Source organism: Promicromonospora iranensis (assembly GCF_028994805.1).
GTDB classification, from domain to species: domain Bacteria; phylum Actinomycetota; class Actinomycetes; order Actinomycetales; family Cellulomonadaceae; genus Promicromonospora; species Promicromonospora iranensis.
On the sequence record NZ_JAJQQP010000004.1, the window covers coordinates 399710 to 453840 of the forward strand.

Here is a 54131-nt window from a genome sequence, read left to right on the forward strand (position 1 = left end):
CCGTCGAGACGGAGGGCGTGCGGTTCGGCTCCCCGGTCGCCAGGCCGTCCGCGATCGTCTGCGTCGGCATGAACTACGCCGCGCACGCCGCGGAGTCCGGGTCCGCGCCGCCGGAGGCGCCCGTCATCTTCCTCAAGACGCCGAACACGATCGCGGGGCCGTACGACGCGGTCACCATCCCGCGGGGCAGCAGCACGACGGACTGGGAGGTCGAGCTCGCGGTGGTGATCGGTCGCCGGGCCTCCTACCTCGACTCACCGGAGCAGGCCCGCGACGTGATCGCCGGCTACGCGGTGGCCAACGACCTGTCCGAGCGGACGTGGCAGCTCGAGGAGTCGGGCGGCCAGTGGTCCAAGGGCAAGTGCGCCCCGGGCTTCACCCCGTTCGGCCCGTGGCTGGTCACCCCCGACGAGGCCGACGGCGCCGACCTCGCCGGTCTGCGGCTGCGGTCCTGGGTGAACGGCGAGCCCCGCCAGGACTCCACGACGGCGGACCTGATCTTCGGCGTCGACGTGCTGGTGCACACGCTGAGCCAGTACCTCGTGCTGGAACCCGGCGACGTGCTGCTGACGGGCACGCCCGAGGGAGTGGCGCTGTCGGGCCGGTTCCCGTACCTGCGACCGGGCGACGTGGTCGAGACGGAGATCGAGGGACTGGGCCGGCAGCGCCAGGAGTACGTGGCCTGGGCGGCAGAGAGCGGGGCGCGCGCGTGAAGCGGGCGGGCCACGAGAGCGTGTGAGGTATGTCCCAGGTCACCCCGATTTCGCGGGGTGAAAGAGCCTCCGGCGAAAAGTGGCACCGAGCACCCCCTGACATGCGGAAAGATGCGCGCATGAGGTTCGAGTATTTCGCAGTCGCGGACGACGAGACAGCAGCCCAGACCATCGATGGCAGCGAGATCGACGGCAGCGTGGGATCCCACGTCGTCGACCCCGCATCGGTGCTGGGCCAGCTCGAGCGGCTGCTCGGTGGCCCGGTCGGGGACGACGGCCTGCGCAGCGCCCAGCTGGTGGCCGAGAGCGCTGACGGCGCCCGGCTCGTGATCCGGTTGTCCAACCATCTGGTGTCACTGTTCGGGATGGTGCGCCCGACGACGCTGGACGACGTCGTCAGGCACTGGTCGTTGTCGCGCCGGTTCCGCCGTGCCGACCCGGAGGACCTGCACACCTTCGCGGCGGGGCTGAACGAGCTCTGCAAGGGCAGCGGCAAGCGTGTCTACTGCCGGGCGACGGCGGACGAGGCCGAGCTCGCCGCGGCGCTGGCCCCGGCCGGTGTCGGTGCGGGTGCGTCCGCAGGTGCGGACTCGGACGAGCCGAGGCCCCTGCCGCGGCGTCGCTGACCTCTGTTCAGCAGGCTCCGGGCGACGGGACCCCGGGGTTCTGGTCGCCGGGAGCCGGGCTCGCGAAGCGGGCGGCCGGACTATTCGCTTCCGCGACTCCGGGACGCGGCCTAGGCTCCGGGACGTGACGTCGTTCGAGACCCTCCGCGACCTGCCTCACCGTGACGTGGCAGGCCGCCTGCTCGCCGACGGCTGGAACGTGTGCGGCACCGGGGACTGGGCAACGGTCTGGCGCTCGCCCGAGGGGACGCTGGTCGCCAGGGTGAGCCCGTTCGAGCCGGCCTACGGGATCTTCGTGGACCTGTGCCGCCGCCTCGAGGGACATCCGCTGCTGCCGCGGATCGCCTTCGACGCTGCCTTGGCCGGCGGGGGCCGGCTCACGGTGATGGAGTTCCTGCTGGCTGCCGACCCGGCCGAGGCGGAGGGCGTCGTCGAGCGCTGGGTTGCCGCGTCGCCGGACGACCCGATCAGCGAGGTCCGCCGGGTGGCCGAACAGCTCGATGCCGAGGCGGCCACGTCCGTCCCGTTCTGGGGCGGACTCGACCACAACCCGGGCAACGTGATGAAGAACGCCGCCGGCGAGCTCAAGCTGGTCGACCTCTTCTACGCTGCCGGCCTGGAGATCTACCGGGTGCTGCTGGAGGACCCGGCGAAGGTCGCCGAGGCCTTCGCGGCTGACCGGCGCGAGTACATCTGCGACATCGCGGCGCTGGCCCGGAGCTCGTCCCCGGACGAGATGGCGGCGATCCGTGCTGCGGCGGCGAGCATCGCCTGACCTCATGGTCAGCCGCCGTAACGCCGTGCGACCTCGCTGAACGCCTTCTTGCGCTGGTAGACGCCGTCGTCGGTCACCGCCATGACCCCGAAGCCTGCCTTGTCGAGGTCGAGGCTCGGGTCGTCGCTGCGCGGGAAGTCGGGCATGGCGAAGGTGAAGACGAAACAGCCGTGGACGCCTTCGGCGTCGTACAGCTCGACGAGCTCACCGAGGTAGCGTGCCTGGACGGACTCGTCGCGCGGATGGTCGCCGCGGATGCGCGGCGGTTCGGCGAACCAGCTGACGATCTGGAAGGAGCCGGCACCGCGCAGATCGGCGCCCGTGAAGGCCCCGCAGCCGAACTCGGTGATGACCACCGGCTTGCCGCCGTGGTCGCGGACCAGGCCGCGAACGCGCTCGGTATAGGTCGCCTGGTTGCGCGCGCCCCGGTACAGGCTGACGCCGACCAGGTCGAACAACGACCAGTCGACGTTCTCCCAGCCGGCCGCCCCATAGGTCAGAGGGCCCCGGAAACGGCGGCGCGCGACGGCCGCTGCGCGGGTGAGCAACCCGTGGAGGCGCCGGTCGATCCGGCGCCGCAGCAGTCGGCGGAACCGCAGGATGAGCTGCAGGCGCAGGAAGGACCGGGGTCCGGGGACGATGCCGGGCGCCACGTGGGAGAACTCGCTGCCGACCATGAGCGTCACCCGGTCCGGGTGCTCGCGCCGCAGCGCCTCCGCCCCCGTGGCCACCGCGTCCAGCCGCTCCAACAGCTCATGCTGAGGCAGGTCGGTGGCGTCCGGTCTGAGGTAGACGGCCAGGCCGACGTCGAGGGCAGCACGCGCGGCCTCGACCAGCGGTTCCACCTCACCACCGAGCACCTGGACCGTGTTGCAGTGCAGGTCCCGCGCGATGATCTCGAGGTCGCGGCGTACGACGTCGATGCTCGACCCACCGAGCAGGTAGGAGATGCCGCGGACGCTCAGCACGGGTTCGCCTCAGCTCCGCCTTCCGGAGCACCTGCTGCCGCCGACGACCGCCCGCGACCGCCGCGGGAGCCGCCGAGCCGGTCGAGCAGCTCGCCGAGGAGGGCCTGCTCACCCGCGGTGAGCAGGTCGTCCGTCTCACCGAGCGCGGCTTTGAGCGCCGTCGCGTGCTGGGTGTACCCGGGAGCGGCCGGGGGCGCGTCCCCGGTGACCGCTCTCAGCACGGCCTCGCGGAGCCGCCCGGGCAGCTCGGGGTCGCGCTCGTCGGGGTCGACGCCGATGAGGTGCAGGGTGAGGCCGCTGCCTGCGGAGTGGATCATCGCCGCAGCGGTCTCGACGGTGACGGTCAGCCGGCCCGCCGCCGCGATCCGCTCGACGAGCAGGTGGAGCCGGTCGGCCGACCGCTGGGCCGCCGGTGACGTCTCGCCGGGGACCGGCCGGCCGTACATGAGCAGGTAGTGGGCCGGGTGGGTGAGTCCGAACTCCACGTGCGTGTCCCAGCCGTCGCGCAGGTCCTGCACCGGGTCGTCGCTGAGGGCGGCGGCGTGCTTCCGGGCGAGGTACGTGTCGAACCCGTCCGCCGCGACCGCCCCGAGCAGGCCGCTCATGTCGGTGAAGTGGCGATAGATGGTCGGCGGCTGGACCCCGGCGGCGTAGCTCACCGCGCGGGTGGTGACTCCGTCCCGTCCGTGCTCCTCCAGCAGCCGTGCTGCGGCGTCGAGGATCCGTCGTCGGGTGCTGGTGGGCTCGCTCACGTATCGATGGTAACGCAAAACTGATATCGGCATTTGCGAATCAGCGGTATAGCGCCTAGTGTTACCGGCGATAACACAACGACGGTGGGAGTACCGGTGCTCAAGACGAGACGTTCGACCCTGACCATGGCCGCCACGGTGTCCGTTGCGGCGCTCCTGACGGCCGGGTGCGGTGGTCCGCCGTCCGGCGGGGGCGACGACGTGCGCTCGCCAGGACCGGCCGCCACGGCGGGGACGCCGTCGGGCCCCGGCGAGCTGACCGAGCTCACGACGGGCCTCGAGGCGCCGTGGGGACTGACGTTCCTGCCCGACGGCTCGGCCCTGGTCACGGAACGGCTGTCGGCCCGGGTGCTGCGGGTCCCTGCCGCAGGGGGCCCGCCGGAAGAGGTCGGGGTGGTGCCCGGCGTGGAGACCAGCTCAGAGGGTGGCCTGCTCGGCCTGGTCGCCTCGCCGGACTTCGCGACCGACCGCACGGTGTACGCGTACGCCTCCGGCTCGCCCACCAACCGGGTGGTCGCCCTCGAGATCGGTGCCGACTTCGACTCGGTCGAGGTCGCCCGGGTGCTGCTGGACGGCATCGAGACCGCGGACCGCCATCACGGCGGACGCCTGCGGATCGGGCCCGACGGACACCTGTGGATCGGCACCGGTGACGCCTTCCTGCCCGAGAACGCCGCGGACGACGGATCCCTGAACGGCAAGGTCCTGCGGATCGCGCTCGACGGTTCGATCCCGGAGGACAACCCGTCCGGCACCGCCGTCTACTCGGCGGGGCATCGCAACGTCCAGGGCATCACCTTCGGGCCGGACGGGACGGTGTACGCCTCGGAGCTGGGGCACCGCACCTGGGACGAGGTCAACGTGCTGCGGCCCGGCGCGGACTACGGCTGGCCGGAGACCGAGGGCGTCGCCGGGGACACGGGCGAGCCGCCGCTGTTCACCCTGCACCCCGACGACGCCTCGCCCTCCGGCATCGCCTACGCCGAGGGCTCGCTCTGGATGGGCGCCCTGGGCGGACAGCGTCTGTGGCAGCTGCCCGTCGACGGGCCGGAGGCGACCGGGGACCCGGTCGAGCACTACACCGGCGAGCACGGTCGCATCCGAACGGTCGAGGTCGCGCCGGACGGCGCCCTCTGGCTGGTCACCTCCAACACCGACGGAGCGACCTGGGGCGGGACGGAAGCCCGCCCGGGCGACGACCGGATCCTCCGGCTCGAGCTCGACCCGACCGACTGATCAGCAATTTCCTTCCCACACCGAGGAGAACCTCATGAGCAGCACATCACGGGTCGCTGTCGTCACCGGCGGGTCGCGCGGCATCGGCCGGGCGGTGACCCGCCGGCTGGCGGCTGCCGGCTACGACGTCGCGGTGGTCCACGCCGTGAACCAGGCCGAGGCCGCCGCGGCGGTCAAGGAGATCGAGGTCGTCGGTCGCGTCGGCCGGGCGTACCAGGCCGACGTCGCCGACGCGTCGGTGATCGAGCAGGTCTTCGGGTCGATCGAGGAGCAGTTCGGCGGCACCGACGTCGTGGTGAACTCCGCGGGCATCATGCCGCTGGCCCCGGTGGCCGCGCTCGACCTCGCCGTCCTGGACCGGTTGCTGCGGACCAATGTCCGGGGGGCCTTCGTCGTCGCGCAGCAGGCTGCCCGGCGGGTGCGCGACGGCGGCGCCGTCGTGCTGTTCTCGAGCACCGCCACCCGCCTCCACCTGCCGGCCTACGGCGCCTACGCCGCCACCAAGGGCGCGGTCGAGGCGCTCGTCCCGGTCCTGGCCAAGGAGCTTGCCGGCCGGAACATCACCGTCAACGCCGTGGCTCCGGGACCCACCGCGACCGATCTGTTCCTCGACGGCAAGTCCCAGGAGGCGATCGACCAGATCGCCCGTGCCAACCCGATGGGGCGGCTCGGCACGCCCGAGGAGATCGCCGAGGTCGTGAGGACGCTCGCCGACCGCGCGCGGTGGATCAACGGGCAGACGGTCTTCGTCAACGGCGGCTTCGCCTGACCCGCCCGCGGCCCGCGCAGCTGCTCAGCGCTGGGCCGCGGGTCGCACGATGACCTCGTTGACGTCGACGTCGGCCGGCTGGCCCACGGCGAACGAGATGGCCCGCGCTATCGCGTCCGCCGGGATGGCGTTGCGGCGGTAGGTCCGCATCGCGTCCTGCGCGTCGGGGTCGGAGATGTGCTCGGCGAGCTCGCTCTCGACCACGCCGGGCGTGACCGTCGTGGTCCGGATGCTCGGGTCCGACTCGAGCCGGAGGCCCTCGGTGATCGCCCAGGCCGCGAACTTCGTGGCGGAGTAGACGGCCGACGTCGGGACGACCTCGTGCGCCCCGACCGACGCGACGGTCACGACGTGCCCGCCGCCCTGCCGCTGGAAGTGCGGCAGCACCGCGGCGATGCCGTGCAGCAGGCCCCGGACGTTGACGTCGATCATCTGGTTCCACTCGTCCACGAGCAGCGCGTCGAGCCGGGACAGCGGCATGATGCCGGCGTTGTTCACGATGACGTCGATCCGCCCGTGCTCCTCGGCGACGCGGTCCACGACGGCGCGCACGTCGGCGGCGTCGGTCACGTCGAGCCGGTGGACGCTCGCCCGGCCGCCGTCGGCCCGGATGCGGGCGGCGAGGGCCTCCAGGCGGTCCGTCCGCCGGGCGCCGAGGGCCACGTGGTGCCCCTCGGCCGCGAGCCGGAGCGCGGTGGCCTCGCCGATGCCGCTGCTCGCGCCGGTGACGAGGACGATCTTGGCGGTGCTGTTCGGGGTGTTCGCCTCTGTGCTCATGGATCCAGGCTGCGACGTCGCGTCGGGCCCAGGAAGGACGCCGTCCTCCTGGGTGCAGCACACCCTGGTTACGCGCGGCAGCCTGAGTACGGTCGATGGCATGACCGCATCACCGCTCGGCGACTACCTGCGCAACAGACGTGCGCAGCTGACCCCGGAGGCGCTCGGCCTGCCCGTCTACGGGAGGCGTCGCGTCGTCGGCCTGCGGCGGGAGGAGGTGGCCATGCTGACCGGCGTCAGCGTGGACTACTACGTCCGGCTCGAACAGGGCCGTGAGGTGAGCCCGTCACCGCAGGTCCTGGACTCGCTCGGCGAGGTGCTGCGGCTGGACGACGACGGCCGCCAGCACCTCTACCGCCTGGCCGGGCTCAGCCCTCGTCCGGCGGTCCCGGCGGCGGTCGAGGAGGTGGACAGCTCGCTGCTCGAGCTCATGCTCTCCTGGCGGGACAGCCCGGCGCTGGTGCTCGGACGGGCCTTCGACGTGCTGGCGAGCAACCAGCTGGGTGAGGCGCTGTTCGGCGGGTTCCCGTTCTCGCAGAACCTGACCCGCGTGACCTTCCTCGACCCGGCGGCGCGCAGCTTCTACCCGGACTGGCACGACGTCGCCCAGAACACCGTGGCCGGGCTGCGCCTGGCCGACGGGCTCACACCGGGCGACCCGGCGATCCGCGGGGTCGTCGACGAGCTCCGGATCAAGAGCCCGGACTTCGGCCGGATGTGGGACCAGCACGACGCCCGCGGCAAGCGGCTGACCAGCAAGCGTTTCCTGCACCCCGAGGTCGGCCACATGGAGCTGCGGGTGCATGTGTTCGACGTGCGCGGTGCGCCGGGGCAGGAACTGGTGGTCTACCACGCCACCCCGGGCTCACCGGCTGCTGAGGCGCTGACCCTGCTCGGGACGATCGCCGCGACGCGAGCCGTCGGCTGACGCCGCCGGGCTCTGTCAAACTTGACCCGTGACAGACCGGATCCCCACCGGCGTTCCGACCCGGCCGGGACCCCGGCCTCGGGTGGACATCCCGTACCCTCGCTTGTCCCCAGGCCTGCGCAGCTACTTCGCCACGGAGGGCGGGGGCGCGACGCTCCTGCTGGCGGCGTCGGCCATCGCGCTCGTCTGGGCGAACGTGGGGGGCCACTCCTACCACGACGTGTGGGAGACCCCGGTCAACCTCACGGTCGGCACCTGGGAGCTGCACCTCTCGCTGCACCACTGGGTGAACGACTTCCTCATGGCGGTGTTCTTCTTCGTGGTCGGCGTCGAGGTCAACCGCGAGCTCACCGTCGGCGAGCTGCGCACCTTCCGCGCCGCGTCCGTGCCGCTCTTCGGGGCGATCGGCGGGTTGGTCGTCCCGATCGGCATCTATCTGCTGATCAACCCGTCCGGGCCGGACGCGTCCGGCTGGGGCCTGCCGATGTCCACGGACACGGCCTTCGTCATCGGTGTGCTCGCGCTGGCGGGTCCCCGGTGCCCGGACCAGCTGCGCGTCTTCCTGCTGACGCTGGCGATCTTCGACGACATCGGCGCCATCGCACTGCTCGGCATCTTCTACTCCGACGCGCTCTCCCCGGGCGCGCTGGCGCTCGCGGCCCTGCTGACGGTGGTGCTGTTCGCGATGCGCTGGATCGGCGTCTGGCAGATTCCCCCGTACCTGCTGGTGGGCCTGATCCTGTGGGTCGCGGTGCTCGAGTCCGGGCTGCACCCGACGCTCGCCGGCGTCGTCGTGGGCCTCGCGGTCCCGACCGCCCGTCGCGGGCAGGACGACGAGGCACGCCGACATCTCGGGTGGTACGCGCGTGCCCTCATGGAGGAGCTCGACCCCGCCCGCTCACGACTCGCCGTCAGCGCCGCGCGGTCGGCGGTCCCCACGAGCGACCGCATCCTCGACGCGCTGCACCCGGTGAGCTCGTACTTCGTCGTGCCGGTGTTCGGGCTGGCCAACGCGGGCGTCGTGCTGTCCGGGGAGTCCATCAGCGCCGCCATGACCAGCCCGGTCACGATCGGTGTGCTGGTGGGCCTCGTGCTCGGCAAGGGGATCGGCGTCTTCGCCGGTGCGGCGCTCGCGCTCGTGACCGGCATGGGCAGGCTGCCGGGCCAGGTGCGCTACGGGCACCTCGCCGGCGGCGCGTTCCTGTGCGGCATCGGCTTCACCATCGCGCTGTTCGTCAGCGAGCTCGCCTTCGACGACGAGGCCCTGATCAACGAGGCCAAGGTGGGCATCATCGTCGGATCGATCCTGTCCGGGGTCATCGGCGTGCTGGTGCTCCGGTACTTCGGCAACCGCCTGCCGCTGTGCTCGCCGCACGAGGCCTCGGGTCCGCCGCCGCTGCCCGAGGGGGCGTGGCGCCCGCCGGCGTGACGCCCGCCGGCGTGACGCCTGCGGCGGGGCGCCTGCCGGCGGGCGCCTGCCGGCGGGGCGTAGTGAGTTCGGTCCTTTGCACAGGCGGCTGATCGAGATCGGTCCGTTGCTCTGAGATCGGTCGGTTGATTGACCGATGTCAGAGCAAGGGACCGAAGTCAGTGAGTTCGGTCCTTTGCCGCACCCGACTCACTCGCCGACGCCGTCGGTGAGGAACTCCGTCAGGGCAGCCAGGTGATCCCCGACCGGCCCGGCGGTCAGGACGCCGCTGCCCGCCGACACCTCGTCGCCTGCCGGGGTGAGCGCCGTCCGGGCGCGCTCGGCGACCCGGCGGTCGCCGACCGCGATCGCCGCGCGCCCCGCCAGGATCCACAGCGCCTCGGCGAGCAGGCCGGGCGGCGGGTCAGGGATGCGGCGGACGGCGGCTGCCGCATCGGCGTCGGCTCCGCGGGCCAGGAGCAGGTGTGGCAGCGCCCACGGTGCGTAGGGTCCCCAGCGGGCACTGTCCGGGTCGCCGCCAGCCGGGCAGTGACCGCCGTCAGCTGCGCCGCCGCCATCCGCATCCCCGCCGACCGCATCCCCGCCGACCGCGCCGCCGCCCGGACCTGTGCCCGCTGAACCGCCGTCGGCCGGCAGGCCGTGCCACACCCGCAGCGCGAGCACCGCCAGCGGGAGCAGGCCCTCGGAGAGGCCGGGCATGCCGGACCCGCCGAGCAGCGTCGCGGCGTCGCGGTACGCCTGCTCCGCGACCTCGGCGGGGGCGCCCGACGCCGCGAGCCGCACCGCCGCGAACCACCGCGTGAACACCTCGACCAAGGGCCGCTCGTACCTTCCGCCCAGCGCGGCGGCGGCGTCCGCGTGCTGCTGCGCCGTGTCCCACCGACCGAGGGCCGACTGTGCCTGCATCCGCACCAGGTGCCCCAGGATCTCGAAGGTGCTCAGCCCGTGCCGGGCCGCCAGGGTCACCAGCTCGGCGCCGATCCTGTCCCGCTCGGGAGTCAGGCCCGTGTGGCCGAAGGCCGTCAGGTACCGGCCGGCCAGGGCGAACGCCAGGACCGCGGGATCGCCCGCCTGGCGAGCGAGGTCCTCGGCCCGGCGGGCAGCCTCGGGCCCCCGCGGCCCGGGCAGGCCGCGGGACTCGATGGCGACGGTCGCCAGCAGCCTGGAGCGGACGGCGTCGGGCGCCTCCTCGGGGAGCGCGGCCAGCGTGCGCTCCGCTGCGGCAACCACCTCGGCGGCCAGGTCCGCGTCGTCGGACCGGGTCCACGCTCCGGGGACGTTGAACGCGCCGATCACCCGGGCGGTGAGCTCCGGGTCGCTGAGCTGTTCCGCGGCGCGGACGGCGGCCACCCGCTGGGACCGGGCCGCGGCCAGGCCTTCGCCGCCGGTCAGCGCCAGGGTGCGCAGGAGCGTCGCGGTGGACTCCAGCCGGCCACGGGCGCCGGCCGCCACCACGCGTTCGTAGGCGGAGGTGGTGTCCCGCCAGACATCGTCGGGGGAGGCCGCGTCGGCACCGACCTCGTGCCGCAGCACCTGACCCTCCAGCTCCGCGAGCCGCGGACCCGGGTCGACGCCGAGCTCGCCGGCCAGCATCGCCCGCGCCCGCCGGAGCACGGCCAGCGCGTCCCCCTGCCGCGCGGACCGGTACAGGGCGAGCGCGAGCAGGCGCCACCCCTCCTCGCGCCACGGGTGCTCGGCCACGTGTGCGTCCAGAGCCGGTACGACGTCGGCCGCGTCTCCGAGCGAGATCCGTACCTCGGCGCGGCGTTCGGTGGCGACCAGCCGCAGCTCGGTCAGCCGGGCCCGTCCGGTGACCGCCCACGGCTGGTCCAGCCCTGCGTAGGGCGTGCCGCGCCACGCGTCGAGCGCCTGGTCGAGCGTGGCGCGGGCGGCGGCGGGTGCGAGGTCGCGTGCGCCGGACACCGCCGCCTCGAACGCCCAGGCGTCGACGTCGACGCCGCGCAGCGCGTACCCCGGGCCGTCGGTCACGAGCAGCCGGGCGGGGGTGCGCGCCGTCCGCCCGGGCTCGAGGCCGCGACGCAGCGCCGCCACGAACGTGCGCACGGCGGCCAGCGCGCCCTGCGGCGGCTCGTCCCAGAGGTCCTCGACCAGCCGGTCGGCGGTCACGACCCGCCCGCCCGCGGCGACCAGGCGCGCGAGGACCGCGCGCTGGCGCGGGCCGCCGAGGGCAGCCTCCGCGCCGTCGACCCATGCCGTCACGGGGCCGAGCACCCCGACCCGTACGTGCTCACTCATCGCTTGCTCATTCACGTCCTGGAGATTCGGGGCATGACACAGTCAATCCCTGAGTTCGAGTACCAGCGCGTCGCCGTGGGCGACGTCGTCCTCAACGTAGCGGTCGGTGGCTCCGGCAGCCCGGTCGTGCTGCTGCACGGTTTTCCGCAGACGCACCTCATGTGGCGCCACGTCGCCGCGGGTCTCGCGGACGACCACACGGTGATCGTCCCGGACCTGCGCGGTTACGGTGCGAGCGACAAGCCCGCCGAGCAGGGCACCGACACCTACTCGAAGCGGACCATGGCCCAGGACGTGGTGGCGCTCGCCGGCGCGCTGGGCCACGAGAGGTTCGCCCTGGCCGGCCACGACCGGGGTGCGCTCGTCGCGCTCCGCGCCGGCCTGGACCACCCCGACCGGGTCACCCATCTGGCCATCCTCGACGTGCTGCCCACCCTCGACATGTGGGGCGTGCTGCACGGCGCCGACGCGGCCGTCGCGTTCCACCTGTACCTCATGGCGCAGCCGCCCGGGCTGCCCGAGCGGATGATCGAGGCCTCCGCCGACGACTTCTTCGGGTTCTTCCTCGACGCCTGGGGCGCCGGACCCGACGCGATCCCCGCCGAGATCCGGGCTGAGTACCTGCGCGCCTCGCGGGAGGCGGTGCCGTCGATCGTGGCGGACTACCGCGCGTCGGCGGGGGTCGACGTCGAGCACGATGCCGCTGACAAGGCTGCCGGACGGCGCCTGACGATGCCGCTCACGGTGCTCCAGCAGGACTGGGGCGCGGCGCTCGGCTACGACGCCGCGGGCCTCTGGTCGGCCTGGGCGGACGACCTGGAGCACCGCACCCTGGACGCCGGGCACTTCATGGCCGAGCAGTCACCGCACGAGGTGGTGGGCCACCTGCGGGCACTCCTGGCGCGGTAGCGGCTAGCGGCCGAAGCGGGCACGCTTGCGCGACATCGCCATCGTGTCCCGCAGGTCGGTCACCGTCACGTCGCCCATGTAGGGCTTGCCGTTGACGAACAGCGTGGGCGTACCGTGCACCCCGGCGTCGATGCCCGCCTGGTAGTCCTTGCGGACGGCCGTGGCGAACCGCTGCGCCGGGTCGCCCACCAGCGCGGCGGTGTCCAACCCGAGCTGCTCGCCGTACCGCACGATGGACGCGTCGTCGAGCCTGTCCTGGTTCTTGAAGAGCAGCCCTGCCATCGGCCAGAAGACTCCCTGGTGGCCGGCGGCCTCGGCGGCGAGAGCCGCCGTCAGGGCGTACGGGTGCGGCTCGAACAGAGGGAAGTGCCGCCACACCAGGCGGACCTGGCCGTCCGAGCCGTTGACGAGCTCGTGGAGCACGGGCTTGGCCGCGCCGCAGTACGGGCACTCGAAGTCGCCGAACTCCGTGATCGTGAAGGGCGCCTCCGGGTTGCCGTACGCCCAGCGGAACGCGAAGTCACCCTCGTGCGGGCCGCTCTGCAGGGCGAGCGGCGCGGCGTCCAGGGTGCCGTCGGACTCTTCGTTCGTCATGGTCTCATTCTCCCACCAGCCGGCAGATGGAGCCGGCGTCAGGCACCGGAATCACCGGCGCACACCGGTCGCGACGTCGAGCAGGGTCTCCGCGGCCGCCCGCGCCTGGCGTGCGGCGTCCGGGGTGCCCGCGATGGCGGCGGTGGTCTGCGCGCCCTCCGCGAGGATCGCGAGCTGGGGTGCCAGCTCGGCGGGCGCGCCGGCGTCGGCCACGAGGTGGGCCACGTACTCCTGGAAGCTGCGCTTCTGCTCGCGGACGGCGTCCGAGACCGCCGTCGAGGTGGCTCCCAGCTCTCCGTGGGTGTTGATGAACGCGCACCCGCGGAACGTCGGCTCCCGGAACCAGGCGTCGAGGAAGTCGAAGATCGCGAGGATGCGCTCGCGGGCGGTCGTCGCGGGCTCCGACGCCGACGCGAGCCCGGAGTCCCACATGCCGGTGCGGTGGTGGAGCACGGCGACGATCAGGTCGTCCTTCGAGGCGAAGAGCGAGTAGATCCGTTTGAGCGACACGCCCGCCGCCGTCCGCACGGCGTCCATGCCCACGGCCTGGACGCCGTGCGCGTAGAACAGCTCGTCCGCGGCCTGGATCACGGCCTCCCGGGCGGTCTTCTCGTCGATCATGCGATCTCATCTCGTCTTCACCCCGTGCACGGCTTGCGCGGAGAACGTTCGTTCTCTACTGTAACGGATATCGGCAGAGAACGACCGTTCTCCGTCGGCCCCGAGAACAGCACTGGGAGCAGATCATGGGTTTCATCACCGTCGGCACCGAGAACAGCACCACCACGGAGCTCTACTACGAGGACCACGGCACGGGTCAGCCGGTCGTGCTCATCCACGGCTACCCGCTGGACGGCAACAGCTGGGAGCGCCAGTCCCGCGAGCTCATCGCCGCCGGGTACCGCGTCATCACGTACGACCGCCGCGGGTTCGGGCAGTCGAGCAAGGTGGGCGCCGGCTACGACTACGACACCTTCGCCGCCGACCTGAACACGCTGCTGAACACGCTGGACCTGCGCGACGTCATCCTGGTCGGCTTCTCGATGGGGACCGGTGAGCTGGCCCGCTACGTGAAGAACCACGGTCACGAGCGCGTCGCCAAGCTGGCCTTCCTCGCGTCGCTGGAGCCGTTCCTCCTCGCGACCGACGACAACCCGACCGGTGTGCCGCAGTCCGTCTTCGACGGGATCCGCGAGACGGCCCACGCCGACCGCTTCGCCTGGTTCACGGGCTTCTACCAGGACTTCTACAACCTGGACGAGAACCTCGGCAGCCGGATCAGCCAGGAGGCCGTCACGGCCAGCTGGAACACCGCGACGCGCAGCGCCCCGGTCGCGGCCTACGCCGTCGTCTCCGCCTGGATCGAGGACTTCCGCGCCGACGTCGAGGCCGTCCGCGCCGCCGGCAAGCCGTCCCTGATCCTGCACGGGACCCAGGACAACATCCTCCCGATCGACGCCACCGCCCGCCCGTTCCACAAGGCTTTCCCCGAGGCGGAGTACGTCGAGATCGAGGGTGCGCCGCACGGTCTGCTCTGGACCCACGCGGACGAGGTCAACGAGGCGCTCCTGGCGTTCGTCAAGGCCTGACGTCTGGCGGCGGAGGTGCCGCCGCGAGTAGTCGGTAAAAGGTCAGGTCATCGGTAACTCGGGTTACCGATGACCTGACCTTTTACCGATCACCTGGGGCCGTGGCGGCCGCCGGCGGTGGTGGCCTGATCCGTCCGGTGTGCGACTCGATCCGGCCTCCCGGTCGGGTGCCGACGCGGACAGACTGGAGGCATGAACAGAGCCCTGATCGTCATCGATGTCCAGGAGTCCTTCCGCGTGCGTCCGGAGTGGGCGAACACGCTCAACCCGACGGTCGCGGAACCGGTGAACCGGCTCGTCGGCCTGGCCCGCGCGGCCGGAGACCTCGTCGTCTGGGTGCTGCACACCGAGCCCGGGACGGGCAACGCGTTCGACCCGGAGTCCGGCGAGGTCCGGTTCTTCGCGGAGCTGAGCGAGCCGCGGCCCGGGGAGCCCGTGCTGCGCAAGACCTCGCACAACGCCTTCACCACGACCAACCTGCAGCAGATCCTCACCGCGCACGGCGTGGGGGAGCTGCGCGTCTGTGGCATCCGGGCCGAGCAGTGCGTGGAGACCACCACACGGGTCGGTTCCGACCTCGGCTACGCCATGACGTTCGTCAGCGACGCCACCAGCACCGACCCGCTCGGCCGGTTCAGCGCCGCCGACATCCTGGAGCGCACCGAGGCCGTGCTCCGTGACCGGTTCGCGCGCATCGCCACCGTCGCGGAGCTCGAGACGGAGGCGGGCGCCGGGGCGGGCGTGACAGCATCGGCAGGGTGACCACACTCGTCTTCGTGCTGCTGCCCGGGGTCCACCTGCTTGATCTGGCGGGCCCAGCGCAGGCCTTCTTCACGGCGCGAGACTTCGGCCACCCCTACGACCTGCGGTACGTGTCGGGCGTCGAGCCGGGCGAGCCCGAGGCGAACCGCGGACCCGGGCCCGACACCGGCGTGGTCGCCTCCGCGCAGGGCCTCCCGCTCGTCGCGGGGACCGACTGGCCGGACCTGGGGCCCGACGACCTCGTCGTCGTGCCCGGCTGGCGCATCGGCGGCGTCCGCACCGCCTGGCCCCACCTGAGCGCGTCGCTGCGCACGCGGCTCGCGGACCATCACGCCGCGGGCGGCACGGTCGCCAGCGTGTGCGCGGGTGCCGACGCCCTGGGCCAGGCAGGCCTGCTGGACGGCCGGCGCTGCACCACCCACCACGCGGTCCAGGACGAGCTCGCCGCCCGCTATCCCCGGGCGCACGTGGTGCGCGACGTCCTCTTCACCACCGACGGCGGTGTGGTCACCTCGGCGGGCATCGCCAGCGGCATCGACCTCTCGCTCCACCTGCTCGCCATGCGGCACGGCCCGGCGCTCGCCGCCCGGGTGGCCCGGGAGATGGTGGTGTACGCCCGCCGCAACGGCACGGAGCCGCAGGCCAGTGCCATGCTGCGACACCGGTCGCACGTCGACGACACGGTGCACCGCGTGCAGAACCACATCGACACGCACTTCGACCGTGCCCTGCCGCTCACCGACCTCGCCGCGCACGCCGGCGTCGCGGAACGCACGCTCACACGGCTGTTCACCCGGGCCGCCGGGGTGACGCCGCTGCGCTACCAGCAGCTGCTGCGGCTGGAGCGGGCGGAGCACCTCATCGGTCACGGCGCGACCGTCGAGTCGGCGGCCCACGCCGTCGGCTTCCAGGGCGCGCGCATGCTGCGGCGGCTCCGGAGCTCACGGGCCGGGTGATCGGCTCAGCTGGGTGCGCGGGCCGCGCGCTCCGCGAGCAGGCCGCCGATCGCGGGGACCAGGGCGAGCAGCCATACCCGGTGCCGCCCCCGGGCGAGCGCCACGGCGGTCACGATCACGGCGAGGTAGACCATGCCGTGCAGCGGCCCGACGGCGCCGGACACCGCCTCGTTGTGCACCGTGGCGAGGTTGCCGAACAGGACCAGGACGCTGGCGAGCTCCGCCGTGCCGAGCAGCCGCAGCGCGAGGTTGCCGGTCACAGTCCGGCTCCCGTCGTCGAACCGGGGCGGTAGATCATCAGCACCACCACCACCGCCCAGAGCAGGTTGAAGATTCCGGCGTGCATCGCCAGGCGGCGGGCGGCGCCCTGCTCGACAGAGTCCGCGGCGACGGCGGGCGGGAGCGCGTCGAGGGCGGCGACGACGCGTCGCTGACCCGGCAGCACCAGGACGATCAGCACGGCGGCGGCCGCGGCGGTGAGCACCATCGAGGTGATGAGCCACGCGTCGGACAGGACGCCGAGGCTGGCTCCGGTCGCGTACCCGAGCACCGGGACGGCGACGCCGACGACCGCGTACACCCGCGTGACGCGGTGCAGCAGCCGGACGGCGGCGGTGTTCGTCTGGTCGGGTGCCGCCAGCGCCTGCCGTGCGGCCCGCGGGAACATGCTGGCGGTGATCGCCACCGGTCCGACGGTGAGGATGGCGGCCAGGACGTGGAGGGAGAGGAGCAGCGCGGTCATGCCGCGGTGCCCGAGATCGTTCGCATGCGGTCATCGTCCGTGGGCGCCACCGGGCGCCGACAGTGGCCCTGCTGCCAACAACCTCCGGGATCTGGCCAGCGCCCGGACGGGGCAGGTCAGACGGTCAGGCCGACGATCACCGCGGCGACACCCAGCAGCGGGACGAGGCCCTGCTTCAGCGCCGCACCGCGCTTGGTCCGGTCCGAGATCACCAGCACGGCCGCCGCCGCGACCATCGAGCCGGCACCGGCGAGCACGAGCGCCGCACCCACCGCCGTCGACCCGGTGGCCGTGAAGACGATGCCGACACCGGTGACGATCGCCAGGAACAGGTTGTAGAAGCCCTGGTTCAGGGCCAGGGGCCGCATCGCCTCGGCCTGCTCGGCCGTCATCCCGAATACTGCCAGCGTCTTCCGGTCGGTCCAGGCGAAGGACTCCAGGTAGAAGATGTAGACGTGGACGAGGGCTGCGATCCCCGCGAGCGCGAGACCGACGATCAGCATGGTGGCTCCTTCGCTGCGGGTGAGTCACCGGCAGTATGTCAGGGCGCAGCCGCACGGATCGCCCGTTCGGGAATAGCCGGCGTGCGTTCGTGGCTCCGCTTCGTATGGAATGGGACATGACGACGCTGAAGCGCGAGCAGCTTCCTGCTGATGCGACCCTGGTGCGGCCCGGTGCCCTCTGGGCCCTGGTCCTGTCCGGTGCCGCGACGCTCGAGACGGCGGACGACCGCCGGACGGTCCTGCCCGGTGACGCGGTGCTCGTCGATCCCCGCACGGCGCACCGGCTCACCGCCGACGTCGACACCGACCTCGTGCACGGCGACCTCCGGCGAACGGTCCCCTCCACGCCGTGGCCGAGCCCGCTGGTGCTGCGCGGGTTCGGCGGCGAGCACCCCGGCATCGTCGCCCTCGTGACGACCTGCCCGCTCACCGTGCAGTGCAAGGCGGACCTGTTCGCGGCGGCCTATGCGGGCCTCATCGGGGCGGCGATCTCCTCCGTGTCCCACACCGCCGAGGCGGTCGGTGACCAGGTCACCGACGCTCGTGGCCCCGCGAGCGACGCGCAGGTCGCCGAGGTGGTCGCCGCCCTCGCGGCGAGCCCGGGCGAGCGGTGGACCCTCGACCGGATGGCCGGCCTGGTGCACCTGTCGCGCTCGGCCCTCACCGAACGGTTCCGCCGGGCGACCGGGCACAGCCCGATGCGGATGCTGCGGGAGGTGCGGATGCACCGGGCCCGCACGCTCCTCACCGAGCAGTGCCTGGCGGTCACGCGGGTCGCGTTCGAGGTGGGTTACGGCTCGGTCGCCGCGTTCAGCCGGGCGTTCGCCGCGGACCATGGCGTCTCACCGCTCGGGTGGCGGGCCGCGCCCGCGGCGGCGTCCGACACGTCAGGCGCGAGGTATCCGCAGGAGCGCCCAGCCGAGCCCCGCCGCCACCGCCGCGCCCGCGCCGACCAGCAGCAGTGGCCGGACGCCGTACCCGTCCAGTAGCAGCCCGCCCAGTGCGGAGCCCGCGGTGATCGCCACCTGGAAGGCTGTGACACTGAGCGCCATCGCCGACTCCGTCCGCTCCGGCTCCACCCGGGAGCCCCAGAGCTGGACGATGACGGGGATCATGTTGAACGAGAAGCCCCAGAGGACCACCGCGGCGGTCAGCACCGGCACGGACGAGGCGTTCGCCGTGAGCACCAGAGCGATGGCGAGCGCGATCGGCGCGGCCCCGGCCAGGGGGCGCAGCCAGCGCGCGAGCATCCCGGCCACGATCGTGCCGGTGACGGCGCCGGCGCCCCACGAGAGCAGCATCCAGGTGGTGGCGCCGGGGTCGATACGGTCGATCGCGAGTCGGATGTACGGGTAGGCCGCGAAGTTGCCGAAGGCGACCAGCACCACGCAGCCGATGCCGGCCATCAGCCGTGTGCTGCGCAGGGCCTCGCGCAGCATCTGCAGGCCCGCCGTCGGGTGCGCAGGGACGGAGGGGAGTGCGATCGCGAGCGCGACCGCGCTGAGCGCGCAGAGGGCGGCGGCGCCCGCGAACGCCGTCCGCCACCCGACGGCGTCGCCGACGATCGACCCGAGCGGGACACCGAGCACCGTCGCGATGCTGACGCCGAACGAGATGGCTGACGACACCAGGCGATCCTTGCCGGGAGCTGCGTAGGTGCCGACGCCGAAGGCGAACGACCAGTACCCGGCGATCGCGACACCGAGCAGCAGGCGGCCGATCAGCAGCACCGCGAAGCTGGGCGCGACGGCGACCGCGAGGTTCGACAGGGCGGCGGCGGCGAGCAGCCCGAGCATGACCTTGCGGCGGTCGGCCCGGGGGAGGAGCACGGCGATGCTCGGCGCGGTGAAGGCTCCGGCGATCGCCGTGGCGGCGACCGCCAGGCCCGCCGTGCCCTCGGTCACGCCGACGTCGGCGGCGAGGCCCGGCAGTACGCTCGCGGGCAGGAACTCGCTCGCGACCAGGATCGCGATCCCGAAGGAGAGCGCGATGACGGGTGTCCAGGTCGGAGTGCTCGCCGGGGTGGTGACCGGTGAGCTGGGCGGTGCGCTCGGCGCGGCGCTCTGGGTTGGCATGGCTCCAGCCTCGTCGCCGTGCCCGCACGGCAGTTGATCCTCTGGCGCCCTCTGTTGATCGCCCGGCCTAGGCTGCCGTTGGCGCCCGCCCCGCCCGGTCCTGCCGCCACGCACGCACCCCCGCGACCACTGACGCCGCGATGACCACGCCGGCCACCACATACGCGATGGGTCGCACCGACGGGTCCGACGCCGCGAAGTACCCGAGCACCGTGATGAGCACCGCCCAGCTCAGCGCCCCGAACACGTTCGCCGTGAGGAAGCGCAGGTAGGGCATGCCGCCGACCCCCGCGATCACCGGGACGAAGACGCGCGCCCAGGGCATGTAGCGGCCGATCACCACGGACCACCAGCCGAACAGCTCGTAGAACCGTTCGGTGCGCGCGACCATCGACTGCACCCAGCGGCCCTTCCGGGAGCTCAGGTACGGCCGCCCGTACCTGCGGCCCAGCAGGAATGCGACCTGGTCACCCGCCACGGCGGCGACGCCGACGCCGATCGCGAGCACCCAGATGTCGATGCGGTCCGTGCTGCCTGCCACGATCCCCGCGCCGAAGAGCAGGCCGTCACCGGTGAGGAACGGGATGAAGACGCCGACGAAGAACGCGGTCCCCACGAACACGAGGCCCCAGACCACGAGGTAGAACGTGGGAGGGCCCAGCACGTCGAGCCAGCCGGCGACGTCGTCGGAGACCGTGGTTCTGATCATCGTGGGCGCCCTCCGGTGCGGACAGGAAAGTCCTGTTAGGACACCCTAAGGCGTAGCGTGCCCCGGGCGGCCGGTCAGGCGCCCGGCCGGTCCACCACCCGCGACATCACGAGGGCAGTACGTGTCTTCACGACGTGCGTGACGGTCCGGATACGTTCCACGACGTGCTCGATCTGCTCCATGTTCGCGGCCATCACGTGCACCATCGCGTCGGCGTCGCCGGTCACCGTGGAGACCCGCACCACCTCGGGGATCGGGGCGAAGTCGCGCTCGAGCACGGCGGGCGACACGATGCCGGAGCAGAAGATCTCGACGTACCCCTCCAGCGTCCACCCCATCGCCTGCGGGTCCACGCGTACGGTGAAGCCCGCGATCTCCCCGCGGGTGACCATGAGGTCCACCCGTCGCTTCACGGCGGGGGCGGAGAGCCCGACGACGCCGCCGATCTCCTGGTACGTGGCGCGCCCGTCGCGCAGCAGCTCTCCGACGATCGCGCGGTTGACAGCATCCATGAACGAATCGTTCAGTACTTCCCGCGATCGCGCAAGAAACCGTGGCTGAATGCGCAACAGAAGCATGCCTGTTGTGAATCGGTCGGGACATAGCCTCACGACATGACGCAGACCACCGCGCAGCTGACGCACACCACCGCGCAGCGGACCGCCACACCGCGGCACTACCTCATGTGCCCGCCCACGTACTTCGACGTCGTCTACGCCATCAACCCCTGGATGGACCCGTCCTCGCCGGTCGACACCGCCAAGGCCATCGCCCAGTGGGAGGCGCTCCGCGCCGCCTACGAGGCCCGCGGCCACCGGGTCGACGTCATCGACCCCGAGCCCGGCCTGCCCGACATGGTCTACGCGGCCAACGGCGGCATCGTCGTCGGCGGACGGGCGCTCGCCGCCCGGTTCACCCACCCGGAGCGCGCGGCCGAGGGCCCCGCGTACGACCGCTGGTTCGACACCGCGGCCGCCGCGCCCTACGGCCGGCTCGGCGAGGCCGTCGAGACCATGGAGGGCGAGGGTGACCTCCTGCTGATCGGCAAGCTGCTGCTCGCGGGCACCGGCTTCCGCACCACGCCCGCCGGCCACGCCGAGGTGGCCGAGCGCCTGGAGCTGGCCGAGCAGGGCATCGAGCTGGTCCCGCTCGAGCTCGTCGACCCGCGCTACTACCACCTCGACACGGCGCTGTCCGTGCTGGACGACGGCGCCGTCTCCGGCGAGACCCTCGTGGCCTACCACCCCGAGGCGTTCAGCCCCGCCGCGCAGGAGACGCTGCGCCGCCTGTTCCCCGACGCGATCCTGGTCGGCGCCGACGACGCCGCCGTGCTCGGCCTGAACGTCGTCTCCGACGGGCTGCACGTGTTCCTCAGCGACCGTGCCCGTGACTACGCCGACGCGCTCAAGGAGCGCGGGTTCGTGCCGGTCGGCATCGACCTGTCCGAGATCTTCAAGGGCGGCGGCTCGGTCAAGTGCTGCACGCTCGAGCTGCGCCCCACCACCACCGAGGAGACCCAGCGATGACCACAGTCCCGTACCTCGACGTCGCCGCCACCGCCCGCTGGGTGGCCCGCCGTGGCCCCGAGGCCGCCATCGCCGCGCTCACCGACGCCCTGGAGCGCGACTTCGCGCGCTGGCCCGAGCTCGACAAGCGGCCGCGCATCGCGTCGCACTCGAAGGAGGGCGTCATCGAGCTCATGCCCACCTCCGACGACGAGACCTACGGGTTCAAGCTCGTCAACGGGCATCCGCTCAACCCGGTGAACGGCTTCCAGACGGTGACGGCGATCGGCATGCTCGCCTCCGTCCAGAACGGCTACCCGTCGTTCCTGGCCGAGATGACGCTGCTCACGGCGCTGCGCACCGCCGCGACGTCGGCGCTGGCTGCGCGCTACCTGGCGCCTGCCGGGTCCCGCACCCTCGCCCTGATCGGCTGCGGCTCGCAGGCCGAGTTCCAGGCGCTCGGCATGCGCGCCGAGCTGGGCATCGAGACGCTGCGCATCTTCGACGTCGACCCGCTCGCCATGGAGAAGCTCGCGCGGCACGCCAAGGCGCTCGGCTTCGACGTCGTCCTGGCCGACGACGCCGCTGACGCGGCCCGCGGCGCCGACGTCATCACCACGTGCACGGCCGACAAGCAGAACGCGACCGTGCTGCACGACGCCGACGTGACCGGCGGGGCGTTCATCAACGCGATCGGTGGCGACTGCCCGGGCAAGACGGAGCTGGACCCGGCGATCGTCGCCCGCGCCAGCGTGTTCGTGGAGCTCCCGGAGCAGACCCGTATCGAGGGCGAGATCCAGCGGCAGGCGGCGGACTTCCCGGTGACCGAGCTGTGGCAGGTCGTCACCGGTGCCGCGCAGGGCCGCCGGAGCCAGGACGAGCTGGTCGTGTTCGACTCCGTCGGGTTCGCCGTGGAGGACTGGACGGCGCTGAAGTTCGTGCTCGCCGACGTCACCGCGAACGCGCCGGAGCTGCTTCAGCACCTCGACCTGATCGCGGAGCCGGAGGACCCGAAGGACTTGTTCTCCCTGGTGGCGGACGCCTGACCGCCCACCACCCCCGTTCGTTGAGTGCTGGCTATCTGTGCTCTCAGAGCCGTTCTGACCACAGATAGCCAGCACTCAACGGGTTGGAGGAGGGGGGCTTACGGGAGGGTCCAGCGTTGGACCGTTGAGCCGTCGCAGTTGGCGATCTCGGTGCGGGTGCCGTCGGTCTGCACCCGACCGACGGGCTGGAGGCAGCGACCGGACTGCGGGTTGCGCAGCGCCTGGGTGCCGCTCGTGTGGCTCCACTGCTGAGCGCCGGTGCCGTTGCAGTCCCAGAGCTGGACGGCGGTGCCGGCAGCGGTGCCGCCCCCGGCCACATCGAGGCACTTGCCCAGGGCGCGGACGGTGCCGTCCGAGCCGACGTTCCACTGCTGGGCCGCGCTGCTGTTGCAGTGGGCGAGCTGGATGGGCGTGCCGTTGGCCGTGGCCGCTCCGGCGACGTCGAGGCAGATCCCGTTGCTCGCGGTGACCGTGCCGGTGCGGCTCCCGCCCCCGCCGCCCTGGGAGTCGTACACGCGGACGTAGTCGACGACCATCTGCTGGGGGAACTGGGTGCTCCCGTCGGGGTATCCCGGCCAGTTGCCGCCGACGGCGACGTTCAGGATGAAGAAGAAGGGCTGGTTGAAGACCCAGGGGTTGCTGCCGGTGTTGGCCGGGGTGAACGTCTGGTAGGCGTTGCCGTCCACCAGCCAGGTGATGGAGTTGGGGCTCCAGTCGATGGCGAAGGTGTGGAAGTCGTCGGCGAAGGACCAGTTCTGCGGGTGTGTGTACGAGCCGGTGACGGGGTTGGCCCCCGAGTAGCCCGGGCCGTGCAGCGTGCCGTGCACCCGGTTGGGCTCGCGGCCGATGTTCTCCATGATGTCGATCTCGCCCGAGTTCGGCCACGGCGTGCCCGGGAACTGGCCGCCCAGCATCCAGAACGCGGGCCAGATGCCCTGCCCGCGCGGGATCTTGATCCGGGCCTCCAGGCGGCCGTACTGCGGCTGCACCTTGCCCTTGGTCGTCAGCCGGGCCGAGGTGTAGCCGCTGCCCTCCTGGCGGGCCGTGATGACCAGGTTGCCGTTGCCGTCCAGGGCCGAGTTGTTCCGTGAGCTGGTGTAGTTCTGCAGCTCGTTGTTGCCCCAGCCGCCCGCGCCGGTCTCGAAGTTCCAGTTCGCGCCGTTGGGCGCGCTACCGGCGGCCCCGTTGAACTCGTCCGACCAGGTCAGGGCGGCCGCCTGGGCCGCGGCCTGGGCGGCCTCCGCGTCCGGCGCGGCGCCGCCGTCGGGGGCCTTCGGCGCCGCCCCGGCGGACGTCACGAGCGAGGCCGACAGGACCAGGGCGACGGCTGCTGCCGCCGTCAGGGCGGCGCGGGTGGTGCGGTGTCTCGTGCTACGCATCGAACGCTCCTTCGCGAACATGTCTCTCTCGTCGCGCGGACCCGCACGACGGGCACAGCTGCGGCAGTCGCGCGCGCACTCCGGTGTGTCACGGGCGATGCGTGGGTGGTGACGAAACAGTGCTCACAAAAAGTATCGGCGCCATCCGGCGACGCACAACGGGCTCATCAGGAGATACGGGTTTCCCCGCACGCCGTCCCATGGCCCGCGGCGGGCCTCCCCGGACACACCGACGGCGCCCGACCGCGGGTGCGGTCGGGCGCCGTCGGTGGGCCGCCGAGGTGATCAGGCGGCGGTGGTGACCTCGATGCGCTGCGGCGTCGTACCGGCGAAGACGCCGGGCACGGTGACCGTCAGGACGCCCGCGTCGTACGACGCGCGGACGGCGTCGCCGTCCACGGTCCTCGGCAGCGTGACCGTGCGGCGGAAGGAGCCGAAACGGACCTCCGAGATGCGGCGGCCCTCGGACTCCTCCGAGCGCTGGTCCTTGCGCTCGCCGCGGACGACGAGCTTGCGGCCCTCGACCTCGACGGTGATGTCGTCCACCGGGTCGACGCCCGGCAGGTCGAGGCGGGCGACGAGGTCTTCGCCCTCGCGGTAGACGTCGGCCGCGGGCACGGGGCCCTCGGCGACGGCGGACTGCGGGGCCCACGGGTCGCGGACCCAGGTGCGGGCGAGCGGTGAACGGGTCAGGACGGTGGTCATGGTGTTCTCCTCCGGACGGGATTGATGTCAGGTTCAACCTGAGTCGACCCGACTCAATTTCCGGGTTCGCCGACGGCGGACGGTGCGTCAGTGCCGCGTGATCGTCAGCCTCGAGCTGCCGCCGTCCGTCCCGACCGAGAGCTCCGCCCCGCCGCCGACCGGGAAGGTGAGCAGCGGGCTCGTGTGCCCGAGGTCGACGCCGGCCAGGACCGGCTTGCCGCGCAGCGCGGGCTGCCGCGCGACGATCTCGTCGAGCGCCTCGCGCGTCACGCCCGAGCTGCTCTGGAACCGGCCGACGACGAGCCCGGTGACGCCCCCGGCATCGGGCAGCTGGAGCAGCGAGGTGAGGTGGCGCGCGACGTGGGCCGCGTCGGACTCGAAGTCGTCCTCGAGGAACAGGAGCGCGCCGTCGAGCGACGGCAGGTACGAGGTGCCCTGCAGCAGGCCCAGCGTGGTGAGGTTGCCGCCCACGATCCGGCCTGTGGCCTGCCCGGGGCGCAGCGCCCACCAGCCCTCGTTCGGCACGGGCGTGCGGGCGTCCTGGTCGGCGAACCACATGTCGTCGGTCCAGGCCGCCGCGGGTTCGACGGCGATCGGGGTGTCGTCCATGACGGCCGCGCGGAACCAGTCCCCGGTGGGCTCGAAGTGGTCGCGCATGCCCCAGCTCGACCAGTGCGGGCCCGAGTAGGTGACCAGGCCCGTGCGGGCCAGGATCGCGTTCTGCAGCGCGCTGATGTCGGAGTAGCCGCAGAAGACCTTGGGGTGGGCGGCGATCAGGTCGAAGTCCAGGTGGGGAAGCAGCTCGTTGCTGTTGAACCCACCGATCACCGTGAGGATCCCGGCCACGCCGGGGTCGGCGAACGCCGCGTGCAGGTCGGCCACCCGGTGCTCGATCGAGCCGCTGCGGAACTGGTCGTCCTCGTCGACGTGCTCGCCGAACGTGAGGGTGAGTCCCATGGCGGCGAACCGCTCGTCGATCCACCGGGTGTTGTCGTGCTCCATGATCATCGCCCGCGACCTCGCAGGTGCGACCACCCGGACGGTGTCGCCGGATCGGAGCTTGGGCGGGATGACGGTCTGTACGCGCGCTGACATGGCCGCAGCCTAGGCCGCCGCTTACCGGTACGTCCGACACCGCGGGGCATACGGAGAGATGATGGAACTGATCGCAGCGACGCGAGGAGGACCCCATGAAGGCAGCTGTTGGTGACCGGATAGTCACGGCCTCGGGCGTGGTCGGCGGTGCGGTGCGCGACGGAGTGGTGACCGAGTGTCCCCACGACGACGGCTCGCCGCCCTACCGGGTCAAGTGGTCCGACACCGGTGAGGAGACGCTCGTCCACCCGGGCCCGGACACGTTCGTCGACCCGGACGCGCGGGCGGCGCGCGGCGAGGAGGCCGAGCCCCGGCAGGGGCGGGCGCTCACCTGGGACGTGCGGATCACGGTGGTCGAGTCGGGCGGCAGCACGACGGCGGAGGCGACCGTGACGAACGGTCCGCCGGATGCGCTGCGCGCCGTCGGGCACGCCAGGAAGGCGCCCGAGGACCCGGAGGTACCCCTGATCGGCGACGAGCTCGCCGTCGGCCGGGCGCTGCGGCGGCTGGCCGACCGCCTGCTCGCCGTGGCCGAGCAGGACGTCTCGGCGGCGGTCGGGCACCGGGCGCACGTGCACAAGTAGCCCGACCGTCCGACGGCGGCTACGCCAGGATGCCCGAGGCGTCCAGCGCGCCCCGCACCTCGGCATCGAGCCACGGCTCGATGCCCTCCCAGGTGGTGCGCCACGAGACTCCGCTGAGCTGGCTGCCGTCGGGGAACGTCTCGATGTAGTCCGCCTGCAGCACACCGAAGTTGTCGCACCAGAACGCGTTGGCGGGGGTGCCGTCGAGGAGCTGGTCGATGCGCATCGCCGACGTCGAGACGCCGTCGGGCAGCAGGAGCGGCTGCGTGTCGGTGCGGACCAGCAGCGCGTGCCGCGTGCGCGTCGGGTCGGCGTCGTCGAGCTGGGTGTACTCGACCCACGCGCCGACCGTCGCGAGCTCCAGCACCAGGAGGTACCGCGCGAACGAGGGCACGCCGTTCCCCACTCCCGGCGGCAGGTCGGCGCGCTCGAACGCGACGTCCACGCCGCCGGGCTCGCGCTGCAGGGAGTACCGCACCCAGCTGCGCACGTCGCCGTCGTACTCGACCCGCTGCCGGGCGCGCAGCACGACGTCGGGAGTGGGGCGCATGGCCAGCACGGAGTCGAGGACCCGCAGACCGTCCGCGGACTGCGACTCCCGGCGCACGAGAGCGCCGTCGGGCGTCGTCCCGTTGTTGCTCAGTGCGTGGATGTGCATGGTCGATTCTGGCGCCCGGTGCCGCTCGGACGCCAGCGCAAGTGTGCTTCACCCGGGGTGTCCCAGGTAGGTTGCGGACATGAGCGAGCGCGTTGACGTGGAACAGCATCGGGCCGACGTCGCAGAGCTCCTCGCGGAGCTCGCCGACCGGCCCACGGAAGAGGTATCGATCCACCGGGGGGTGCTCGGGCGGGTGCTGGCGCGCGACGTCACCGCCCCCGTGCCGCTGCCCCGCTTCCGCAACTCACAGATGGACGGCTTCGCGGTGCGTGCCGCCGACGTCGCCCCGGCCGGGCCGGGCGCGCCCGTCACCCTGCCCGTGGTGGGGGACGTCGCCGCGGCGCCCGGCGAGCCGGCCCCGCTGGAGCCCGGCACCGCGGTCCGGATCATGACCGGAGCGCCGGTACCCGACGGCGCCGACACCGTGGTTCCCGTCGAGGACACCGACCACGTGACCTTCAACGGTGTCCACGACGACTCGTCGGCCGCGTCGGCCAAGGTCGAGGTGGTCCGCGGGCGGGAGCCCGGGGAGTTCGTCCGGGAGCCCGGGTCCGACGTCGCCGAGGGTGCCGTCGTGCTGCGCGCCGGGACCGTCCTGGCACCGCACCACGTGGCGGCCGCCGCCGCGTGCGGCCTCACCCGGCTGACGGTCCGCGCACCCGTGTCGGTGGCCGTCGTCTCGACGGGGAGCGAGCTCGTCGCACCCGACGGCGAACCCGGCCCCGGCCAGGTCTGGGACGCGAACGGCCCGGCGCTCGCGGCCGCCGTCCGCGCGGCGGGCGGACGCGTCGGTCTGCGCCTGAGCGTCCCCGACGACCCGGAGATCGTGCGGATGGGCCTGGAGCGCGCGGCGGCGCTGTGCGACGTCGTGCTCACCACCGGCGGCGTCAGCCAGGGCGCGTACGAGGTGGTCAAGGACGCCCTGCCGGAGATCACCTTCCGCTCGGTGGCGATGCAGCCCGGTGGGCCACAGGGCCTCGGGCGGGTCGCGGGCACGCCGGTGCTGGCGTTCCCCGGCAACCCCGTGAGCGCGCAGGTCTCGTTCGTCGTGTTCCTGCGCGACATCCTGCGGCAGGCCGGTGGCCTGCCGCCCGTGGAGGGCGTGCCCGCGGTGCTCGACGCCGCCGTCACCTCGCCGGACGGGAAGCGCCAGCTCCTGCGAGGAAGCTGGGTCGGTGACGCCGCGGCGGGTGCGCGGGTCGCGGTCGTCGGCGGCCCGGGGTCGCACCTCGTGGCGTCGATGGCTGCCGCGGACGTGCTGATCGACGTCCCCGCTGCCGCGACTACGCTCGACGAGGGTGCCGAGGTGGCCACGTGGCCGCTGTGACGTCGCGTCCGGTGCCGGCGAGGGAGTGCTGATGGACCAGGTGGTACGGGTGACGCAGGACGTGCTCGACGACGCCGTCGGCCGGGCCGTGGAGGCCGCGGTGGCGGCGCCCGAGTGCGGGGCCGTGGTGACGTTCCGCGGCGTGGTTCGTGACGACGACGGTGGTCGCGACGTCACCAGCCTCGACTACGAGGCACACCCCGACGCGACCGCCGTCCTGGAAAAAGTGTGCCAGGCCGTGGCGGCCGAGACGGGCCTCCGGGTGGCGGCGACCCACCGGTACGGGCACCTCGAGGTGGGGGACGTCGCGCTCGTGGCGGCGGCGTCGGCGGGGCACCGCAAGGAGGCGTTCGAGGCATGCTCCCTGCTGGTGGAGCGCATCAAGGCCGAGGTGCCGATCTGGAAGAAGCAGCAGTTCACCGACGGCGAGTCGGAGTGGGTCGGTCTGTAGCCGGCCGGAGTACCGAGCTCGGTCCGGCAGGTGCGGGCTCAGCCCCCGATCGCGCCCATGCTGCGCTCGGTCTGCGCGAACGCGTCGGCCGCCAGCTCGACCGCGTCGCTGCCGTGCGCGCGGGGCTTGGCCCACATCGCGGCGCGCCAGGCGTCGCCCACCTCGTCGTCCGTGGCGCCGGCCCGGAGCAGGGCCTTGAGGTCGGTCTCCTCGTTGCCGAAGAGGCACGAGCGGACGGTGCCCTCCGCGGTCAGCCGGGTGCGGTCGCAGGCCCCGCAGAACGAACGGGTCACCGACGCGATGATCCCGACCGTCGCCGGGCCCTCGTCCACCAGCCACTCCTCCGCCGGGGCCGAGGGGTCCTCGCGGCCGGCCGGGGTGAGCGTGAAGCGGGACCCCAGCACGCCGAGCAGGTCGGCGGCGCTCACGACGTCGTCCCGCGTCCACTGCCCGTCCGCGTCGAGCGGCATCTCCTCGATGAAGCGCAGGTTGCAGCCGTGCTCCACGGCCCAGGCGAGCAGGTCGGCGGCGCCCGCCAGGGTCTCGGGCAGGAGCACCGCGTTGATCTTGACCGGAGCCAGCCCGGCGGCGAGCGCGGCGCGGATGCCGACCAGCACGTCGTCCAGGCGGTCACGCCGGGTCAGGGTCGCGAACGTCTCCCGGTCCACCGTGTCGAGCGAGACGTTGACGCGGTCCAGCCCGGCCGCGACCAGCGCTTTCACCCGCTTGTCCAGGCCGAGGGCGTTCGAGGTCATGGCGATGCGGACCCGCTCCGCCGACGTCGGCGTGCCCGGCGTCGTGCCCGGACGCGGCGCGGCCATCGCGTCGTCGGCCGCGGTGCGTGCCGCGCCGATGATCTTCTCCAGGTCACGTCGCATGAGCGGCTCGCCACCGGTGAACCGGATGTCGCGGATGCCGAGGTCACGGACACCGATGCCGACGAGCCGGCCGATCTCGTCCGGCGTCATCAGCTCGTCCTGCGGCACCAGGGGCAGGCCCTCGGCGGGCATGCAGTACGTGCAGCGCAGTGAGCACGCGGTGGTGATCGAGACGCGCAGGTCGCGCGCGACGCGTCCGTACCGGTCGACGAGCAGCGGTGTCTCGGGACGTGGTCGGCCGCCCGGGGTGGCAGCGCGCCGGGGCACGCCTCGCACCGACGGGATCCCGAGTGTGACTGCCATGTCCCGAGAGTAGTCCAGGACCTATCCCCGGTAGCAGGGCTGCCTACGATGTGGCCCATGACGGACAACCTCATCGCGATCATCGGCCCCGGTGCGATCGGTGGCCTGGTGGCGGGCATGCTCCAGCGGGCGGGGCACGACGTCGTCGTGGTCGCCCGCGAGAAGACCGCCCGGCAGGTCACCGAGCACGGTCTCGACATCGAGACCGACGAGTTCGGGACGTGGCACGCCCCGCTGACCGCGACGACGGAGGTCCCGCACGGCGCGCGCGTGATCGTGGCGGTCAAGGCGGAGGGTGTGTCGGACGCCGCCCGGCTGCTCGCCGGCACCGCGCCGGCCGAGGTGCTGTCGCTGCTCAACGGTCTGGACCACGTCGACCTGCTGCGGACGGCGCTGCCCGGCGTGCGGGTGGTCGGCGCCACCATCGCCGGCGAGACGCTACGGACCGGGGCGGGCGGCTTCGGCCCGGCCCTGGTCCGGCACCGCGGCACCCTGCTGCGGGCGGTCGTGCCCGACGACGCCGCGGAGCTCGGCCTGGTCGCCGCGCTCCGGGACACCTCGATCGAGGTGCTCACCGGGGGGACCGAGGCCGAGGTGCTGTGGAAGAAGCTGCGCTTCCTCGCGCCTCTCGCGCTGCTGACGTCGGCATGGGCGACCGGCATCGGGGACGCGCTGACCCGTGACCCCGCACTGACGTCCGGCCTGCTGGCCGAGATCGCCGCGGCCGCCACCGCCGAGGGCGTGCCGACCACGGGCGAGGACCTGCACGGCATCCTCGGCGGCTTCCCCGCGCCGATGCGCTCGTCGCTGCAGGCGGACATCGAGGCAGGCCGGGAGGGTGAGCTCGACGCGATCGGCGGGGCGGTGCGCCGCCGGGCGGCGGCTCACGGCATCGCCACCCCGGTGCTGGACGACGTCATCGGCCGGATCGGCGCCCGTGTCGCGGAAGCCGACCGGCCGTCCTGAGCGTCAGAGTGCCCGACGCCGGTCGGGCAGCGGCGTCAGGCGTAGCCCGCCTTGACGACCAGCACGGGGGCGGGGGAGTCGAGCAGCACCCGCTGCGTCGTCGACCCGACGAGGAACTTGCCGACCGACGAGTGCTTGCGCGAGCCGATGACCACGAGGTCGGCCGAGACGGCCTCCGCCTGGTCGACGATCGCGTCGGCGACGTCGGCGTGCTCGGGCCGGAACACGATCGGCGCGACCGTGACGCTGCCGGGGACGGTGTCGAGCAGGTGCGCGAGCGCCGCGGGGACCTTCGGCCCCACCTGCGGTGTCAGCACGAGGACGGCGAGCTCCTGCTCGCGTCGCGTCGCCTCGGTGACGGCGGCGCGCATCGCGGCCTCACCCTGGGGTGACTCGTTGTACGCCACGAGGACGGTCATCGGTCCTTGCACCTCCGGACAGGTTCGCCGGGTGTCACCCCTGCTGGTGAAACTCTCTCACATGTCCAGGTCACTGGCAGTCGTCCGCTGCCACGTGATACGACGCCGGGCACGTCGAGACCATCTTTCGTTCCCCCCGGTGCGCCGGACTTGTATGGTCCAGTTGCTTGCAGCGTCCGGGCGAGCGTCCCGGGTAGGAGCGAACGAGGAGCACGTCATGGGCCTGCTGGACAAGATCAAGGGTGAGCTGGTCGACATCGTCGAATGGCTCGACGACACGCGCGACACCATCGTGTGGCGGTTCCCGCGCTACGAGAACGAGATCAAGATGGGTGCCCGGCTCGTCGTCCGCGAGTCGCAGGCCGCCGTCTTCGTCAACGAGGGCCTGATCGCCGACGTGTTCGAGCCCGGCACCTACACGCTCGAGACCCAGAACCTGCCCGTGCTCTCGACGCTGAAGGGCTGGAAGCACGGCTTCCACTCGCCCTTCAAGGCGGAGGTGTATTTCGTCAGCACCCGCCAGTTCACCGACCTCAAGTGGGGCACCAAGAACCCCGTCATGATGCGGGACCCGGAGCTGGGCATGGTGCGGTTGCGCGCCTTCGGGGCGTTCGCCGCCCGCGTGGTCGACCCCCAGAAGCTCCTGCGCGAGCTGGTCGGCACCGACCCGCAGTTCCGCACCGACGAGGTGCACGAGTACCTGCGGCAGAACGTCGTGAGCCACCTGGCGAGCGCGCTCGCGTCCGCCGGCATCCCGGTGATCGACCTCGCTGCCCACCACGAGCGGCTCGGCGACCAGCTCGCCGTCAAGCTCACCGAGGAGCTCGCGGGGCTCGGCATCTCGGTGCCGAACTTCGTCATCGAGAACATCTCCCTGCCGCCCGAGGTGGAGCAGGCGCTCGACAAGCGCACGTCCATGGGCATCGTCTCGTCCGGCACCGTGGGCAGCATGGCCTCCTTCCAGCAGTTCCAGGCCGGCCAGGCGATGGAGGCCGCGGCCGACGGCGGTGGCAGCGCCGGCGCCGTGATCGGCATGGGGCTCGGGCAGTCGGTGGGCAACGCGATCGTGCCGCCCACGCCCGCCGCGCCGGCGCAGCCCGCCCAGCCCGTCGCGGCATCGGGCCCGCCGCCGATGCCCGGCTGGTACCTCGGCAACGGTGGCGCGCAGACCGGCCCGTTCGACGACGCCGCTCTGGCCGCCCAGGCCGCCGCCGGCACGCTGACGCCCGGCACGCTGATCTGGCGCGCCGGCATGGCGAGCTGGGAGCCGGCGTCGTCGGTGCCCGACGTGGCGAAGCACCTCGGCGCGACCCCGCCGCCCCTCCCGCCGCAGGCCTGAGGATGGCGGAGCTCACCGAGGGCGGTACGACCGCCCACCGTTCCTACCCGTGCGAGCAGTGCGGGGCCAGCGTCGAGTTCGCTGCCGGGACCGGGACGCTGACCTGCCCGTACTGCTCGCACGCGCAGCAGGTCGTACCCGCCGGTGGCGAGGTGCGCGAGCACGACTTCGCGGCCCTCGCCGCGATGCAGCGTCCGGCCGCCCCGGCGACGCACGACTACCGCTGCGGCACGTGCGGGGCCATGACGACCAGCGACCACCTGTCGCAGAAGTGCGGGTTCTGCGGGTCGCCGATGGTCGCGGAGGTCGAAGGGCTCGGGCTGGTCCAGCCGGAGGCGGTGCTCCCGTTCGGCGTCGACCGGCCGGCCATGCAGAGCGCGCTGCAGAAGTGGGTGCGTTCGCGGTGGTTCGCGCCGTCGGCGCTCAAGAAGGTGGTGTCCGCCGAGCAGGCGCACGGCGTCTACCTGCCGCACTGGACGTTCGACGCGCAGACCCGGTCCGACTACACGGGCCAGCGCGGCGAGCACTACTGGGTCACCGAGACGTACACGACCACCGACTCCGAGGGGCGCAGCCAGACCCAGACCCGGCAGGTGCAGAAGACGCGCTGGTACCCCGCCAGGGGCACGGTGGCGCGGGACTTCGACGACGTGCTGGTGGCGGGGACGCGGCGGGTCATGCCCGAGCACCTGGCCAAGCTGAGCCCGTGGCCGCTGGAGCAGGCGGCGGCGTACCAGCCGGACTACCTCGCGGGCTACGAGACCCTGCGGTACGACGTCGAGCCCGAGGCCGGGCTCGACGCCGCCAAGGGGAAGATGGCGCCGGTCATCGAGAACGACTGCGAGCGGGACATCGGTGGTGACGTGCAGCGGGTGCACCGCGTCGACACGAGCTACTTCGAGGTGACGTACAAGCTCCTGCTGCTGCCCGTGTGGATCGCCACGTACCTGTACGGCGGCAAGCCGTTCCAGGTGCTGGTCAACGCACGCACCGCCGAGGTGGTGGGCGAGCGTCCGTGGTCGGCCTGGAAGATCACGTTCGCGGTCCTCGCGGCGCTGGTCCTCGTCGCCGCGATCGTGTGGGCGGTCGTGGCGGCCCAGGACGGCGGTACGGCGAGCGTCGTCTACTCAGGGCTCTCGCTGTTGGGCGATCCCGGGTCTCATGAGAATGTGAGGCTCCACGCGGGACCTGGCACCTGACCAGGGCGCCACGGAACCGTACGACCGGCCCGTCCGTTGGGTGACCGGCAGACGACGACCGCAAGGAGACCACACGATGCTGTGCCCCATCGACCAGACCACGCTCGTCATGTCCGAGCGCAAGGGGATCGAGATCGACTACTGCCCCACGTGCCGTGGCGTGTGGCTCGACCGCGGTGAGCTCGACAAGGTCATCGATCGCTCCGTCGAGACGGAGATCGCGGCCGAGAACCGGCCGGCGCCGTCGGCTCCCGGGGCCCCAGCACCGATGGCCCCGCCCGTGCCGAACCCTGTGCAGGCGGGTCCCTACGGCTCCCCGCAGCCGGCCTACGACCCGCGCTACGACGACCGTCGCCGCGACGACGACCGTCGCTACGACCGGGACCAGGACCGTGACCGCCGGTACGACGGCGACCGCCGGTACGACCCGCGCTACAAGAAGAAGCGCAAGGAGTCCTTCCTGGAGAACCTCTTCGACTTCTGACGGAGCGTCGTCAGACCGGAAGTGCGCTTCTGCCCCGTGATTCGGCCCGAAACGCTCGAGACGGTTCGGGCCGGGCCGCTGGGTGGCGGCGCACTTTCGCGTTTCCTGCCGCGAAGCTTGACCTCAGGTTTGGTTGAGGTTCTAGCGTCGTGCCGGACATGACGAGCGGCTGCCGGCCGCGATCTGCGAGGGAGCCGTTGATGAGTGAGCTCGAGCTGGGACGACTGGGCCTGGTGCTGAACGTGGCGGACGACCGCGCCCACATCGAGGAGGCCGCTGAGGCCGAGCGGCTGGGGATCTCGACGCTGTGGCTGCCCGGTGGGCAGCTGGAGTCGCTGGAGCCGCTGGTCGAGCTGCTGCGCGCGACGGAGAAGGTGGCCGTCGCCCCGGCGATCATCCCGCTGGACCTCCACGGGGCCGCGGATGTCGCTCGACTCGTTAGCCTCCTGGACGACGGCGAGGCGGCACGGTTCGTCGCCGGCTTCGGTGCTTCCCAGCGGGAGGCCCGGCCGCTGGCCGGGCTACGCGCGTTCCTCGACGAGCTGGACGCGACGGGCGTGCCGGTACCTGCCGGTCGCCGGCTCGTCGCGGCGCTCGGCCCGCGCAAGCTGGAGCTCGCCCGCGAGCGGGCGGCGGGCGCGATCATGATGCTGGTGACGCCCGGCGTCACATCGCGGGCCTGGGAGATCCTCGGTCCGGACGCGACGCTGGTGGTGCACCAGCCGGTCGTGCTGGACACCGACGTGGACCGTGGCCGGCAGACCGTGCGCGGGATGCTGGGCTTCCTGCTGAACGTCGGTGGGTACGCGGCGAACATGCGCCGGATGGGCTTCGGTGACCGTGACATCGCCGACGTGAGCGACGAGCTGGTCGACGCTGTGGCGACCGTCGGTGACGCCGACGCGATCGTCGCGGGTGTGCGGGCACACCTGGACGCCGGCGCTGATCACGTGGCGTTGTCCGTCCTCTCCGACGGCACCCAGCCGGGCCCGATCGAGGTGGCGCGCGCGGTAGCTGCCGCAAACCCGGCCCTGGCCCGGTAGATCGTGTCGTCTGCCGCCCAGGTTAGATCCGGCCTGGCCCGTCGCCGGTTCCTGGGGCGGGTCAGCCCGCGCTGGCCGGGCGGCCGGTAGGCGATCGCGCCCCGCAGACGCGGTGCAGCACAGCCGATCGTGTAGCGGCTGCGCGGGACGCGTCCGCTCGGGTTGCCCATGCCGACGGCCGGGGTCCACGCCGGTACCGGTTGCCGGGGGCGTTCTTGGATCCCCTCTGCCACGGGTGCAGAGCGTTCGGGTGCGGTCGGCGCGTCCTCCTGCCCCGTGGCCGGTTCCAGTGCCGTGGGCGTGATGGAGACGGACTTGTGCCCTGGTGCGGTGTCACGGGCCGGCCGGGGAGGCTGGGGCGCGACGGAGACGGACGTGTGCCCTGTCGGTGTGGTCGTCTCGACCGCGTGGCGGCCGTTGATCTCGGTGGTCTTCTGCCGCCACCCCGGTGCCTGCTTCGCATGATTGCACCGCACGCAGAGCCCTTGCCCGTTGTCCAGGCTCGTCTCACCGCCCTCGGCATGCGGGGTGACGTGGTCGATATGCCGTACCGGGGCGTCGCACCATGACGTGGCGCAGATGCCCTGCTCCCGGACGCGCAAAAGATCCGCCAGCCCCGGTGGGTGGAACCGCGCCTTCGACGTCGTGGCCAGCAACCGACCCTTCGGATCGACATAGATCGCCCGCAGCCACGCAGCGCCCGCGTCGATCCCTTGCGCGGCTAGGTTCCGGGTCACAGGGGCCGGGACGATGCCCGCGCCCGAAGGCATGCCCTCCACGACCACGCCGGGCTGGTCACCACCGGTCAGCAGGGTCTGGTCGGAGACCAGCAGATTGAGCGTGACCGGCACCTCGTCAGCCGCACCCGGCCCACGGCCCGTGACGCGCTCGATCAGGGTGTCAGCCATGATCTGCCCCGCCCCGCGCTCGTCACCGGTCGCCTTGGCTGCCTCGGCGTGCTTCTTCAGCTGCGCGTACGCCTGCACACCTTGCTGCATGGGTACCAGTGCGGTCAGGTACACCATCAGGTCCGGCGCCGGACGCACCGAGACACACCTCTGTGAGGCAGCCTTCGCGTTCCGCTTCACACACGCATGCACGTCCAGCTGGCCCGCGAGCTCCTTGATCCGCGCGACCAACCGGCGCGTCCCCATCGACGCCAACATTGCCCGGTTCGCCGGTCCGCAGAGCTCCTCGTCGATCCGCGCCCGGTCCTCCACACCCAGGTGCGACGTCTCCCGCACCAGCAGGGTCGCCCGCCACTGCGAGAGGACACCCGTGCGCAGAGCATCGAAGGTGTGCGGCATCTGCGTCACCCACACCCGTGCCACACCCAGGAACGAGCCGCCCGCGTGCGGGCTGACTCGCAGCGCCGCCCCGACCTGGTTCGGCACACCACGACCACGCCGCTGCGCCCGCACCCCGTGCTCGACTTCCTCGGCCTTCGTCGCCTCGTCCAACGCGACCGCCAACCGGCCCTGCGCCGCGGCGACCGTGTTCTTCACCGCCTCGAGCTCACCGAGCAGGTCCACCCACTCGGCCTGCGTCGTCTTCGAAACCGACGACGCGGTGTCAGTACCGCCTGGCAGGATCATCCCGGCCAGGTACTCCCGCAGCGCCCGCACATCAGCCGCTCGCACCACCGCAGGAACGCCCCCGGAGACGGATCCGCTCCCGGCTGGGGGCAGCACCGACCCGACGGGCCGCCAGCCCGCTCCCAGTGCACCTCCCGCTGATGTCATGCCACCAAAATATCGCACACCTGTTCGCATGGCGCGTCGAGCGGCACGCCCTCTGCCATCAGCAGAAGAATGAGCCCTCTTGCGGAGCTGCCACCGCTCGAACAGCACCACGTATGTCCGAGCCATGACCAACGACGCGTGCGGCATCAGAAGGGCGTCAGCGTCGCCAGGGCCGCCGTCAACGTTCCGTCAAAGAGGCCCGCCACCGGTCGCCGTCGGGCATAGACCGGTGTCATGACCGATCTCGCCTTCATCCTCCTGACCATGGCGTTCTTCGCCGCGGTGGCCGTGGTGGCGCGCCGCGCCGCCGCGCACGAGCCCGCCGCGCACGAGCCCGCCCTCGACCCTTCGGGGAGGCGGAAGTGAACCCGTTCGACGCCGTGGGCCTGGCGCTCACCCTCGCGGGCCTCGTGTACCTGTTCGTGGCGCTGATCCGCGCCGACCGGACGCGGTGATCGGCGTGCACACCGCTGTCCTCAGCCCGGTCGTCGCGGCAGTGGCGCAGATCCTCGTGCTGGTCGCCGCGCTCGCCGCCGTGCACGCGCCCCTCGGCGCCTACCTGGCGCGCACCTACACCAGCCCGAACCACCTGCGGGCGGAGCGGCTCTGGTACCGCGTCGTGCGGGTCGACCCGGACGCCGAGCAGCGCTGGACCACCTACCTGATGTCGCTGCTGGGCTTCTCGCTCGTGTCCGTCCTCTTCCTGTACGGGCTCGAGCGTCTGCAGGCCCACCTGCCGTGGAGCCTGGGTCTCGCCGGGTTCGACCCGGCCGGCGCCTGGAACAGTGCGGTCAGCTTCACCACGAACACCAACTGGCAGTGGTACTCGGGCGAGGCAGCGGCGGGGCACCTGCTGCAGATGGCCGGGTTCGCCGTGCAGAACTTCGTCTCGGCCTCCGTCGGCATGGCCGTCGCCATCGCTCTGGTACGAGGCTTCGCCCGCTCCGGCACCGACGCCCGCATCGGCAACTTCTGGTCCGACCTGACCCGGGGCGTCGTCCGCGTCCTGCTGCCGCTCTCCGCCGTCGCGGCGGTCGTCCTCATGGCGTCCGGCGTCATCCAGAACCTCGACCCGCACACCGCGCTCCGCACCGTCGAAGGGGCCTCCCAGCATGTCCTGGGCGGGCCCGTCGCGTCCCAGGAGGCCATCAAGGACCTGGGTACCAACGGCGGCGGCTTCTTCAACGCGAACTCGGCGCACCCGCTGGAGAACCCGACGCCGCTCACCAACCTCGTCGAGATCTTCCTGCTGCTGGTCATCCCGTTCACCCTGCCGCGCGCGTTCGGCCTGATGGTCGGCGACCGGCGGCAGGGCTGGGCGATCCTCGGTGTCATGGCCGGGCTGTGGGCAGCGTCGCTGGCACTGACCACCTGGGCCGAGATGGCCGGCCCCGGCGCGGCGCCCCAGGCGGCGGGCGCCGCCATGGAAGGCAAGGAGACCCGGTTCGGGCTCGCGGCGAGCGCCTTGTTCGCCGTGTCGACGACGGCGACCTCGACGGGGTCGGTGAACTCGATGCACGACTCGTTCCCGGCGCCGGGCGGCGGGATGCTGCTGTTCAACATGCTGCTGGGCGAGGTGGCGCCGGGTGGGGTGGGCGCGGGGCTGTCCGGGATGCTCGTGCTCGCCGTGGTCGCGGTGTTCGTCGCGGGCCTGATGGTGGGCCGCACGCCGGAGTACCTGGGCAAGAAGATCGGCCGCCCGGAGATGACGATCGTCGCGCTGTACGTGCTGACGGTGCCGGCGCTCGTGCTGGTCGGCACGGCCGTGTCCGTGGTGGTCGAACCGGGGCTGGCGGGTGTCCAGGACCCTGGCCCCCACGGCCTGTCGGAGGTGCTGTACGCGTTCGCGTCGGCGGCCAACAACAACGGGTCCGCGTTCGCCGGCCTGACCACCGGTACCCCGTTCTACGAGGTGGCGCAGGGCCTGGTGATGCTCGCGGGGCGCTTCGTCCCGATAGCCCTGGTGCTGGCTCTGGCGGGCCGGCTCGCGAGCCAGACGACGGTCCCGGCGACGTCGGGCACCCTGCCGACGCACCGCCCGCTGTTCGCGGGCCTGCTGGCCGCGGTGGCGATCGTCGTCGTGGGCCTCACCTTCATCCCCGTCCTGTCCCTCGGTCCCGTTGTGGAGTCCCTGTCATGACCATCGACATCCGGAATGCCCCGGCCGGCTCCGCCGCGCCCGGGTCCCCGACGACCGGCGCCGGGGAGCCCCGCGCCGCGCAGCGCACGACGCCGCGCGCCCTGACGTGGGCGCAGGTGCGGTCGGCGCTCCCGGGAGCGCTGCGCAAGCTCGACCCGCGCGTGCTGTACACCTCGCCCGTCATGTTCGTGGTCGAGGTGGGCGCCGTCGTCACGACGGTCCTCGCGGTGGTGGAGCCGGGCGTGTTCGCCGGGTGGATCGCGGTGTGGCTGTGGGCCACGGTGTTCTTCGCGACCCTCGCGGAGTCGGTGGCCGAGTCGCGCGGCAAGGCGCAGGCGTCCACGCTGCGCGCGACGCAGAAGCAGACGACGGCGCGCAGGGTGGTCGCCGCGCAGGACACGCCGGCGGCGCGCTCGCGCATGGACCTGCCGACCGTGGAGGTGCCGTCGTCGACGCTGCGCGTGGGTGACGTCGTGGTCGTGGCGGCGGGGGAGACCCTGCCGGGCGACGGCGACGTGATCGAGGGGGTCGCGTCGGTGGACGAGTCCGCCGTGACCGGCGAGTCGGCCCCGGTGATCAGGGAGTCGGGCGGCGACCGGTCGGCGGTCACCGGAGGCACGGTGGTGCTCTCGGACCAGGTGGTCGTGCGCATCACCGCACCCGCCGGCTCCACCTTCGTCGACCGGATGATCGCCCTGGTGGAGGGCAGCGAGCGCCGGCGGACGCCGAACGAGGTGGCGCTGAACATCCTGCTCACGTCGCTGACCATCGTGTTCCTCCTGGCGGTGGCGACGCTGCAGCCGTTCGCGGTGTACTCGGGCTCGCGGCAGTCGCTGCTGGTCCTGGTGGCGCTGCTGGTCTGCCTGATCCCCACCACCATCGGTGCGCTGCTCAGTGCCATCGGCATCGCGGGGATGGACCGGCTGGTGCAGCGCAACGTGCTGGCGATGTCGGGTCGTGCGGTGGAGGCCGCCGGTGACGTCGACGTGCTGCTGCTCGACAAGACCGGCACCATCACCTACGGCAACCGGCGTGCCACGGAGGTGCTGCCGGTGGCTGGCGCGACGCCGCGGGAGCTCGCTGTGGCGGCGCGCCTCGCCTCGCTCGCCGACGAGACCCCGGAGGGGCGCAGCATCGTCGAGCTCGTCGACGCCCACCACCCCTCCGTTGAGTGCGGGGTATCTGTGGGGTCGGAGCCCGCTGACCCCACACATACCCAGCACTCAACAGGTGGGGTGGGGTTGCCGGACGGGGCCGAGCTCGTGGTCTTCAGCGCGGTGACGCGGATGTCGGGTGTCGATCTGCCTGCGAGCGCGACCGGCGGCGTCCGCCGCATCCGTAAGGGCGCGGGCAGCGCCGTCGAGCTGTGGGTGCGCGGCACCGGCGCGCAGGTCTCCGCCGCGGACGGCGAGCAGCTCGCCGCCCTCGTGGACGCCGTGGCCGGCGAGGGTGGCACGCCGCTCGTCGTCGCCGAGCAGGTGGGCGAGGCGCCGGCGCGGGTGCTCGGCGTCGTCCGGCTGAAGGACGTGGTCAAGGAGGGCATGCGCGAGCGGTTCGACCAGCTGCGCGCCATGGGCATCCGGTCGGTGATGGTCACGGGCGACAACCAGGTGACGGCGCGGGCCATCGCCGCCGAGGCGGGGGTGGACGACGTCCTGGCCGAGGCCACGCCCGAGGACAAGCTCGCCCTGATCCGCCGCGAGCAGGAGGGCGGCCGGCTGGTCGCGATGGCCGGGGACGGCACCAACGACGCCCCGGCGCTCGCCCAGTCCGACGTCGGCGTCGCGATGAACACCGGTACGTCCGCCGCGAAGGAGGCGGGCAACATGGTCGACCTGGACTCCGATCCCACCAAGCTCATCGAGATCGTGGAGATCGGCAAGCAGCTCCTCATCACGCGCGGTGCGCTGACCACGTTCTCCGTGGCGAACGACATCGCGAAGTACTTCGCGATCCTGCCCGCCATGTTCGTGACGGTGTTCCCGCAGCTCGACGCGCTGAACGTCATGCGCCTGGCCAGCCCTGGCTCGGCGATCCTGTCGGCCGTCATCTTCAACGCGCTCATCATCCTTGCCCTCATCCCGCTGTCGCTGCGCGGGGTGCGGTACCGGCCGGCGTCGGCGTCGGCCCTCCTGCGGCGCAACCTGCTGATCTACGGGGTGGGCGGCCTGGTCGCCCCGTTCGTCGGGATCAAGCTCATCGACCTCGTCGTCTCGCTGCTCCCGGGCCTGTAGCCCGGCCCTCCGGCAGCCCGGCCCCCAGCAGCCTGAACCACCACACAAAGGAATCTGACATGGCACCGACCACAGCGGCGAGCGACCTCGCGACGCTGACCCGCCACTCGCTGGCGGGGCTGCGCATGCTGCTCGCCTTCACCTTCGTGACGGGGCTGGCCTACCCGCTCGCGATGACCGCCGTCGGGCAGGTCGCCTTCCCCTGGCAGGCGAACGGCTCGCTCGTCCGGTCCGACGGCGGCCCCACCACCTCGCGCTCGGACGCGGTGGGTTCGGCGCTGGTCGCGCAGGGGTTCACCGGCGCGGAGTACTTCCACCCGCGGCCGTCGGCGGGGGAGCACGACACGCTCGCGTCCGGCGGGTCCAACCTGGGCCCGCTCAACCCGGGCCTGGTCGCTTCGATCGAGGGGCGCAAGGCCGCGGTCGCCGCGGCGGAGGGTGTGGCCGCCGCCGACGTCCCGCCTGACGCCGTCACGGCGTCGGCCTCGGGCCTGGACCCGCACATCAGCCCCGCGTACGCCGCGATCCAGGTGGCGCGCGTCGCACGGGAGCGCGGCCTGTCCGACACCGACGTCGCGGACCTGGTGGCGCGGCACACCGCCGGACGCGACCTCGGTGTGCTCGGCGAGCCCCGCGTGAACGTGCTGGAGCTCAACCTCGCCCTCGATGTCGCAGACTTGAGGCCATGACCACCGGACGCCGGGGCCGCCTCACCGTCTATCTCGGGGCGGCCCCGGGCGTGGGCAAGACCTACGCCATGCTCGACGAGGCGTGCCGACGCCGCGCGCGGGGCACCGACGTCGTCATCGGCCTCGTCGAGACCCACGGCCGGGCCGCGACGATCGACCGGATCAGGGACCTGGAGCTGGTCCCGCGCCGGCAGGTCGAGCACCGCGGGACCACGCTCACGGAGCTCGACGTCGAGGCGGTGCTGGAGCGCGCGCCCCAGGTCGCCCTCGTGGACGAGCTCGCGCACACGAACGCCCCCGGGTCCGCGCGCCCCAAGCGCTGGCAGGACGTGCAGGACCTGCTCGACGCCGGCATCGACGTGGTCACCACCGTCAACGTGCAGCACCTCGCCTCGCTGACCGACGACGTCGAGGCGATCACCGGCGTGCGGCAGCGCGAGACCGTGCCCGACCAGGTGGTGCGCGACGCCGACCAGATCCAGCTCGTGGACCTCTCGCCCGAGCAGCTGCGCCGCAGGCTCGCGCACGGCAACGTGTACCGGGCGGAGCAGATCGACGCCTCGATGGCGTCGTTCTTCCGCGTCGGCAACCTGACCGCGCTGCGCGAGCTGGCCCTGCTGTGGCTCGCCGACCGTGTCGACGACGCCCTGACCCGGTACCGCGCCGACCACTCCATCGACGGCACCTGGCCGGCCCGCGAGCGCATCGTCGTGGCGGTGACCGGCGGGCCCGAGACGGAGACGCTGCTGCGCCGGGGTGCGCGCATCGCGCAGCGTGCCGCGGGCACCGAGCTGCTCGCGGTGCACGTGCTGCCGACGGACGGTCTCCCGGCCACGCCGTCGGCCACGATCGGTGCGTACCGGACGCTGGTGGAGTCGCTGGGTGGGACGTTCCACACGGTGGTGGGGGAGGACGTACCGTCCGCCGTCGTGGACTTCGCGCGCGGGGTGAACGCGACGATGATCGTGGTGGGCGTGTCCCGGCACAGCGTGTGGCGCCAGGCGCTGCTCGGGTCCTCCAGCGCGGAGATCGCACGCCTGTCGGGTGCCATCGACGTGCACCTGGTGACGCACGAGCGGGCGCGCATCGGCGTGGGCGTCGGGTCCCGGTACTCGTCGCTGTCGGCGGGGCGCAGGGCCGCCGGCTGGGGCTCGTCCGTGGTGCTGCCCGTGGCCCTGACGGCGATCCTGCTGCTGATCGGCCGGGACGACGTGGCGCTCGCTACCGACGCCATGCTGCTCCTGGCGGGGGTGGTCGGGGTCGCGCTCATCGGCGGGCTGTGGCCCGCCGTCGTGGCCGCCGTGGTCTCGAACCTCTGCCTCAACTGGTTCTTCACGCCGCCGACGGGCCGGTGGACGATCGCCGAGGCGGAGAACGTGTTCGCCCTGGCCGTGTTCGTCGTGGTCGCGGTCGCCGTGGCGTCCGTGGTCGACCTCGCGGCGCGGCGCACCACGCAGGCCTACCGGGCGCGTGCCGAGGCGTCCACGCTGGCGGCGCTGTCGCGTTCGGTGCTGTCCGGCCAGGACACGGCCCAGGCGATCGTGCAGCGGCTGGCGCAGACCTTCGCGATGGCCGACGTGCGCCTGGAGGAACGTGCGGGCGACCGCGCGCCGTGGTCGGTCGTGGCGCACGAGTCGCGGGGCTCCGGGCCGGACCCGGACGGTCCGGTGACCGAGGTGGCGATCGACGACCGGCACCGGCTGGTCCTGGCCGGGCGGGTGCTCCCGGCGAGCGATCGGCAGGTGGTCGAGGCGTTCGGGGCGCAGGCCGGCATCGTCCTCGAGCACCGGCGGCTGCGCGAGCAGGCGGCGCAGGCGGAGGTGCTGGAGCAGACCGAGAGCACCCGGACGGCGCTGCTCGCCGCGGTCTCGCACGACCTGCGCACCCCGCTCGCGGCGATCCGTACAGCCGTGGACGGCCTGGGCTCGCCCGACGTCGAGCTCGACCGGGAGGACCGCGACACCCTCACGGCCACCATCGCCGACTCGACCTACCGGCTGGAGCGGCTCATCGGCAACCTGCTGGACCTGTCCCGCCTGCAGACCGGCGCGGTGCGGCCGGCGCTGCGCGCGGCGTCGCTCGAGGAGGTGGTGCCGATCGCCGTGGAGCCGTGGCTGTCGCGGCTCGCGCTCGACGTGCCCGAGGACCTGCCGCTCGTGCACACCGACCCCGGCCTGTTCGAGCGGGTCGTGGCGAACGTCGTCTCCAACGCCGTGCGGCACTCCCCGGCGGACGCGAAGGTGCTGGTCACGGCCTCCGCGGCGTGGGACTCCGTGCAGCTGCGGGTCGCCGACGCCGGCCCCGGCGTGCCCGACGACCGCAAGGCGACCATGTTCGAGCCGTTCCAGCGCCTCGACGACACGAGCGCCGACGGGCTCGGGCTGGGCCTCGCCGTCGCGTCAGGGCTCGCGTCCGCCGTCGGCGCCCGGATCGCGGCCGAGGACACGCCGGGCGGCGGCCTCACCATGGTGCTCACCGTGCCGCGTGCACGGGACGCGGAGCGTGATGGGATGGATCGGTGAGCACAGAGCTGGACGGCGGGGGCGAGCGCGCGGCGGCGTCGGGCAACCGCGTGCTCGTGGTGGACGACGACGCCGCGCTGGCCCGCGCCCTGGCCATCAACCTGCGGGCGCACGGCTGGGACGTGACGGTCGCGCCCACGGGCGCGGCAGGCCTGGACGCCGTGTCGTCCGCCCGGCCGGACGTGGTGCTGCTCGACCTGGGCCTGCCCGACATGCCGGGCCTCGACGTCATCGCCGGGATCCGGGGCTGGACGCGTGTGCCGATCGTGGTCCTGTCCGCGCGGCAGCTCGGCGACGACAAGGTGGACGCCCTCGACGCCGGCGCCGACGACTACGTGACCAAGCCGTTCGCGATGAACGAGCTGCTCGCCCGGCTGCGTGCCGCCGTCCGGCGGGCGGAGCCGGCCCAGGCGGAGGAACCGGTGGTCACGGCGGGCGAGCTGCGGATCGACCTGGCGCGCCGGCAGGTCTCCCGCGCAGGGGCCGGCGTGCGGCTGAGCCCCACGGAGTGGGCGCTGCTGGAGGTCCTCGTCCGCAACCGTGGCCGGCTCGTGGACCGCAAGCTGCTGCTGCACGAGGTCTGGGGCCCTGCCTACTCCACGGAGACCAACTACCTGCGCGTCTACACGGCGCAGCTGCGGCGCAAGCTGGAGCGGGACCCCTCGCACCCCCGCCACATCCTCACGCACCCGGGCGCGGGGTACCGGTTCGAGGTGTGACCCCGTGCGGGCGTCAGCCCAGCGAGTCGACCAGCCGGGTGAGCACCCGTTCGAAGGCTTCCCGGTCGCCCTGCGGAACGTCACGCAGCAGGTCGTCCTCCATCTCCCGGATGGCGGCCCGGCACCGGTCGAGGACCCGTCGTCCCTCGGCGGTGAGGGAGACCATGCGGTTACGACGGTCCGTGGGATCCGGTTCGCGGGTGACGAGCCCGAGCTGCTCCAGCTGGTCGAGGTTGCCGATCAACCGTGTCTTGTCCCGCCCGGTGGCGGCCGCCAGCTGGGCCTGGGTCGGTGCGGAGCTCTCCGTGAGGGCGCTGAGGACCGCGTAGTCCCACATCCGCAGCCCGGCGTCCGCGAGGATCGGCTCCTCCCGGGCGGCCGCCTCCCGCACCAGCCGGGACAGCAGGTAGCCAAGCTCAGGTCGCTCCACCTGGCGATCCTAACCACCTTCATATGATCTACCGTGGTGTATCGTCTACTCATGCTTACTTATTCGGACATGCGTGTTCAGCACGACGGTGCTCTCGCCGACACCAGCCGGCTGGTCGAACGGGCGGCCGACGGCGAGCTCGGGATCGCGACACCGTGCGAGGGCTGGGACCTGGCGGACCTGCTGTCGCACATGATCGGCCAGAACCGCGGCTTCGCGGCCGCCGTCGCCACCGGTGACGCGGAAGCGGAGGCCTACGCCGGGCCGGATGTCACCCCGGCGAACGCCGTCGGCGCGTGGGAGGCGTCCGCCGAGGCGCTGCGCGCCGCGTTCAGCGCGGCCGGCGAGAACGCCACCGCGCACCTCGTCGAGTTCGACATCGACGTGACCGCGGCCGACGCGCTCAGCATGCACCTGCTCGACACCGCGGTCCACGCCTGGGACGTCGCCGCGACGCTCGGCGAGACCTACCGCCCCGACGACGTCGTCACCCAGCTCGTCCTCGGCCTCGCCCGACGGATCGCGAGCCGGCCCGGCGGGTCGCCCGGCGTCTTCGGGGAACCGCTGGCCGAACGCGGCGACGACGGGTGGCTCGACGCCCTTCGCCTCCTGGGTCGGGACCCGCGGCCCGTGGGCTGAGCACCGAGCACGACGCCGACGACCACCACGCCCACCCCGGCCCACACCACCGGTCCCGGCACCGGGCCGCCCAGCAGCACGCTGCCCACCGCCGACGCCACGGGCACCACGCCGGTGAACAGCCCGGCGCGCCCGGGCCCGATCCGCCCGACCGCCGTGTACCAGAGCAGGAACGCCACCACCGTGACGGACAGGGCGAGGTGCAGCGTGGCGGGCACGTGCTCCGCGCGCAGCGTCAGGACGGCGTCCGGCCCTTCCGTGGCGAGGCTCAGGGCCCAGAGCGCCACCGCCGCGATCCAGACCGCATGGAGCGAGACCCCGTACGGCCCGAGCCGGCGCAGCACCGGCACCGCCAGCAGCGTGAAGCCGGCCTCGCAGAGCAGCGTCAGCAGCGCGTAGCCCAGCCCCGTGGCGTCGGAGTGCCCGCCCCCGGTCACCAGGACGGCGCCCAGCGTCACCACCACCGCTGCGACGACCACCACCGGCGTCGGCCGGGTGCGTCCGAGCAGCGGCCCCACCAGGGCCAGCAGGATGGGCACCGCCGCGACGGCGACGCCGATCACCGCGGGCTCGGCATGCGCGACGCCGCGCACCACTCCCACGTTGAACAGCACCAGCCCGGTCAGCGCCACGCCCGCCAGCCACGCCCACTCCCGCCCGCGCGGTACCGGGACCGATCGCCCGGTGCACCGCAGGACCACGAGCAGCACCAGGGCGGCCAGCGTGTACCGGACCGCCTGCACCGCGAAGAGCGGGGCGTCGGCGAGCACACCCGAGACCGCCACCTGGCTGCCGACCAGCGCCATGCCGAGGCCCGCGTACAGCGGCCCGGTCCATCGTGCCGACGGCGTGGGCTCGGTTCCGGCGTGCGTCTCGGCCCGCACGCCCGGTGGCGTCCTGGTTGTCATGACCGCGAGCCTGCTCGGGGTTTGGTATATCTGACAGAGCCAAGATCACGACGATCAAAGGGACCAAGATGCGCGGGGCCGACTTTCTCCAGCTCGACCCCGCACAGGCCGGCCGGGGGAACCTCACCGCGTGGCTGGCCGAGGCGGTGCGGGACGCGGTGTCCGACGGCCGGCTCGCGCCGGGCGACCGGCTGCCCGCGACGCGCGTCCTGGCCGGCCAGCTCGGCTGCTCGCGCGGCGTGGTGGTCGACGCCTACCGGCGTCTCACCGATGAGGGCCTGCTGTCCGGCCGGCACGGAGGCGGCACGACGGTCCGCGCGGCGTGGGCTCCGGCCCAGGCCCCGCCGTCGGCCCCACGGGAGCGGCCCGACGCCGGTGCGCGCCAGGCCGCGGCGTCCGGCCTGGCGGGTGTCCTGCCCGACCTGACCGCCGCGCCGGCCCGGGACGCCGACGCCGACCTGATCGACCTGTCACCCGGCCTGCCCGACCTGTCCGCGTTCCCTCGCGCCGCCTGGGCTCGCGCCGAGCGGTCGGCGCTGGCCGGGCTCGCGTCGAGCGAGCTCGGGTACGGCGACCCGCGGGGCCTGCCCGCGCTCCGCGAGGCGCTGGCCGGCTGGCTCGCACGCACCCGGGGAATCCGCGCGCACCCCGACGACATCCTGGTGGTCAACGGCGTCTCGCAGGGCCTCGTGCTGCTCGCCCGCGCGCTCGGTGCACAGGGGATCCGCCGGATCGGGTTCGAGGACCCGGGCTCCTACGGCGCGCGCGAGCACCTGCGACGGTGGGAACTGGAGCCGGTCCCGGTTCCCGTGGACGGTGCCGGCCTCGACGTGGCCGCGCTCGGCCGGACCGGGGTCGATGCCGTGCTGGTCACCCCGGCGCACCAGTTCCCCACGGGCGTGGTGCTCGCCCCGGACCGGCGCCGGGAGCTGGTCGCGTGGGCGGGCGCCGCCCCGCGCTCAGACCCTGGCCGCCGGCCCGGACGGCTGGTCATCGAGGACGACTACGACGCCGAGCACCGCTACGACCGTCCGCCCGTCCCGGCGCTGCGCGCGCTCGCACCCGACCACGTGGTCCACCTCGGCAGCGTGTCCAAGTCGCTCGCCCCCGCCATCCGCCTCGGCTGGCTGCTCGCCCCCGCCGCGCTGCAGGCCGAGCTGGTGGAGGCGCGCTACTGGACCGACCTGGCCAGCCCGGCCCTGCCCCAGCTCGCGCTGGCGCACTTCATCACGACCGGCGGGTTCGAACGGCACCTCCGTCAGGTCCGACGGCGGCACCGCGCCCGCCGCGACGCCCTGCTCGCGGCACTCGCCGCTCACCTGCCCGACGGCACCGCCCACGGGGTGGCCGCCGGCCTGCACCTGCTGGTCACCGTGCCCGGCACGGACGACGCCGCGGTGGCCCGCCGAGCGGGCCAGGCAGGGGTGCGGGTGCAGCCGCTCTCGGCGCACCGGCTGGGGGACGGGCCGTCGGGCCTGGTGATCGGCTATGCGGCGAACACCCCGGACCGGCTGCACGAGGCGGTACGGCGGATCGCACAGAGCATCACGAGCGACCGGTGAAGGTCGCCCGTCCACCTCTGGTGAAATGCTTTGATGTGTCGTTCACCCAGCAATGAGGCCCTTTCCCGGAATCCGGGAAAGGGCCTCACCGTAGCCTTTTGTCACCAGCCCCACCGTTCGCGAACGGCTGGCGGAAAAGGCGTCATATACCGGCCGTGCTGGCGACGTCCGGCACGCTGAAGGGGACTGTTCGTCACACTCCGGGCACCGGAACCGGGAGCGGGACGGGAAGGCCGCCGGTGAGGAGGCCGAGGAGCGAGGAGAGAAGGCCGTCGACCGCACCGAGCACGGTGTCCAGCAGACCGGCCGGGGCCGGGACGGGGAGCGGCACCGGAAGGTCCGGCACCGGGTTGTCCACGGGGACGTCGGGCAGACCGTCCACGGGGACGTCGGGCACGGGGTTGTCCACCGGAACGTCCGGCACCGGGTCGGTCTCGGTGGTGACGTCGGCCTGGGCCGCGACATCCGTCGCGGTTGCCGCGGCGGTGTCAGCCTCGGTCGTGACGTCGGTCTCGGCGTCCGTCGCGGTCTCGGCCGCTACGTCGGTCTCGGCTGCCGCGTCTGCCTCGACCTCGGTCGCGACATCCGCCTCGGCTTCGGCTGCTGCGTCTGCCTCGGCCTCCGCCGCGACGTCCGCCTCTGCCTCCGCCGCGACGTCCGCCTCGGCCTCCGCCGCGGCGTCAGCTGGCGCCTCGGCCTCGGCGGCGACCTCTGCAGCGGCCTCGGTCTCGGCCTGGGTCTCGGCCGCGACGTCCGGCACCGGGTCGGTAGCGGTGACCGCTGCCGCGGGCTTGTCGGCGTCGGTCGGCACCAGTGCGCTCGCACCTGTTGTGGCTGCGCAGACCATGGCCGCCGAGACGGCGGTGGTCACGACAGCACGACTGATTGCACGGAATCCTCGGATCATGGTGTTTCCCCTCGAATAGCTCCGTTGAAACAGCGGTGGAGCACACACGTGTGTTCACCACAAAGAAGAGTCCGACGGCCTTTTCACCCTGTCAATCGGAACGCATCGACGCATTCACGGAATGAAACAAGACATTCCAGGATCGAACTCTGCGGCAGAGCGACAGGAATGCCCGTAACCCAGACATCACAGTGGTGATACAGGACGATCGTCCAGGTCAGGAGTCCCGGATCAGTCGCCAGAGGGACGTGACCTCGCGCCGTCGTGCCTCGTGCAGCGCGTCGGCGGCGTCCTGGGCTCTCGGGTGCTGCGGCGTCGTGTCGTGCCGGCCGGCGACCCGCAGCCCGGCGTCGGCGATGCGGGTGAGAAGCTCGTCGCGTGTCCGCAGCCCGAGGTGCTCGGCGAGATCCGAGAGGACGAGCCAGCCTTCGCCCGCCGGTAGGAGGTGCTCGGCGAGGCCGTCGAGGAACCGGTGGAGCAGGTCGGAGCCGGCGTCGTAGATCCCGAGCTCCAGGGCCGAGGTCGGGCGGGCGGGCAGCCACGGCGGGTTGCACACGACAAGGTCGGCCCGGCCGTCCGGCCACAGGTCGGCCTCGGCGACCTGCACCCGCTCGGCGAGCCCGAGGCGGCGGACGTTCGCACGGGCGCAGGCCACCGCCCGGGGATTGATGTCGGTGGCGACGACCAGCCCTGCTCCGCGGCGGACGAGGACCGCCGTGAGCACACCGGTCCCGGTACCGAGGTCGAAGGCCACCGTCGGCGCCTCCCCACCGGGGAAGGGCGTGTCCGCGACCAGGTCGACGTACTCGCCACGCACGGGGGAGAAGACGCCGTACGCAGGGTGGATGCGCGCGCCCAACGCACCGATCTCGACGCCCTGCAGATGCCACTGGTAGGCGCTGAGGACCCCGACGAGCTCGGTGAGCGCGACGCACGTCCCGCCGGGCTCGCCGTGGCCGTCCGCTGCGCAGTCGACCCCGTTGCCGGCCGTGCCGTAGGCGTGGTCGGCAGCCTCGCGGACGTCGGGCGCCCGGCGCAGCGCCAGGGTGTGGTCCGGCTCGAGCAGGACCAGCAGGCTCCCGAGCAGGCGGGCTCGCTCGGCACGCTCCGCGCGGTGGCTGTGGAAGAGCGCGGCCGTGCCGTTCCCGGCGGGGTCGTGAAGTGTTGTGCTGCCCCGGGTCCGGGCGGAGCGGGACCGTTCGTGCAGGCGGTCCATGGCGCGCAGCAGCTGCCGGGCGTTGTGGAAGTCGCCCCGCCACAGCAGGCCGGTGCCGCCGCGTGCCAGGCGGTAGGCGGCCTTGGCGGTGGTGCCGTCGTCGACGACGACCACGCGGGATGGCGCGGGGGTGTCGTTCTCGGAGTGCCAGCGGGCGGAGAAGGGGGCTCCGCGTTCGGCCCAGCGGACAGCGGCCATGACGTGCTCCAGAACGAGTCGAAGGTGTCGGAGTCAGCACGACTGACCTTCCGTCATGTGCCCCCATCTTCTCACGGGCCCGTTGCCGTCGACGAAGCCATCAATGCGCTCGTCAGGCAGCGTGGGCGGTTGGCATGATCGCCGCATGACCCGCGTCCGACCCACCTGGCCCGACCTCCCCACCCACGTCCGGGACGCCGTCGTCGCCCGGCTCGGTGGCCCGGTCGCGGGCTGGACGTCGCACGATGGCGGCTACTCGCCCGGCTGGGCGCTCACGCTGAGGACAGCGGCCGGGAGTGTCTTCGTGAAGGTCGCCTCCACCGAGCACGAGGTCGCGGCGCGCCTGCACCGCCAGGAGGCGCAGCGTGCGGCGGCTCTGCCCGACGGCGTCCCCGCGCCGGCCTTCCGCTGGAGCATGGAGCTGCCCGAACCCGCGGGAGCAGAACCTGCCTGGGTGATCGTCGCCTCCGACGTCGTCCGCGGGCGGGCACCACGGGCCGAGCCGTGGGATCTCGACGACCTCGACCGCCTGCAGCGGCTGGCCCGCCGCATCGCCGAGCACGAGGTGCGGGAGGGCGGTGTGTTCCCGGACTTCGGCGGCAAGGTGCTGCCCGATCCGGCCCTGCTGGCCGACGAGCGTCCGGAAGGCCTGGCGACCTACGACCCGTGGCTGGCGGAGAACCTGGACCGGCTGGCCGAGATCGCCTCGCCGGAGCGACAGGAGGAGGCGTCCGCGGGTCCGCACCTGGTGCACGGCGACCTGCGCGCCGACAACGCGCTCATCGCCCGGCAGGCTGACGGCGTCGAGGACGCGGTGGCCGTGGACTGGCCGTACGCCGCGCGTGGCGCGGCGTTCCTGGACCAGATCGGCATGCTCCCGGCCGTGCGCGGCGCCGGAGGTCCCACCCCGCAGCAGGTCCTGGACCGCACGCCGCTGCCTGCTGGGACTGATGCCGAGGCGGTCACCGTGTGGGTGGCGGTGCTGACCGCCTACTTCGCGCGCGGCTCGCTGCTGGACCCGCCGCCCGGCATCCCGCACCTGCGTGCGTTCCAGCGGATCCAGGCGGAGGCCTGCATCCCGTGGCTCCGCGACCGGCTGCACGCCGGATAGGCCGCATAGAAGGGGTCAGGCCTCCGCGGCGGCCAGCTGCTCCCGGACCTGGCGCTTGGCGCGGGTCAGCATGCCCGCCATGCCGTTGAGCCGCAGCAGGCTGACCACCTTGGTGAGGCCGAGCTGGAGCGGGTAGTCCTCGGGCACGTCCAGCACCTGCTGTGCGGTCAGGCCGGTCAGCCCCTGCGCCAGGATCGAGGCGAAGCCTCGTGTGGTGGGCGCCTCCTCCGGTGCGCTCGCGTGGAAGGCGACCACCCCGGCGTCGTCCACCTCGGCGAAGGCGTAGACGGGGGACTGGCACTCCTGGACCCGTTCGAGCCGCTCGGGAGCATCCGCGTACCTGGCGGGCAGCGGCGGAAGCTCGCGCGACACCTCCAGCAGCAGCTGGAGCCGGTCGCGCTCCGGCGTCTCCAGGAAGGCGTCCCGCAGCTCGGCGAGGGCCTCGGGCAGGTCGACGTCGTTGGTGCTCATCTGTTCATCCTCCCACCGCCCGCAGGGCTCGAGCGAGCCACCGGGCGGCGTCGTACGGTTGATGTATGGCCGAGAAGAAGCGGTCGGGCAAGGGGTCCGACCAGGACGGCGAGCGCTGGTCCCAGGACGTCACCGAGGGAAGCGACGCCCTGGACCTGGAGGACGGCGTCTTCACGTGGAAGGACCCGGCGCGCATCGCCAGGTCCCTCAAGCGGTCCGCGGAGTCGAGCGACCGGCGCAAGAGCTCCCCGTACCGCTCGGCGATGTCGATGCTCACGTTCTACGTGAACCGCGCCGGCAAGGAGCTCGACGCGGACCAGCGCGAGGTCCTGGAGCGCGCCAAGGACGAGCTCCGCAAGGAGTTCGGCCGCGCCTGACCGGTCAGCACCTCACGGACGGGTCAGACGGCGCCCGGCTCGCTGCCCGTGGCGACCGGCACGCGCACCGCGTTGCCCCACTCGGTCCAGGAGCCGTCGTAGTTGCGCACGTCGGTGTAGCCGAGCAGGTAGGTCAGCGCGAACCAGGTGTGGCTGGAACGCTCGCCGATGCGGCAGTAGGTGATCACGGCGTCGTCGGGGCTCATGCCCAGGCCGGCCGTGTAGATCGCCTCGAGCTCCTCGCGTGTCTTGTACGTGCCGTCCTCGGCGACGGCCGTCGCCCACGGGACGTTGCGCGCCGTCGGGATGTGGCCGCCGCGCAGCACGCCCTCCTCCGGGTAGTCCGGGATGGCGATGCGCTCGCCCGTGTACTCCTGCGGGGAACGGATGTCGACGAGCGGGCCGTTGCCCAGGTGCGCCAGGACCTGCTCGCGGAAGGCACGGATGGTGCTGTCGTCGCGCACCACGACCGGGTAGTCGACCGGCGCGGGGGCCGGGACGTCCGTGGTCAGCTCGCGGCCCTCGGCGCTCCATAGCCCGCGGCCGCCGTCGAGCAGTCGGACGTCCGTGTGCCCGAACAGCGTGAACACCCAGGCTGTGTAGGCGGCCCACCAGTTGTTCTTGTCGCCGTACAGCACGATGGTCGTGTCGCGGGTGATGCCCTTGCTGCCCATCAGGGCGGCGAACGCCGCGCCGTCGAGGTAGTCGCGCATCTCGGGGTGCTGCAGCTCGGTGTGCCAGTCGACCTTCACGGCGCCCGGGATGTGGCCGGTCTCGTAGAGCAGCACGTCCTCGTCGGACTCCACCACGACGATCC

Annotated in this window: 57 protein-coding genes and 1 pseudogene (2 of these 58 running past the window's edge); 33 read left to right on the plus strand and 25 right to left on the minus strand. The window is 72.8% G+C overall.

What is annotated here, in order from left to right:
* The 3 genes from LUM46_RS08905 to LUM46_RS08915 all read left to right on the plus strand — a co-directional run.
* On the plus strand, positions 1 to 713 hold the 3' portion of the coding sequence (locus LUM46_RS08905) for a fumarylacetoacetate hydrolase family protein (protein WP_274993441.1). The gene continues 166 nt to the left of window position 1, outside the view; only the last 713 of its 879 coding nucleotides appear in the window; its start codon lies off the left edge, out of view; the stop codon is at positions 711 to 713.
* Positions 714 to 832: 119 nt separating this feature from the next.
* A complete protein-coding gene (locus LUM46_RS08910; protein WP_274993442.1) occupies positions 833 to 1339 on the plus strand; it encodes a hypothetical protein in 507 nt (168 codons plus the stop codon).
* Between the two features lie 124 nt (positions 1340 to 1463).
* Complete coding sequence (locus LUM46_RS08915) at positions 1464 to 2114, plus strand: hypothetical protein (RefSeq protein WP_274993443.1); 651 nt, start codon at positions 1464 to 1466, stop codon at positions 2112 to 2114.
* A gap of 8 nt (positions 2115 to 2122) precedes the next feature.
* Here LUM46_RS08915 and LUM46_RS08920 read toward each other — a convergent pair whose 3' ends face one another.
* Together LUM46_RS08920 and LUM46_RS08925 are read right to left on the minus strand one after the other, a co-directional pair.
* Positions 2123 to 3082: a hypothetical protein gene (locus LUM46_RS08920; protein WP_274993444.1), complete on the minus strand. Its 960-nt coding sequence runs from the start codon at positions 3080 to 3082 to the stop codon at positions 2123 to 2125.
* Complete coding sequence (locus LUM46_RS08925) at positions 3076 to 3834, minus strand: TetR/AcrR family transcriptional regulator (RefSeq protein ID WP_274993445.1); 759 nt, start codon at positions 3832 to 3834, stop codon at positions 3076 to 3078. The genes LUM46_RS08920 and LUM46_RS08925 overlap by 7 nt, the downstream gene beginning before the upstream one ends.
* Before the next feature lie 96 nt (positions 3835 to 3930).
* Between LUM46_RS08925 and LUM46_RS08930 the strand changes: the two genes are divergently transcribed.
* Both LUM46_RS08930 and LUM46_RS08935 read left to right on the plus strand, forming a co-directional pair.
* Positions 3931 to 5070, plus strand: a complete 1140-nt coding sequence (locus LUM46_RS08930; protein WP_274993446.1) for a PQQ-dependent sugar dehydrogenase — start codon at positions 3931 to 3933, stop codon at positions 5068 to 5070.
* A 34-nt stretch (positions 5071 to 5104) separates the two neighbouring features.
* Positions 5105 to 5839 carry an SDR family oxidoreductase gene (locus LUM46_RS08935; protein ID WP_274993447.1) on the plus strand — a complete coding sequence of 245 codons (735 nt, stop codon included), beginning with the start codon at positions 5105 to 5107 and terminating at the stop codon, positions 5837 to 5839.
* Positions 5840 to 5863: 24 nt separating this feature from the next.
* Here LUM46_RS08935 and LUM46_RS08940 read toward each other — a convergent pair whose 3' ends face one another.
* Complete coding sequence (locus LUM46_RS08940) at positions 5864 to 6616, minus strand: SDR family oxidoreductase (RefSeq protein WP_274993448.1); 753 nt, start codon at positions 6614 to 6616, stop codon at positions 5864 to 5866.
* Between the two features lie 100 nt (positions 6617 to 6716).
* On the opposite strand from LUM46_RS08940, the gene LUM46_RS08945 reads away from it, so the two are divergent.
* Both LUM46_RS08945 and nhaA read left to right on the plus strand, forming a co-directional pair.
* A complete protein-coding gene (locus tag LUM46_RS08945; protein WP_274993449.1) occupies positions 6717 to 7544 on the plus strand; it encodes a helix-turn-helix transcriptional regulator in 828 nt (275 codons plus the stop codon).
* A gap of 103 nt (positions 7545 to 7647) precedes the next feature.
* Positions 7648 to 8973, plus strand: coding sequence for a Na+/H+ antiporter NhaA (gene nhaA, locus LUM46_RS08950; RefSeq protein ID WP_274993451.1), 1326 nt, complete (start codon positions 7648 to 7650; stop codon positions 8971 to 8973).
* A gap of 189 nt (positions 8974 to 9162) precedes the next feature.
* Here the strand turns inward: nhaA and LUM46_RS08955 are convergent, their stop codons facing one another.
* Positions 9163 to 11229, minus strand: coding sequence for a BTAD domain-containing putative transcriptional regulator (locus tag LUM46_RS08955; RefSeq protein ID WP_274993453.1), 2067 nt, complete (start codon positions 11227 to 11229; stop codon positions 9163 to 9165).
* A gap of 33 nt (positions 11230 to 11262) precedes the next feature.
* Between LUM46_RS08955 and LUM46_RS08960 the strand changes: the two genes are divergently transcribed.
* Positions 11263 to 12138 carry an alpha/beta fold hydrolase gene (locus LUM46_RS08960; RefSeq protein WP_274993454.1) on the plus strand — a complete coding sequence of 292 codons (876 nt, stop codon included), beginning with the start codon at positions 11263 to 11265 and terminating at the stop codon, positions 12136 to 12138.
* A gap of 3 nt (positions 12139 to 12141) precedes the next feature.
* On the opposite strand, the gene LUM46_RS08965 is transcribed toward LUM46_RS08960, so the two are convergent.
* Positions 12142 to 12732: a DsbA family protein gene (locus LUM46_RS08965; protein WP_274993455.1), complete on the minus strand. Its 591-nt coding sequence runs from the start codon at positions 12730 to 12732 to the stop codon at positions 12142 to 12144.
* 51 nt (positions 12733 to 12783) lie between these two features.
* Positions 12784 to 13353, minus strand: a complete 570-nt coding sequence (locus tag LUM46_RS08970; RefSeq protein ID WP_274993456.1) for a TetR/AcrR family transcriptional regulator — start codon at positions 13351 to 13353, stop codon at positions 12784 to 12786.
* A gap of 125 nt (positions 13354 to 13478) precedes the next feature.
* Between LUM46_RS08970 and LUM46_RS08975 the strand changes: the two genes are divergently transcribed.
* The 3 genes from LUM46_RS08975 (at position 13479) to LUM46_RS08985 (ending at position 16039) form a co-directional block, all read left to right on the plus strand.
* Positions 13479 to 14321: an alpha/beta fold hydrolase gene (locus LUM46_RS08975; protein WP_274993457.1), complete on the plus strand. Its 843-nt coding sequence runs from the start codon at positions 13479 to 13481 to the stop codon at positions 14319 to 14321.
* Positions 14322 to 14513: 192 nt separating this feature from the next.
* Positions 14514 to 15083 (plus strand): cysteine hydrolase family protein, encoded by a 570-nt coding sequence (locus LUM46_RS08980; RefSeq protein ID WP_274993458.1) that lies wholly within the window; start codon positions 14514 to 14516, stop codon positions 15081 to 15083.
* Positions 15080 to 16039: a GlxA family transcriptional regulator gene (locus LUM46_RS08985; protein WP_274993459.1), complete on the plus strand. Its 960-nt coding sequence runs from the start codon at positions 15080 to 15082 to the stop codon at positions 16037 to 16039. The genes LUM46_RS08980 and LUM46_RS08985 overlap by 4 nt, the downstream gene beginning before the upstream one ends.
* Before the next feature lie 5 nt (positions 16040 to 16044).
* Here the strand turns inward: LUM46_RS08985 and LUM46_RS08990 are convergent, their stop codons facing one another.
* The 3 genes from LUM46_RS08990 to LUM46_RS09000 all read right to left on the minus strand — a co-directional run bounded on the left by LUM46_RS08990 (position 16045) and on the right by LUM46_RS09000 (position 17284).
* Entirely contained in the window at positions 16045 to 16299 is a 255-nt protein-coding gene (locus LUM46_RS08990; RefSeq protein WP_274993460.1) for a hypothetical protein, read from the minus strand.
* Entirely contained in the window at positions 16296 to 16781 is a 486-nt protein-coding gene (locus tag LUM46_RS08995; protein ID WP_274993461.1) for a DUF2269 family protein, read from the minus strand. Before LUM46_RS08995 ends, LUM46_RS08990 begins: the two co-directional genes overlap by 4 nt.
* Positions 16782 to 16897: 116 nt before the next feature.
* Positions 16898 to 17284: a DUF1304 domain-containing protein gene (locus tag LUM46_RS09000; protein ID WP_274993462.1), complete on the minus strand. Its 387-nt coding sequence runs from the start codon at positions 17282 to 17284 to the stop codon at positions 16898 to 16900.
* Positions 17285 to 17400: 116 nt separating this feature from the next.
* Between LUM46_RS09000 and LUM46_RS09005 the strand changes: the two genes are divergently transcribed.
* Complete coding sequence (locus tag LUM46_RS09005; RefSeq protein ID WP_274993463.1) at positions 17401 to 18273, plus strand: AraC family transcriptional regulator; 873 nt, start codon at positions 17401 to 17403, stop codon at positions 18271 to 18273.
* On the opposite strand, the gene LUM46_RS09010 is transcribed toward LUM46_RS09005, so the two are convergent.
* The 3 genes from LUM46_RS09010 to LUM46_RS09020 form a co-directional block, all read right to left on the minus strand.
* The gene (locus tag LUM46_RS09010; protein ID WP_274993465.1) at positions 18172 to 19359 is read right to left on the minus strand and encodes an MFS transporter; all 1188 of its coding nucleotides are present in this window, start codon (positions 19357 to 19359) and stop codon (positions 18172 to 18174) included. The genes LUM46_RS09005 and LUM46_RS09010 overlap by 102 nt on opposite strands.
* 67 nt (positions 19360 to 19426) lie before the next feature.
* The gene (locus LUM46_RS09015) at positions 19427 to 20068 is read right to left on the minus strand and encodes a DedA family protein (protein ID WP_274993467.1); all 642 of its coding nucleotides are present in this window, start codon (positions 20066 to 20068) and stop codon (positions 19427 to 19429) included.
* 74 nt (positions 20069 to 20142) lie between these two features.
* Positions 20143 to 20580, minus strand: a complete 438-nt coding sequence (locus tag LUM46_RS09020) for an Lrp/AsnC family transcriptional regulator (protein ID WP_274993469.1) — start codon at positions 20578 to 20580, stop codon at positions 20143 to 20145.
* A 102-nt stretch (positions 20581 to 20682) separates the two neighbouring features.
* Between LUM46_RS09020 and ddaH the strand changes: the two genes are divergently transcribed.
* The gene (gene ddaH / locus LUM46_RS09025; RefSeq protein WP_274993471.1) at positions 20683 to 21594 is read left to right on the plus strand and encodes a dimethylargininase; all 912 of its coding nucleotides are present in this window, start codon (positions 20683 to 20685) and stop codon (positions 21592 to 21594) included.
* On the plus strand, positions 21591 to 22619 hold the full coding sequence (locus LUM46_RS09030; protein WP_274993472.1) for an ornithine cyclodeaminase: 1029 nt from the start codon (positions 21591 to 21593) through the stop codon (positions 22617 to 22619). Before ddaH ends, LUM46_RS09030 begins: the two co-directional genes overlap by 4 nt.
* A 98-nt stretch (positions 22620 to 22717) precedes the next feature.
* On the opposite strand, the gene LUM46_RS09035 is transcribed toward LUM46_RS09030, so the two are convergent.
* From LUM46_RS09035 to LUM46_RS09045, 3 genes are all read right to left on the minus strand, one after another.
* The gene (locus LUM46_RS09035; protein WP_274993473.1) at positions 22718 to 23998 is read right to left on the minus strand and encodes a family 16 glycosylhydrolase; all 1281 of its coding nucleotides are present in this window, start codon (positions 23996 to 23998) and stop codon (positions 22718 to 22720) included.
* 285 nt (positions 23999 to 24283) lie between these two features.
* Positions 24284 to 24703, minus strand: coding sequence for an Hsp20/alpha crystallin family protein (locus LUM46_RS09040; protein ID WP_274993474.1), 420 nt, complete (start codon positions 24701 to 24703; stop codon positions 24284 to 24286).
* 87 nt (positions 24704 to 24790) lie between these two features.
* On the minus strand, positions 24791 to 25798 hold the full coding sequence (locus tag LUM46_RS09045; RefSeq protein WP_274993475.1) for a S66 family peptidase: 1008 nt from the start codon (positions 25796 to 25798) through the stop codon (positions 24791 to 24793).
* 95 nt (positions 25799 to 25893) lie between these two features.
* Between LUM46_RS09045 and LUM46_RS09050 the strand changes: the two genes are divergently transcribed.
* Positions 25894 to 26382 carry a dsRBD fold-containing protein gene (locus tag LUM46_RS09050; protein ID WP_274993476.1) on the plus strand — a complete coding sequence of 163 codons (489 nt, stop codon included), beginning with the start codon at positions 25894 to 25896 and terminating at the stop codon, positions 26380 to 26382.
* Between the two features lie 19 nt (positions 26383 to 26401).
* Here LUM46_RS09050 and LUM46_RS09055 read toward each other — a convergent pair whose 3' ends face one another.
* Positions 26402 to 27040 (minus strand): hypothetical protein, encoded by a 639-nt coding sequence (locus tag LUM46_RS09055; protein ID WP_274993477.1) that lies wholly within the window; start codon positions 27038 to 27040, stop codon positions 26402 to 26404.
* 79 nt (positions 27041 to 27119) lie between these two features.
* Here LUM46_RS09055 and LUM46_RS09060 point away from each other — a divergent pair, with 79 nt between their 5' ends.
* Both LUM46_RS09060 and LUM46_RS09065 read left to right on the plus strand, forming a co-directional pair.
* On the plus strand, positions 27120 to 28367 hold the full coding sequence (locus tag LUM46_RS09060; protein ID WP_274993478.1) for a molybdopterin molybdotransferase MoeA: 1248 nt from the start codon (positions 27120 to 27122) through the stop codon (positions 28365 to 28367).
* Positions 28368 to 28398: 31 nt separating this feature from the next.
* Positions 28399 to 28818 (plus strand): molybdenum cofactor biosynthesis protein MoaE, encoded by a 420-nt coding sequence (locus LUM46_RS09065; RefSeq protein ID WP_274993479.1) that lies wholly within the window; start codon positions 28399 to 28401, stop codon positions 28816 to 28818.
* Positions 28819 to 28856: 38 nt separating this feature from the next.
* On the opposite strand, the gene moaA is transcribed toward LUM46_RS09065, so the two are convergent.
* Positions 28857 to 29999 carry a GTP 3',8-cyclase MoaA gene (gene moaA, locus LUM46_RS09070; protein WP_274993481.1) on the minus strand — a complete coding sequence of 381 codons (1143 nt, stop codon included), beginning with the start codon at positions 29997 to 29999 and terminating at the stop codon, positions 28857 to 28859.
* A gap of 57 nt (positions 30000 to 30056) precedes the next feature.
* Between moaA and LUM46_RS09075 the strand changes: the two genes are divergently transcribed.
* A complete protein-coding gene (locus LUM46_RS09075; RefSeq protein ID WP_274993482.1) occupies positions 30057 to 30965 on the plus strand; it encodes a ketopantoate reductase family protein in 909 nt (302 codons plus the stop codon).
* A gap of 35 nt (positions 30966 to 31000) precedes the next feature.
* Here the strand turns inward: LUM46_RS09075 and LUM46_RS09080 are convergent, their stop codons facing one another.
* On the minus strand, positions 31001 to 31384 hold the full coding sequence (locus LUM46_RS09080; protein ID WP_274993483.1) for a universal stress protein: 384 nt from the start codon (positions 31382 to 31384) through the stop codon (positions 31001 to 31003).
* A 217-nt stretch (positions 31385 to 31601) separates the two neighbouring features.
* On the opposite strand from LUM46_RS09080, the gene LUM46_RS09085 reads away from it, so the two are divergent.
* From LUM46_RS09085 to LUM46_RS09100, 4 genes are all read left to right on the plus strand, one after another.
* Positions 31602 to 32723 carry an SPFH domain-containing protein gene (locus LUM46_RS09085; RefSeq protein WP_274993484.1) on the plus strand — a complete coding sequence of 374 codons (1122 nt, stop codon included), beginning with the start codon at positions 31602 to 31604 and terminating at the stop codon, positions 32721 to 32723.
* Positions 32724 to 32725: 2 nt separating this feature from the next.
* Positions 32726 to 33922: a TFIIB-type zinc ribbon-containing protein gene (locus LUM46_RS09090; protein WP_274993485.1), complete on the plus strand. Its 1197-nt coding sequence runs from the start codon at positions 32726 to 32728 to the stop codon at positions 33920 to 33922.
* A gap of 76 nt (positions 33923 to 33998) precedes the next feature.
* Entirely contained in the window at positions 33999 to 34406 is a 408-nt protein-coding gene (locus LUM46_RS09095; protein ID WP_274993487.1) for a TFIIB-type zinc ribbon-containing protein, read from the plus strand.
* 200 nt (positions 34407 to 34606) lie between these two features.
* A complete protein-coding gene (locus tag LUM46_RS09100) occupies positions 34607 to 35449 on the plus strand; it encodes a TIGR03620 family F420-dependent LLM class oxidoreductase (RefSeq protein ID WP_274993488.1) in 843 nt (280 codons plus the stop codon).
* Here LUM46_RS09100 and LUM46_RS09105 read toward each other — a convergent pair.
* The gene (locus LUM46_RS09105; protein ID WP_274993516.1) at positions 35353 to 37044 is read right to left on the minus strand and encodes an HNH endonuclease; all 1692 of its coding nucleotides are present in this window, start codon (positions 37042 to 37044) and stop codon (positions 35353 to 35355) included. The genes LUM46_RS09100 and LUM46_RS09105 overlap by 97 nt on opposite strands.
* A gap of 381 nt (positions 37045 to 37425) precedes the next feature.
* Here LUM46_RS09105 and LUM46_RS09110 point away from each other — a divergent pair, with 381 nt between their 5' ends.
* From LUM46_RS09110 to LUM46_RS09140, 7 genes are read left to right on the plus strand one after another with little or no spacing between them, the layout of a single operon-like run.
* Complete coding sequence (locus LUM46_RS09110; protein WP_274993489.1) at positions 37426 to 37557, plus strand: hypothetical protein; 132 nt, start codon at positions 37426 to 37428, stop codon at positions 37555 to 37557.
* Positions 37554 to 37646 (plus strand): potassium-transporting ATPase subunit F, encoded by a 93-nt coding sequence (locus LUM46_RS09115; protein ID WP_274993490.1) that lies wholly within the window; start codon positions 37554 to 37556, stop codon positions 37644 to 37646. Before LUM46_RS09110 ends, LUM46_RS09115 begins: the two co-directional genes overlap by 4 nt.
* Positions 37646 to 39331: a potassium-transporting ATPase subunit KdpA gene (kdpA, locus tag LUM46_RS09120; RefSeq protein ID WP_374727006.1), complete on the plus strand. Its 1686-nt coding sequence runs from the start codon at positions 37646 to 37648 to the stop codon at positions 39329 to 39331. Before LUM46_RS09115 ends, kdpA begins: the two co-directional genes overlap by 1 nt.
* Entirely contained in the window at positions 39328 to 41565 is a 2238-nt protein-coding gene (gene kdpB, locus LUM46_RS09125; protein ID WP_274993492.1) for a potassium-transporting ATPase subunit KdpB, read from the plus strand. The genes kdpA and kdpB overlap by 4 nt, the downstream gene beginning before the upstream one ends.
* Before the next feature lie 59 nt (positions 41566 to 41624).
* A complete protein-coding gene (kdpC, locus tag LUM46_RS09130; protein WP_274993493.1) occupies positions 41625 to 42254 on the plus strand; it encodes a potassium-transporting ATPase subunit KdpC in 630 nt (209 codons plus the stop codon).
* Entirely contained in the window at positions 42251 to 44776 is a 2526-nt protein-coding gene (locus LUM46_RS09135) for a DUF4118 domain-containing protein (RefSeq protein WP_274993494.1), read from the plus strand. Before kdpC ends, LUM46_RS09135 begins: the two co-directional genes overlap by 4 nt.
* On the plus strand, positions 44773 to 45495 hold the full coding sequence (locus LUM46_RS09140; RefSeq protein WP_274993496.1) for a response regulator: 723 nt from the start codon (positions 44773 to 44775) through the stop codon (positions 45493 to 45495). Before LUM46_RS09135 ends, LUM46_RS09140 begins: the two co-directional genes overlap by 4 nt.
* Before the next feature lie 13 nt (positions 45496 to 45508).
* Here LUM46_RS09140 and LUM46_RS09145 read toward each other — a convergent pair whose 3' ends face one another.
* Positions 45509 to 45925: a MarR family winged helix-turn-helix transcriptional regulator gene (locus LUM46_RS09145; RefSeq protein ID WP_274993497.1), complete on the minus strand. Its 417-nt coding sequence runs from the start codon at positions 45923 to 45925 to the stop codon at positions 45509 to 45511.
* A 51-nt stretch (positions 45926 to 45976) separates the two neighbouring features.
* On the opposite strand from LUM46_RS09145, the gene LUM46_RS09150 reads away from it, so the two are divergent.
* Positions 45977 to 46564 carry a TIGR03086 family metal-binding protein gene (locus tag LUM46_RS09150; protein WP_274993498.1) on the plus strand — a complete coding sequence of 196 codons (588 nt, stop codon included), beginning with the start codon at positions 45977 to 45979 and terminating at the stop codon, positions 46562 to 46564.
* Between the two features lie 65 nt (positions 46565 to 46629).
* Here the strand turns inward: LUM46_RS09150 and LUM46_RS09155 are convergent.
* A pseudogene (locus LUM46_RS09155) lies at positions 46630 to 47472 on the minus strand (DMT family transporter); the annotation flags it as partial.
* A gap of 68 nt (positions 47473 to 47540) precedes the next feature.
* Between LUM46_RS09155 and pdxR the strand changes: the two are divergent.
* Positions 47541 to 49034, plus strand: coding sequence for a MocR-like pyridoxine biosynthesis transcription factor PdxR (gene pdxR / locus LUM46_RS09160; protein WP_274993500.1), 1494 nt, complete (start codon positions 47541 to 47543; stop codon positions 49032 to 49034).
* 193 nt (positions 49035 to 49227) lie between these two features.
* Here the strand turns inward: pdxR and LUM46_RS09165 are convergent, their stop codons facing one another.
* Together LUM46_RS09165 and LUM46_RS09170 are read right to left on the minus strand one after the other, a co-directional pair.
* Entirely contained in the window at positions 49228 to 49905 is a 678-nt protein-coding gene (locus tag LUM46_RS09165; protein ID WP_274993501.1) for a hypothetical protein, read from the minus strand.
* 253 nt (positions 49906 to 50158) lie between these two features.
* Complete coding sequence (locus LUM46_RS09170) at positions 50159 to 51355, minus strand: class I SAM-dependent methyltransferase (protein WP_274993503.1); 1197 nt, start codon at positions 51353 to 51355, stop codon at positions 50159 to 50161.
* Between the two features lie 145 nt (positions 51356 to 51500).
* On the opposite strand from LUM46_RS09170, the gene LUM46_RS09175 reads away from it, so the two are divergent.
* Positions 51501 to 52466 carry a phosphotransferase family protein gene (locus LUM46_RS09175; RefSeq protein WP_274993504.1) on the plus strand — a complete coding sequence of 322 codons (966 nt, stop codon included), beginning with the start codon at positions 51501 to 51503 and terminating at the stop codon, positions 52464 to 52466.
* Positions 52467 to 52481: 15 nt separating this feature from the next.
* Here the strand turns inward: LUM46_RS09175 and LUM46_RS09180 are convergent, their stop codons facing one another.
* On the minus strand, positions 52482 to 52937 hold the full coding sequence (locus LUM46_RS09180; RefSeq protein WP_274993505.1) for a SufE family protein: 456 nt from the start codon (positions 52935 to 52937) through the stop codon (positions 52482 to 52484).
* 65 nt (positions 52938 to 53002) lie between these two features.
* Here LUM46_RS09180 and LUM46_RS09185 point away from each other — a divergent pair, with 65 nt between their 5' ends.
* A complete protein-coding gene (locus LUM46_RS09185; protein WP_274993506.1) occupies positions 53003 to 53314 on the plus strand; it encodes a DUF3175 domain-containing protein in 312 nt (103 codons plus the stop codon).
* 23 nt (positions 53315 to 53337) lie between these two features.
* On the opposite strand, the gene LUM46_RS09190 is transcribed toward LUM46_RS09185, so the two are convergent.
* Positions 53338 to 54131 carry the 3' portion of a sulfurtransferase gene (locus LUM46_RS09190; protein WP_274993507.1) on the minus strand. Its footprint extends 100 nt past the window's final position, so only the last 794 of its 894 coding nucleotides appear in the window; its start codon lies beyond the right edge, outside the window — the gene reads right to left on this strand; it ends in the stop codon at positions 53338 to 53340.

Bases quoted from the DNA above. Each gene is read 5' to 3' on its own strand.
- LUM46_RS08965 (WP_274993455.1), bottom strand. From the start codon at position 12,732: ATGACGAACGAAGAGTCCGACGGCACCCTGGACGCCGCGCCGCTCGCC.
- LUM46_RS09135 (WP_274993494.1), top strand. From the start codon at position 42,251: ATGACCACCGGACGCCGGGGCCGCCTCACCGTCTATCTCGGGGCGGCC.
- LUM46_RS09030 (WP_274993472.1), top strand. From the start codon at position 21,591: ATGACCACAGTCCCGTACCTCGACGTCGCCGCCACCGCCCGCTGGGTG.
- LUM46_RS09175 (WP_274993504.1), top strand. From the start codon at position 51,501: ATGACCCGCGTCCGACCCACCTGGCCCGACCTCCCCACCCACGTCCGG.
- ddaH (WP_274993471.1), top strand. From the start codon at position 20,683: ATGACGCAGACCACCGCGCAGCTGACGCACACCACCGCGCAGCGGACC.
- LUM46_RS09185 (WP_274993506.1), top strand. From the start codon at position 53,003: ATGGCCGAGAAGAAGCGGTCGGGCAAGGGGTCCGACCAGGACGGCGAG.
- LUM46_RS09010 (WP_274993465.1), bottom strand. From the start codon at position 19,359: ATGCCAACCCAGAGCGCCGCGCCGAGCGCACCGCCCAGCTCACCGGTC.
- LUM46_RS08945 (WP_274993449.1), top strand. From the start codon at position 6,717: ATGACCGCATCACCGCTCGGCGACTACCTGCGCAACAGACGTGCGCAG.
- LUM46_RS09180 (WP_274993505.1), bottom strand. From the start codon at position 52,937: ATGAGCACCAACGACGTCGACCTGCCCGAGGCCCTCGCCGAGCTGCGG.
- LUM46_RS09050 (WP_274993476.1), top strand. From the start codon at position 25,894: ATGAAGGCAGCTGTTGGTGACCGGATAGTCACGGCCTCGGGCGTGGTC.
- LUM46_RS09110 (WP_274993489.1), top strand. From the start codon at position 37,426: ATGACCGATCTCGCCTTCATCCTCCTGACCATGGCGTTCTTCGCCGCG.
- LUM46_RS08955 (WP_274993453.1), bottom strand. From the start codon at position 11,229: ATGAGTGAGCACGTACGGGTCGGGGTGCTCGGCCCCGTGACGGCATGG.
- LUM46_RS09015 (WP_274993467.1), bottom strand. From the start codon at position 20,068: ATGATCAGAACCACGGTCTCCGACGACGTCGCCGGCTGGCTCGACGTG.
- LUM46_RS09020 (WP_274993469.1), bottom strand. From the start codon at position 20,580: ATGGATGCTGTCAACCGCGCGATCGTCGGAGAGCTGCTGCGCGACGGG.
- LUM46_RS09000 (WP_274993462.1), bottom strand. From the start codon at position 17,284: ATGCTGATCGTCGGTCTCGCGCTCGCGGGGATCGCAGCCCTCGTCCAC.
- LUM46_RS08995 (WP_274993461.1), bottom strand. From the start codon at position 16,781: ATGACCGCGCTGCTCCTCTCCCTCCACGTCCTGGCCGCCATCCTCACC.
- LUM46_RS09100 (WP_274993488.1), top strand. From the start codon at position 34,607: ATGAGTGAGCTCGAGCTGGGACGACTGGGCCTGGTGCTGAACGTGGCG.
- LUM46_RS08975 (WP_274993457.1), top strand. From the start codon at position 13,479: ATGGGTTTCATCACCGTCGGCACCGAGAACAGCACCACCACGGAGCTC.
- LUM46_RS09075 (WP_274993482.1), top strand. From the start codon at position 30,057: ATGACGGACAACCTCATCGCGATCATCGGCCCCGGTGCGATCGGTGGC.
- LUM46_RS09085 (WP_274993484.1), top strand. From the start codon at position 31,602: ATGGGCCTGCTGGACAAGATCAAGGGTGAGCTGGTCGACATCGTCGAA.
- LUM46_RS09170 (WP_274993503.1), bottom strand. From the start codon at position 51,355: ATGGCCGCTGTCCGCTGGGCCGAACGCGGAGCCCCCTTCTCCGCCCGC.
- LUM46_RS09065 (WP_274993479.1), top strand. From the start codon at position 28,399: ATGGACCAGGTGGTACGGGTGACGCAGGACGTGCTCGACGACGCCGTC.
- pdxR (WP_274993500.1), top strand. From the start codon at position 47,541: ATGCGCGGGGCCGACTTTCTCCAGCTCGACCCCGCACAGGCCGGCCGG.
- kdpB (WP_274993492.1), top strand. From the start codon at position 39,328: ATGACCATCGACATCCGGAATGCCCCGGCCGGCTCCGCCGCGCCCGGG.
- LUM46_RS08960 (WP_274993454.1), top strand. From the start codon at position 11,263: ATGACACAGTCAATCCCTGAGTTCGAGTACCAGCGCGTCGCCGTGGGC.
- LUM46_RS09105 (WP_274993516.1), bottom strand. From the start codon at position 37,044: ATGATCCTGCCAGGCGGTACTGACACCGCGTCGTCGGTTTCGAAGACG.
- LUM46_RS09080 (WP_274993483.1), bottom strand. From the start codon at position 31,384: ATGACCGTCCTCGTGGCGTACAACGAGTCACCCCAGGGTGAGGCCGCG.
- LUM46_RS09040 (WP_274993474.1), bottom strand. From the start codon at position 24,703: ATGACCACCGTCCTGACCCGTTCACCGCTCGCCCGCACCTGGGTCCGC.
- LUM46_RS08935 (WP_274993447.1), top strand. From the start codon at position 5,105: ATGAGCAGCACATCACGGGTCGCTGTCGTCACCGGCGGGTCGCGCGGC.
- moaA (WP_274993481.1), bottom strand. From the start codon at position 29,999: ATGGCAGTCACACTCGGGATCCCGTCGGTGCGAGGCGTGCCCCGGCGC.
- LUM46_RS08970 (WP_274993456.1), bottom strand. From the start codon at position 13,353: ATGATCGACGAGAAGACCGCCCGGGAGGCCGTGATCCAGGCCGCGGAC.
- LUM46_RS09095 (WP_274993487.1), top strand. From the start codon at position 33,999: ATGCTGTGCCCCATCGACCAGACCACGCTCGTCATGTCCGAGCGCAAG.
- LUM46_RS08980 (WP_274993458.1), top strand. From the start codon at position 14,514: ATGAACAGAGCCCTGATCGTCATCGATGTCCAGGAGTCCTTCCGCGTG.
- kdpC (WP_274993493.1), top strand. From the start codon at position 41,625: ATGGCACCGACCACAGCGGCGAGCGACCTCGCGACGCTGACCCGCCAC.
- LUM46_RS09060 (WP_274993478.1), top strand. From the start codon at position 27,120: ATGAGCGAGCGCGTTGACGTGGAACAGCATCGGGCCGACGTCGCAGAG.
- LUM46_RS09035 (WP_274993473.1), bottom strand. From the start codon at position 23,998: ATGCGTAGCACGAGACACCGCACCACCCGCGCCGCCCTGACGGCGGCA.
- LUM46_RS09150 (WP_274993498.1), top strand. From the start codon at position 45,977: ATGCTTACTTATTCGGACATGCGTGTTCAGCACGACGGTGCTCTCGCC.
- LUM46_RS09090 (WP_274993485.1), top strand. From the start codon at position 32,726: ATGGCGGAGCTCACCGAGGGCGGTACGACCGCCCACCGTTCCTACCCG.
- LUM46_RS09005 (WP_274993463.1), top strand. From the start codon at position 17,401: ATGACGACGCTGAAGCGCGAGCAGCTTCCTGCTGATGCGACCCTGGTG.
- LUM46_RS08940 (WP_274993448.1), bottom strand. From the start codon at position 6,616: ATGAGCACAGAGGCGAACACCCCGAACAGCACCGCCAAGATCGTCCTC.
- LUM46_RS08910 (WP_274993442.1), top strand. From the start codon at position 833: ATGAGGTTCGAGTATTTCGCAGTCGCGGACGACGAGACAGCAGCCCAG.
- LUM46_RS09045 (WP_274993475.1), bottom strand. From the start codon at position 25,798: ATGTCAGCGCGCGTACAGACCGTCATCCCGCCCAAGCTCCGATCCGGC.
- LUM46_RS09055 (WP_274993477.1), bottom strand. From the start codon at position 27,040: ATGCACATCCACGCACTGAGCAACAACGGGACGACGCCCGACGGCGCT.